Genomic DNA, 57,671 nt, shown 5'->3' with positions numbered 1-57,671 from the left:
GTCGCGGCTGAAGACGATGATCCGCCGCGGGTCGAGCTGATCGAGGGCGAACCGGATGAACGCCTTGCCGAAGGACCCAGTGCCTCCGGTGACGAGGATGTCTGAGCCGGTGAGGATGGACACGTCGGGTGACCCTTCTTAGTGCGTTTCCGGACCGCGCGAGCATGCCACGCAAGTGGATACCTTAGCTGGGCCCCCCAGCGAACCGGATACGGTCTGGTGCGTGACTGGACAGAGGCGGGTCGGAGTCAGGTGTGATGTGGGGCCCAGACGGGGCATCGGACACGTGATGCGGGGCCTGGCGCTGGCCGAGGAATTGCGGCTGCGCGGGGCCGAAGTGGTCTTCGTCTGCGACAGCCACACCGTGCCCTGGGCGAACGATCAGATCCTGGCCCGGGGCATCCCGGTGGAGCCTGCCGTCCGGACCGCCGAGGAGCACGTGGAGCTGTTCGGGCGACTCGAGCTGGATGCCGTCGTCTTCGACTCGTACGACCTGCCGGGCGAGGTGTTCACCGGAGTGCGCAGGTCCGGCATCCCCACCCTCGCGATCATCGACGGGGACTTCCGCGGCGCCGAGGCCGACGTGTTCGTGGACCAGAATCTTGGCTCCGAGCTGGACCAGCCGGAGCTCCCCGAGGGTGCGATCCGGCTCGCCGGGCTGGACTACGTGCTGCTGCGTGACGAGATCCTCACCCTCCGTCCGGTCGATCCACCCGAGCCGCGCCGGTACGACGTACCGAAGGTGTTCGCGTTCTTCGGGGGCACCGACGCGTACGGCGCCGGGCCGTACGTCGCGGCGGCCCTCGCGGCGACGGGGGTGCCGTTCGAGGCCCTCGTGGTGGCTCCGGACGAGGACCTGGCCGAGGCGATCACCGCAGTACCGCTGAACCCTGGCCAGCGGGTCGAGGTGATCGGCCCGACCTCCCAGCTCGCCAGAGCCGTGGTGGCCTCGGACCTGGTGGTCAGCGCGTCCGGTACGTCGACCTGGGAGTTGATGTGCCTCGGAGCGACGGCAGGCCTCGTGTGCGTGGTGGACAACCAGGAGATGGGCTATGAGCGGGCAGTCGCCACCGGCGCGGCTGTCGGAGTCGGAGTGCTCTCAGACCTGAAGGCGGACCCAGCAGCCGCGGCCGCCGTACTCCGGCCACTCCTGACGGACCCGGTGGAACGCGCACGGATCGCCGAGGCCGGCTGGAAGCTGGTGGACGGGCAGGGCCGGGTCCGGGTCGCCGACGCCCTGTTTCACCTGATCTCGTAGATGGTGGCGTCGAGCGTGGCGTGCCGGAGCCGCACGAACTGCTTGAGCTGGGGCGACACGGTGCCGGCCCGGTGGGTTCATTCAGGGAGTTCGTAGACGAGCGCGTCGGAGGCTTTGAAGCGCAGCGTGGCGAAGGCGCCGAGGTTGGGCGACAGGATCGTCTGGGTGGGGTCCGCGTAGAGCCAGCGGACGCCGTACTTCTCCCGCAGCACCCGCAGGTTGTCGCGGCTCGGGGAGATGAATGCGCGGTCGTTCTCCTCGAGTCTCGTCTGGTCCCAGAACGGCAACCCGTTCGGGCCCATCCCGGTGCCGGCGACCAGGTCGTTGAGGGTGTTCGTGTATGCCCAGCCCTCCAGCAGCACGTGCCGCTCGGTCAGCGCGGAGATCCAGAAGTGCCGGGCGTCGCAGCCGTTGGTGTTCTTCATCGCGCAGTGCGCGTTGGTCGCGATCAGGTCACCCGGGGCGGCGTGGTCCTTCAGCCAGAGGGCTGCGGCGGTCTGGCTCCGGCTCGGGCCGAGCAGTTGCTTGTCCGTCTGCGGGGCCAGCGACACGGGCGCGTAGTCGGTCATCGCCTGGAGCGGCAAGAACAGGCTCGCGCCCATCCCGGCGAGCACGAAGGACGCCATCGCGATCCGGGTCGGACGACCCCTGCGCTTGGCGACCCGCTTCCACACCACGGTGACGAGCACAGCCACCAGGGCGAGAAGGAAGATCGTCCACAACCACGGGCTGATCAGCCCGGCCAGGGATCCGTCCGGCTTGCGGAAGGGCTTGCCATCCGACGGCAGTGCGTTGACGATCGCGCGAGCCAGTGCGGTCGCGCCGATGCCACCCAGGATCGACGCGAGCACAGCGAGGTCCGACCGCCGGTCGGCGAACCAGAACACCAGCATCCAGGCACCCGCCGCGGCCAGCGCCGCGATGATCGGTACGGCGGTGCGGTGGAAGTACAACTGGCTCGTGCCGGGCTGATCCGTCAGCACCATCCCGGAGAACCCGGCGATGGAGATTCCGACCAGGAAGATCATCCCGGGATCGCGGAACCAGCGGGCCGCCGTACCGGTGAGGACGAGCAGGCCGGCCGAGCCGAGGACCAGGCCGAGGCAGGTGGTGATCGCGGTGATCCACATCGCGCTGTGGTCGAGTTGGCCGGCGGGCAGGGAGTCCGCGACGAGCGGATAGACGCCGACCTTGGCGAAGGTGATCCACGGTTTCACCGCCAGCCCGGACGAGTGCATGCCGAAGACGACGACGATCGAGGCTGCGAACAACCCGCCCAGGACAGCCGCCGTGAGCAGCGCGGCCTTGGCGAACCGGCCGTAGCAGAGCCGGACGAAGACGACCAGCGCGAGGCCGCAGATGATCAGCGGCAGCACGGTCGCCTTCGACCCCGAGGCCGCTGCGGCGATCACGACGAACAGGACCCAGGTCCCGGGTCCACTCCGGCCCCTCAGCAGGTCGATGCCGATCAACGCGAGCAGCACGATCAGCGCGCTGCCGAGGTTCTGCGTCGGGCTGCCCCAGACGTAGGTGATGAGGCCCTCGGCCGGCAGAGTCACCGACGGGTACGCATTCACCGTGCCGCCGACCGATGCGACCGCGATCGCCAGCGGACCGGCAAACCGCGAGCCTGGAGCCAGCCGGTCGGTCAGCGCGAAGATCAGCGCGGTCCCAGCGAGCAGCAGCGGCACCCAGCCGATCGTGTAGACCAGATCGGTCAGGTTGATCCCGGTCGCCCACGACACCGCGGCCGTGAACTGGTGCCAGAAGTAGTGGTAGTCCATCTGCTCGCCCTGCACGTACGGCGCTTGCAGGGGGAAGTCGGTCCTCGCGCTGGCCGCCAGGGCCTGGTGGAACGCCATGTCGGGCGAGTTGGACCGCGCATCTGTGTACGGGGCGGGCACGAGGTTCCGGTAACGCCCGATCCCGTACAAAGGCAGAGCCAAGGCCAAGGCGACCAGCCAGGCGGTCAGAGGGCTCACCGGCCGCTCGACCCGGCTGAGGATGCGCGGACGCCACGACGGCACACAGACAGCGGCGATCACCACGGGCGCGGCCCACAGCCAGGCCCACTGCTGCAGGCCGATCGGCGCGACGGCCATGTAAACGAGCACGAGCACCGCGACGCCCACCAGGGAGCCGGCGGCGAAGTCCTCGATCAGGTTGTGCCGGAACGGGCTGGCCAGCCGCCACAGGATCACGCCTGGCAGAGTGATGCCGAAGATCCAGAATCGCAGCAGCGACACGATGCTGTCGGCGGACGCGTGCCCGGCCATCAGCCAGATCGCCAGCCAGGCCACCGCGAGGCCGGCGGCGGCCTTGACCAGGTGCGGGACGACGGGCCGCCAGGACGGCCGGTTCGTCTCCCGCTCCGGGGCGCCTGGGCGGCTGGGCGCGATGCCGGTCACGGTTGACACGGAGGCAGAGTATCCGTGCTAGGCCCCGCGCCGAGTAATCTCACCGCAGGAGGTCCGCATGCCAACCAGTCACCCGGTGCTGTCCGTCGTCGTGCCGATGTACGACGAGGAAGACGTGCTGCCGATCTTCTTCGAGCGGATGCACCCGCTCCTCGACGGGCTGGGGATCAGCTACGAGGTGCTGGTCGTCGACGACGGCAGCCGCGACGGCACGGCCACCCTGCTCCGCGAGGCGACCGGCACCTGGCCGCAACTCCGGCTCGTCCGCCTGCTCCGGAACTCCGGTCACCAGGCCGCCCTGTCCGCGGGGTTCCGGCGCGCTCGCGGTGACTACCTGGTCACCATCGACGCCGACCTGCAGGATCCCCCCGAGGCGATCGCCGAGCTGCTCGCCACCGCGCGGGAGAAGGACGTCGACGTCGTGTACGGCGTGCGCTCGGACCGGTCGAGTGACTCCTGGCCCAAGCGGACCACGGCTCGCATGTACTACCGGCTGATGTGTCGCCTGGTGGGCATGGAGATCCCGTTCGACGCCGGCGACTTCCGGCTGGTGTCGCGCCGCGTGGTGGATGCCGTCAACGGGCTCCCCGAGGACGGCCGGGTGTTCCGGCTGGTGATCCCGTGGCTGGGGTTCCCGAGCGCGGAGGTGAAGTACGTTCGCGCCGAGCGGGCGGCAGGCGTGACGAAGTACAACTGGTCGAAGATGTTCCGGCTGGCCTTCGACAGCGTGACGGCGTTCTCGGCCGCTCCGCTCCGGCTGGCCACCTGGCTCGGGCTGCTGGGTGGGCTGCTGTGCGGGTTGTTCGTGGTCGGGGCGCTGGTGGTCAAGCTGTCGGGCAACAGCGTTCCGGGCTGGACCTCGACCGTGCTGGCGGTCGGCATCATCGGCGCGATCCAGCTGCTCTGCCTGGGTCTGCTGGGTGAGTACGTGGCGAGGCTGTTCCAGTCGAGTCAGCGTCGGCCGCAGTTCCTGGTGGGTTACGACAGCCTGGAGGATCCCGGGCACCACAGTTACGCGGAGGCGATCGACGGGCAGTCGCCGGAGCAAAGGTAGGCTGCCTGCCTATGCCGGACCTGTCGCCGATCCCGTTCGTCAAGGCATACGTGGCGGGTGACGAGCTCGTCTACGTGAACCAGTCCTTCTCCTCGGCCGCGGTCTCCGGCGACGGCCCGTTCACCGCCCGGGCGACGGACCTGATCACCAAACTCACCGGTGGCGTCGGCTCGCTGCTGACCACGTCGTGCACGCACGCGCTGGAGATGACCGCGCTGCTGCTCGACCTGGAGCCGGGGGACGAGGTGATCATGCCGTCGTTCACCTTCGTCTCCACCGCGAACGCCTACGCGCTGCGCGGCGCCGTACCGGTGTTCGTGGACATCCGGCCGGACACGCTGAACCTCGACGAGACGCAGATCGAGGCCGCGATCACCGAGCGGACCAAGGCGATCGTGGTGGTGCACTACGCCGGGGTCGCCGCAGCGATGGACGAGGTGCTCGCGATCGCCGCGAAGTACGGGCTGCCGGTGATCGAGGACAACGCGCACGGCCTCGGCGGCTCGTACCACGGCCGCCCGCTCGGCTCGCTCGGGCTGATGGCGACGCAGTCCTTCCACGGCACCAAGAACGTGCACTGCGGCGAGGGTGGCGCACTGGTCGTCAACGACGGCGACCTGCTCGCTCGGGCCGAGGTGATCCGGGAGAAGGGCACCAACCGCGCCCAGTTCTTCCGAGGCCAGGTCGACAAATACCGCTGGGTGGACATCGGGTCCAGCTATCTCCCGGCCGATCCGCTCGCCGCGTTCCTGACCGCCCAGTTGGAGCACTTCGACGAGATCCACACGCCGCGGCTGGCGAGCTGGCAGCGGTACGACGAGGCGCTGGCCGAGTGGGCCGGGTCGCACGGCGTCGGCGTACCGACCGTTCCCGCGGGCTGCGTGCACCCCGCGCACCTGTACTACCTGCTGATGCCGTCCCACGAGCACCAGCAGGGCCTGATCGCGCACCTGCGCGAGCGCAACGTCAGCGCGCCGTTCCACTACGTGCCGCTGCACTCGTCCCCGGCGGGCGAGAAGTACGGCCGGGTCGGGCCGGGTGGCTGCGCCGTCACCGACCGGGTCAGCGGCTCGTTGGTCCGGCTGCCGCTGTACAGCCAGCTCACCGAGGAGGAGCAGAACCGAGTGATCGACGGAGTGCGCTCCTACTCGTGCGGTCCGGCATGAGCTGGTACGACGCCCTCGAGGCGGGCGAGCTGACGATGCGGCCAGGTGACTACGAGTCACGGCGGTTCGGCGTCGCCGTCGACCGGATCTCGATCTCGGCCTCAGCCGGTACGCCGCTGCCGGAGGTGCTCGCCGCAGTCGACAAGTCGACGGCCGACGTGGTGATCCTGCGCTACCCGGCCCGGGAGGTCTCCTGGTTCGCGGCGCTGGCGAGTGGTCCGCGGACGGCGCTGCTCGCGGACAGCCTCGTCTACTGGTCACTCCCTGTGGGCAAGGGCCGTCGCCCGGCGCCGCTGGCCGGGTTCGCCGCGACGCACGAGCAGGCGGTCGACGACGATCTGGTCGACGACCTGGTCGGCGACATCTTCGGCGACTACGGGAACCACTACTGCGCCAACCCGCTGTTCGCACCGGCCCAGGCGCTCGCGGGGTACCAGGAGTGGGCCCGGCGCAGCGTCGAGGACCAGGGCGCGGTCGTACTGCGAGGCCCGGACCGGCGGGTGCTCGCTCTGGCCACGGTGGACCAGCAGCGGTCGTGGACCGAGATCGAGCTGGCCGGCGTGGTTCCGGCCGAGCAGGGCCGTGGCCGGTACGGGCACCTGCTCGCGGCCGTTGAGGATGCCGCAACCTCCCGTCGGCTCGTCATTTCCACTCAGGGCCACAACACCGGGGTACAAAGAGCTTGGGCGCGTTATGGGTTCGAGCCGATCCACACGCTGCTGACGGTCCATCTGGTCGGGCCGGACCTACCCCTGGCGGCCCGTCAGTAGCCAGAGACCGACTGCTAGCATCATTGACCGAAATCGACTGAGCCGAGGAGATACACAGTTGTGACGCCGCGGCTGAGCGTGGTTGTGCCTTTCTACAACGTCGGCGACTACATCGGGGACTGCCTCGATTCGATCGCCCGGCAGACCTGGACGGATTTCGAGGCGATCCTCGTCGACGACGGATCCCCGGACGACAGCGCGGCGATCGCCAAGGACCTGTGTTCCCGCGACTCCCGGTTCCGGATCGTCGAGCAGGAGAACCAGGGCCTGGGCCCGGCCCGCAACACCGGGGTCCGGCACGCCCAGGGCGAGTACCTGACCTTCGTCGACAGCGACGACCTGGTCAGCCGGCACGGGTTCGAGCGGCTGGTCCGGTCGCTGGACGAGACAGGGTCGTCCTTCGCCGGCGGGAACGCGCGGCGCTTCAACAACAGCGCCGGGGTTCGGCCGTCGTGGATCCACCGACTGCCGTTCGCGAAGGACCGGAAGGCCGGCCACGTGCTGGAGTCGCCCGACCTGGTCCTGGACCGGATGGTCTGGAACAAGGTCTACCGGCGCTCCTTCTGGGACGAGTACGGCTACGAGTTCCCCGCGATCCGGTACGAGGACTACCCGGTCACGCTGAAGGCGCACCTGGACGCGGTCACCGTGGACGCGCTGGCCGCCCCCGTCTACTACTGGCGGGAGCGGGAGTCGGGCGAGTCGATCACCCAGCAGAAGTTCCAGTTCGGCAACCTGGAGGACCGGGTCCGCTCCGCCGAACTGGTGATGGACCTGATCGACAGCGGCGGGTACCAGGGACTGGGCGAGATCCGGCGCCGGGTGCACTCGCACTTCACCCAGATCGACATGCTGACGCTGGTGATGGCGTTCGGCGCGGTGCCGCCCGCGGAGGAGCAGAACCTGGTCCGGCTGGCCTGCCGGTTGCTGGAACGGCTGGACAACTCGGTCCTGGTCCGCGCGCACAGCTACGACCGGATCCAGCACTCCGCGCTCCGCGCCGGCGACGTGGACCTGCTGCGCCGGCTGGCGCACTTCCGCAACGAGGGTGGCCTCAGCGGTGGCGCCCGCGCCATCCCGAAGGCCGGTAGGCGGTGGCAGTTCGAGCACAACTACCCGGGCGTGCACGAGCCGAACACCGCCGTACCGCGGACCCTCTACCAACTGCCGAAGAAGGACTTGACGCTGGCGACGACCGTGCAGCGGGTCGCCTGGCAGGACGACGTGCTGTCGCTGCACGGGACCGCCGAGATCCGGCACCTGGAGACCACCGCGTCGTCCAGCCTGCGGATCGCGCTGGTCGTCGCGGGGAACCGTATCCCGCTGCCTGTCCGTCGGTACGCCGCGACGGACTCGCATGGTGACTCCGCCCTGGTCGGGTTCGAGGTGCGCCTCGACCGCCGCCTGCTGGCGAAACTCGCGGACACGGCGGCCCCGGCGCATTTCGCAGTATGGATGAAGTCCGGGCGGCTGCGGGAGCACGGCAAGCTCCGCGGTCAGCGTGCGGGCAGTCCCGGCTGGCCGCCGGGCAACTGGATCGACGAGACCACCTGGGTCCAGCCCGGTCCCGGCGCGGACGGCGCCTTCGTACTGCGGAAGATGGTCGACCCGTGCCGCATCACCTCGGCCGAGCAGACCTCCGACGCGCTGGTACTGCGGGGGCGGGTGCCGGCCGACCTGGAGGATCCGCGGCTGCAGGTGACCCGGCCGCTGTCCGGCCTGGGCCAGGTGCTCCCGCTCGAGTGGTCCGGGCGGGACTTCAGCGTGCGGATCCCGTTCGGCCCGATCGTCGCCGAGACCAGCCCCGATGACCCGTTCACCCAGCGGACCACCTGGGCCTTCCGGATGCTCGGCTCCGGCGGCGACGAGAGGTTGCTGCTCTGGACCGCCGGCGACCAGGCGGTGAGCCACCTGGACCAGGGTCGCCTGGTCACGCTGACCCGATCCACCGGTGGGTACGTGAACCTGCACGAAGGCCCGGCCCGGGTGGTCGCCCAGCAGGCCGAGGTTGTTGCTGAGAGCAATGAACTGCGGATCGCCGGGTTGTTGACCGGCGGGGCCGCGTTCAGCTGGCGGCGGTTCCTGGAGGACTCCGACGAGCACGTGGACGTCGCGTGCCGCAGTACCGTCTCGGCGTCCGGGGAGTGGGTGGCCTCGGTCGGGTTGTCCGAGCTGATCCCGGACGAGGTGGTCGCGCACTCCGTGGATCCCTTGGCCAGCTTGGCAGACTGGGTGCTCTTCGCCACGGCGGCGGACGGCTCGGCCCAGGCCGTGCAGTGTGAGCCGTTCCTTGCCAGCCGGTTGCCGATCGAGGTCGAGCAGGGCGGCCATGTCGCCGGTATCCGTCCGCACGCAGGCACACTTCACGTCGAGGTCCGCTGATGCATCACCACAACCACTACTACGGGCAAGCGCACATCCTGGCCCGGTACGCCGGTCTCGACGACCAGGCTCCGCCCCGACTGCGCGGCTACCTGCAGCACGGCTGGAACATCGCCGACGGCTGGAACCCGGTGCACGAGTTCTTCGACGGCGCCTGGCGGTTCACCTGGAGTGACGCGCCGCGCCGCCGTGGGCACGCGCTCGGCCGGCGGAACTACCACAGCATCGGCGCGCCCTGGCTCTACCTGCTCGACCTGGAGCCGGAGCTCGGCGCCGTACCGGAGGAGGAGCGCGAAGGCACGCTCTGGTTCCTCTTCCACGGCTGGGAGGGCGGCAAGATCCAAGGCGACCACAAGCGCCTGATCGACGAGATCCGCGAGACCGAGCCCGGCCCGGTCACCTTCAGCCTGTACTACACGGAGTACGAGCGGCCGGAGATCCGGAAGTCGTACGAGGACGCCGGGTTCCGGGTCGTGTCGTTCGGCCGCCGGGGCTTCTCGTACGAGGGCACGGACCCACGGTTCCTCTACAAGCAGCTCACCGAGCTCCGCAAGCACAAGCGGGTGGCCGCGAACCGGCTGTCGACCGCCATCTTCTACGGCATCGCCGCGGGCTGCGAGCCCGCCGTGTACGGCGATCCGATGGAGATGGAGGGCGAGAACCCGCTGTTCGGCGGGCAGAGCCGGATCGCCAGGCTGTGGCCGGAGATGCTCGGCAAGGAGATCGACCTGGCCGCCGCCCGCGCGACCACGGACCTGGAACTGGGCGTGCCCTGGATGCTGCCGCCCGCGGAACTGCGGATGCTGTTCGATTGGAGAGAGCGTGTCTGACAACCAGCTGGCCGTCGATGTGGTTCGCGGTGAGATGCAGCCGTGGAGCGACTACGAAGGCAAGCGCGGGGCCGTCCAGGGACCGGTGCTGCGAGCACTGCTGGACGACGTCCTGCCTTCTGGGGCACGCACCCTCATCGTCGGGCCGCACAGCGCCGACCTGATCGAGGTCGTCGTCGCCAAGTCGGCGAAGGCGACCATGCTGGTCCGGTCGGTCTCGGACGCCAACTCGCTGGCCGAGCGCTTCGGCGACGACCTGCAGGTCATCGCGGGCGCGCTGGACGGGATGGAGCCTGCCGCCTTCGAGGTCGTGGTTGCCGCCGACGGTCTCGATCGTGTCCTCGGCTATGACAGCGACGACCTGAACTGGTCGGCCCGCCTGGACGCCTTGGCCGCGGTCGCGTCGCCTTCAGCGGTCGTCGTTCTCGGACTGGAGAACGAGTTCTCCCTCACCAATCTGCTGGATCGCCGCCTACCCCAGGACCGCCACGCCGACGACGACTGGCGACCGCTCCACGACGACCCCACTCGGCCGGTATCCGCCGACCAGCTCCTTGCCGAGCTGTCGCGAGTGGGCTTCGCCGGGGCCCACGCCTACGCGGCCTTCTCCGCCAAGGACGCGGTCCTGACGTTGCTCGCCTCGGACACGGCCGCCGCCACCCGGCCGGGCGAACTACCAGCCCGCCTGGCGCTGGAAGCCCTGGAGACCGCCGCGGTCGCAGTACCGCTGCTGGCCCCGATCGCCGAAGGCGCCACCGCGGCCGCTCGGGCCGGCCTCCTCGCCTCCACCGCCCCCTCGTGGCTGGCCCTCACCACCACCCCGGCCCGCCACCCCATCTACGCCCAAACCTCGGGCCACACCACCGTCCTCACCGCCGACACCGCCGCAGCAGGTTGGTCCATCACCACCGACCAGCGGGAACTCGGCGCCGCGGCAGGCGAGGAAGCCGACTTTGCCGCAGCCCGCGCCGCCTCTGGTGACGCTCCCGCCGCGGCAGCGCCGGTGGTGTTCGACCTAGGGGCTGTCCCCGGGAGTGTGCCGGGTGGGATCACTGTGGAGACTCAGCTGCTTCGGTTTGCTGCTGCTGAGGATGTGCCGGGGTTCCGGGCGTTGGCTGCTCGGCTCGGTGAGTGGGCTCGGGCACAGGACTCGGCGCGGCTGGTGCTGCGGTGGGATGACGTGGTGGTGGATGGGGATGGCTTCGCGGCCGGCGTCTCGCCGTGGGTGACTGCTGGTGACGAGAGCGCCGTGGATGTGTTGGCGGCCGCGTGGTGGCGGTTCCACGATCGGTTGATCGGTGGGCACCGGCGTCACCCGTGGCCGCCGTGGATGGTCGGGGACGACCTGGTGTCCGCGTGGCTGGGGATGTCCGGTGTCGAGGCGCCGGCTCCGGTCGCCGCGACGAAGCCGGAGACTCCGCCGGCCTCCGGCGCACAAGTTGCCCGGGGCAAGGAGTTGGCGGAGGCTCTGGCTTCTGCGCTGGGGATTCCGGCCGATGCCTCGCAGACGCCCGACGTGCGGACGGCCCTTGCTGATGCTGAGCGGGCGCAGCAGGAAGTGTTCGAGCTGAAGGGGCAGATCTTCGGGCTGGAGCGGACGCTCGGGTTCCGGGACAAGGCGCTGAAGACGCGCGAGAACCGGCTCCGGGAGATGCGGCTGCAGGTGCAGAAGGTGAACGCGGAGCGCGCCAGGCTGCGCAGCTCGCGCGCCTTCGCGGCCGTCACCGTGGTGCGCAAGGTGGCGACGATCCGCAATCCGCGCAAGTTCGCCGGCAAGCTGAAGCGCCGCCTCAAGCGAATCGTCCGCAACCGCCTCGGCTGACCGTGCGCGTCCGAAGATCCGCCTCGGGGTCTTTCGGACGCGAGTCAGCGGCGGGCGATCAGCAGTTGGTGGGTGTCAGGCCACTCGACGGGCGTCCCGTCGGGGCTGGTGAGAGAGGCGACCGGCGCAATCCGGTTGGCGATCACCCAGTCGTTGCGCCACGGCTTCGACGCTGGGTCGATGGTGAAGCCCGCCTGCTTCGCGATCCCGCACCAGCCGGTGAAGTCGAGCCCGCAGAACTGCTCGTGGGTCTCGCTCAGCCAGTTGTCGACGTAGTCCTTGCGGGTCAGGAAGTCCATCGCGTCCGCGAGCCGGAGTACCAGCTTGCCGTCGCGTGCGGAGTACTCGAAGGGCACGGACGCGTTCCGCCGGAAGTTGTGCGCGAACTGGAAGAACCTCGCCCTGGTCGACAGCGCGCTCACGTACGCCGCCGGATCGGCGAGCGCCTCGAGGTCGGTCACGTCGGCCGGATTGGCGCCGTCGCTGTCGTCGAGCTCCAGTACTACGGGCCGGTCGGGCTCGGCCGGTCCGCACACGTCCGAGTTCACCCAGACCCCGTCCGGCGCGGTGTGCGCGAACAAACTGTCGGCGAAGCGTTGCACCGTCGCCGGGCGCGATCCGTCGGCGTACGACCAGATCTCATGGGTCAGCGCGAGCGTCAGGGTGGTGTCGATCGAGCGGGCCGGGAAGACGGCGGAGCCGAGCATGTTGCGCTGGTAGAAGTACACGTTCGGGTTCTGGAAGAGCCCTTGCTCCTTCTTGTGCACACACTCGGCGTACAGGTGCCGGGCGACCTCGACGCCGATCAGGTCGGACTCGTGGAACCGCGGGTCCGCGTCCACCAGTTGCAGGGTGGCGCCGGTCGCGCAGCCGATGTCGAGGATCCGCCCGGGGCGGACGAAGACCTTGATCTGCTGCCACTTGCGGTCGGCGGCGGTCTCGAAGGCGTCCGCGTAGGTCTTGTAGTCGCGGGTGGTGGTGAGCCCGCCATCGTCGCCGACCACCGGGTCGTTCACGCAGCGCTGGATCTGCGCGTCGAGCCGGTACCGGTCGAAGACGTCGGCCGTCGCCGGATGCGCGAGCTCCCGCCAGGTGTCGTTGCCTGCGGCAATCAGTAGCAGCACGTCCCAGGGTCTGGGCTCGTCGGGCGGCTCGACGCCGATCACCGAGTAGCCGAGCCACTCGTACAGCTTGGCGACCTCGGGGGTCGAGCAGGCCACGACGGTGTTGCCCGGATCCAGCTGGACCTCGTCGTCCGTGCCGGCCTCGACGGCCTTGATCGTCACGTCGGCGAAGTCGTCGGTCGCGTGCGTGTCGGTGACGCCGACCACCAGCGAACGGATCCCGGTCGCGACGCTGAAGCGCTCGATCGCCGCCTCGCGCCGGTCGAACGGCACCGGGTTCCGCTTGGTGGTGTGGTGGTTCGAGGACGTCACCGCCCAGACGATCGTGGCGCCCTGAGCTGTCGCCTGCAGGAACTCGGCCTGGAACCGCGTCAGGACGTGGTGCCGCCCGGGGAACAGCAGGTACTCCATCGGGTCAGACGCCCTCACTCTTGATGTCCGGGTGGGCGTCCACATCGGTGCGTTCCCGGATCACGTAGGTCGGCCGGCCCATCGAGCCCGAGTGCAGCCGGCCGACGTACTCGCCGAGGACGCCGAGCGCGAGCATCTGGGCGCCGGAGAACAGCGCGACCATGGACGCGATCGTGGTGAACCCCGCGACCGTGGTCGCGCCGCTGGCGTACTTGTAGATGATCACCCCGAACAACCCGACGCCGAACACCGCGCAGATGAAGCCGAGATAGCCGACCAGCCGCAGCGGCTCCACGGAGTACCCGGTGATCAGCGCGAGCGCGTGCTTCATCAGCATCCAGGTCGTGTAGTTCGACTGCCCGTCGGTTCGCTCCTCCATCCGGACCGTGGTCTGCGCGATCCTGGTGGTCGACCACGACAACGCCACGTCCACTGAAGCGTGCGGCCCGTCGAGCCCGTCGAACCCGTCCCGCAGGAAGGTTCGGAAAGCCCGGAAAGCGCTGATGGATCTGGCGTTGCGCACTGACATGGTCGACGCCATCGCCGCCTTGACCAGCCGGGACGAGAAGCTCCGGACCAGCCCGTGCTCCTCGTCCGCCGGTACGCCGTACACGAGGTCGATGTCGTCGGTCAGCGCACGCAGCAGCACCGGCACCTGGTCGGCGGGGTGCTGCAGGTCGTCGTCCATCGTCACGACCACCTCGTACCGCGCGTTGCGGACGCCGGCGATCAACGCGTTGTGCTGCCCGTAGTTCCGCGCGAGCCGCAGAGCCCGCGTCTCCGGGTACTTGTTCGCCAGTTCACTCGCGACCTGCCAGGTGTCGTCCGGACTCCCGTCCACCACCAGCACGATCTCGAACCCGGCCGTAACCCCCGGCAACACCTGGTTCAGCTCATCCACCAAGCGCGGCAACGTGGCACCCGACCGATAACAAGGCACCACGACGGAAACCAGCACAACAAACCTTCCTGGAGGGCGGAGGGGCGGTGGAGGGGGTTAGAGGACGTCCCAGGTGAGGGGGGTGCCGGCGGGGGCGTCGGTGCGGAAGGGGCGGCCTTCGACGGAGGTGAAGGCGTCCGGGGGGAGGCCGCCGGCCGGGCGGACGGAGCGGACGTTGTCGGGGGCAACCTTCTCGCCGGCCTTGACATCGCGGGTGATGTAGAGGGAGCGGCGGAAGCGCAGTACGTTCTGCTCGGCCTGCTTCGGGCCGATCAGCGGCTCGCCGAGGGCCTGCTGGGCGACCTTGGTGCCTTCGACCAGGAGCTTCATCTCCGCCGGTTCCAGCGAGAACGCGGAGTCGACGCCGCCGTCCGCGCGGGACAGCGTCACGTGCTTCTCGATCACCGTCGCGCCGAGCGCCACCGCCGCGATCGACGCGCCGATGCCCATCGTGTGGTCCGACAGGCCGATCTGCACGCCGAGCGCGTCCCGCAGTACGGGGATGCCGCGGAGGTTGGACTGGTCGGCCGGGGCCGGGTAGCTCGCCGTGCACGAGAGCACGACGATCTGCTCGTTGCCGGTGGAGCGGGCCGCGCGGACCGCCGCGTCGATGTCGGTCAACGTCGCGGAGCCGGTGGAGATGATGATCGGCTTACCGGTCTCGGCCATCGCGCGGACCAGCGGCAGGTCGCCGATCTCGTTCGACGCGACCTTGTACGCCGGGACGTGCAGCTTCTCCAGGAAGTCGATCGCCGTCGGGTCGAACGGCGACGAGAACCCGAGCATGCCGAGCGAGTTCGCCAGCTCGAACAGCGGCTCGTGCCACTCCCACGGCGTGTGGGCCTCGTCGTACAGGTCGTACAACCGGGCGCCGCCCCACAGTTCGTGCTCCGACGGCAGCCGGAAGGCGGGCAGATCGACGTCCAGGGTGATCGTGTCGGCGGTGTAGGTCTGCAGCTTGAGCGCCTGCACCCCGGTGTCCGCCATCGCGCGGACGATGTCCTTGGCCCGCTCGAGGTCGCCGTTGTGGTTGCCCGACATCTCCGCGATCACGAACGGCTGGTGCTCCGGTCCGACCGGGACACCGCCGAAGTCGATGGTCTTGCTGGCACTCATGAGTTTCCCTTCGGCTTGCGCCGGTTGTCTTTGTGAAGGCTGATCGGCAGCACGGTGATCTCGCGACCATCGGCGTACCGGGTCTGCGGCTCGCCCTCGGTGAAGCGGAACCGCTGGTTCATCTGCCGGACCACGGTGTTGCGCTCGAGCACCTCGCCGGTCAGCTCGTCGAGGCCGAGCTCGTCGAACGCGTACCCGGTGGCTTCCTTCATCACCTCGATCCAGGCAGGCAGCGTCTCACCCCGCTCGGCCAGTCCGTCGGCGTCGAGGAAGAATCCCCAGGCCCCGGTCCGCGGTGCCGCGTCGAGCTCCAGGTCGAAGAAGTTCACCACCCCGGCGACGGTGCCGGCGCGTTCGTAGACCAGCACCCGCCGGGTCGGGTCGACGCTCGTCTTGGCCCACCAGCCGGCGTGCTCGTCAGGGGAGATCTCGTGCGAGTTGACGCTCACCTCGCGGTTGGCCTGCTGGTTGCGCAGGGTCCGGATGAGGTCGACGTCGTGGTCAGTCGCCGTGCGCAGCATGTGCCAACCGTACCGACCCCTTCTACGCACGGCCCAACTGTGTAACTATTTTTCGACTTCATCCACGAATCAGTCGGAGAGTGACATGAGAGTCTGGCGGATCGTCGGCGTTCTCGGGGTGGCGGCAGCCCTGCTCACCAGCACCCTGCCCAGTACTGCGGCCGGCGCGTCGCCGGTGCAGGCAGACTCGTCCTGTGCCCCCGACCCCAGTACTCCGTTGAGGCAGTTCCGCGCGACCTGGGTGTCGTCGGTGGTCAACATCGACTGGCCCTCACGGACCGGGCTCACCGCGGCGCAGCAGCAGGCCGAACTGATCGGCTGGCTCGACGACGCCGTCCGGCAGCGCCACAACACCGTAGTACTCCAGATCCGGCCGACAGCGGACGCGTTCTGGCCGTCCAAGGTCGAGCCGTGGTCGCGGTACCTCACCGGTCAGCAGGGCGGGAACCCCGGCTACGACCCGCTCGCCTTCGCCGTGGCCGAGGCGCACAAGCGGAACCTCGAACTGCACGGCTGGTTCAACCCGTACCGGCTCTCGATGGGCACCGACCTCAACGCCCTGGTCCCGGAGCACCCGGCTCGCCAGCACCCGGACTGGGTCGTCACCTACGGCGGCAAGCTCTACTACAACCCGGGTATCCCCGCGGCGCGCAAGCTCGTCGAGGACGCGATCATGGACGCGGTGTCGGGCTACGACCTGGACGGCGTGCACTTCGACGACTACTTCTACCCGTACCCGGTGGCGGGCCAGGTCTTCGACGACGCGGCCACCTACGCGCAGTACGGGGCGGCCTTCCCGACGGTGGCCGAGTGGCGGCGGAACAACATCAACCTGCTGATCCAGGAACTGCAGCACCGGATCAAGGCGGCCAAGCCGTGGGTGAAGTTCGGCATCTCGCCCTTCGCCGTCTGGCGGAACGCCGCGACCGACCCGCTCGGCTCCGACACGACCGCAGGGGTCCAGACGTACGACGACCTCGCCGCGGACACCCGCCGCTGGGTGCGCGAGGAGTGGATCGACTACATCGTGCCGCAGGTCTACTGGGCCGGCGGCTTCGCTCCGGCGGACTACAACAAGATCGTGCCGTGGTGGGCGGAGCAGGTCCGCGGCACCGACGTCCACCTCTACATCGGCCAGGCGACGTACAAGGTCGGCACCTCGACGCAGTCGCCGGACTGGTCCGACCCGGCCGAGCTGAGCGACCACCTGGCCTTCAACGCCACGATTCCCGAGGTCAAGGGCGACATCTACTTCTCCGCCAAGGACGTGCGTGCCGACCGGCTCGGAGCGACCAGTCTGCTGAACAGCAACTGGTATACACGGCCGGCATTGATCCCGGCGATGCCCTCGCTGGACTCCCGTGCGCCGCTGCCGGTGCGTTCGCTGCGCTCCGACAGGACCAGCACCGGCGTGCGGCTGCAGTGGCGGGCCACCTCGGCCGAGACCACGTCGTACGCGGTCTACCGGCGGGACCTGACGGCGGGTGATTGGTGCGCGGACAACGACGCGCGCAACCTGATCGCGACGCTGCGGTCGACCGGAGGCCAGCAGACGTACGTCGACACCACCGCGGTCAAGGGGCATCACTACCTGTACTCCGTGACCGCCCTCGACCGCACCTGGAACCAGAGCCTGCCGATCCCGACGATCAGCGTGGGCTGATCAGAAGCTCCCACTGGAAGGCGGAGTCGGCGGGGTGAACCCGGGCGATGGCGTCTGCGAGGGGTAACCGACCTGGGGCTGACTGGGGAACCCACCCGGCGTCGACGGGAAACCGCCAGGCGTCTGGGTCGGAAAGCCGCCCGGCGTCTGTGTCGGGAACCCGCCCGGCGGCTGCGACGGCGACCCGCCCGGCGTCTGCGACGGGAAGCCGGACGGCGACCCGCTCGGGAACCCGGTCGGTGTCGGGGTCGGGTTGCCGGTCGGCGGCGGGAAGAGCTGGTAGACCCGGACGGTGCCGTACTCGAACCGGAGCTCCGTCAGACGCTCCAAGTCCTCCGACGGCACGCCGACGCGCTTGTCGGCGAGCAACCACTGCACGCCGTACTTCGTCCGCAGCGTCTCCAGGATCTCCCGGGTCGGCGCGGTGAACGCCTCGTCGTTGAGCCGGCGCATCTCCTGGTCCCAGAAGGCTCCCTGGACCCGCTCGTCCTTGGTGTAGGTGTCGTCCACTCTGGTCGTGTAGGCCCAGCCCTCGACCAGCACGCGCCGCTCGGCGTATCCGGGGATCCAGTACGACCCGGTCAGGCACTTCTCCGCACCGGCGTCACGGCAGTGGATGTTGGTCGCGATCAGGTCGTTCGGCCCGGAGTTCCGGCGAATGAACCGGGCCGCCTCGATCCCACCCGGCGCCACCGACTCGTACGTCGTCAGCGGGGGTGTGGCGAAGTCCTGCAGGGAGGCCAAGGTCGGGGACACGGTCATACCCAGAGCGACCGCGACCGCGATTACCGCCCAGGTCCGGCGCGCTCCACGGACGAGCAGCCCGAGCACACCGACGCCGACCGCCGCGGTGACGAGCGCAACCGCCAGGGGCTGCGCAAGGCAGTCCGGGCCGCCGCAGGAGTCCTCGGAGCGATAGCGGCCCCAGTAGATCGCGGCGACTCCGATCAGCAGCGCCGGCGCGGCGACGTAGTACTGGCGGCGGTCGAGTGAGCCCAGGCCCCAGGTGGCGAGCAGAACGCCGTAGATGAAGCCGCTGCGGATGAAGAACAACTGCGCCTGGCCGTCGTCGTAGAGCAGGCCGGTCGCGACGACAGCGCTGAGCAGGGAGACCAGCAGCATCACGGGCATCGGGTCGCGGGGGAGACGTCGCCGGATCAGGAGAGCGCCGGCGGCAGGCATCAGCCAGCCGATCGACACGACGACCGCAACCACGACCAGGGCAGCAGTGGTCCGCTCGGTCGTCATCTCGTCGAGCAGGTGGCGGAAGGTCTTGGCCGGCTCGAAGGTCACCATCGACGGAGTGCCGCGCAAGGCCACGAAGAACACGAACAAGTAGGAGCCCGCCACCGCTGCCGCGAGCACCAGAGAACGCAGGTTGAGCCGTCCGGCGCGCACTGTCAGGTAGACCCAAGCCGCAGCGAGTCCAGCGCCGTACACGGGCAGTGCTGAGGCCTTGGCGGTGGCCAGCGCCGCGATCAGGATCCCCGCGGCCACGAACAGCCCGGCGAGCTGCAGTCGTGTCTGTCCGGGCTTCCTGCGCAGCAGCAGGGCCGTGACAGCGATCAGAGGCAGCACAAGGACTGTGGAGAACGCCTGCGACGGGCTGGTCAGTTGGCCCAGGGAGAACGGGCTGTCGTTGTACAGCCGCCCAGTGATGGCCCACGGCCACCCAGCAAGGTCACCAGCGGCCACTGTGAGGCCCGCCGCGATCGGTGCGGCGACGGCGCGCCCAGTGAGCACCATGCCGACCGCAGCCGCAGCGAGGACCGCTAGGAGCAGCAGGGCTAACGGCACGATACGGAAGGTCAGTACGTCGAGCTCGATGCTGGTGGTCCAGTGCACGGACGCGATGTGGTCGAACGCGCCCCAATGACTGGTGAGCGGCCGCCCGGAGGCATACGGGATCTCCGGCGGGAAATGATGGGTCAGCTCGGCCGCGATGGACAGGTTGTACTGCGCGTCCGAGTCCGGGCGGAGCGCGGCCGGGCCGTCCAAGGGGATCAGGCGGGAGCCGACCCGCCCGAACCACGCGGCGGCGACTCCGACCGACACCATCACTCCGGCGATCGCCCACCACGGGGTCGGCCGATCGGGGAGGCGGCGGCGCGGCAGTCCGCGGTACATGCCGCTGGCCAGTGCCGGCATCACCAGGACGATCAGCGGGATGTCGACCCATCTGCCGAGCGGGTAGAGCAGGGCTTCGACGGCCAGGCCGAACGTCGTCCCGAGCACCGCGTCGACCGTGAACCAGCCGGTGCCACCGGTGAGCCGTCGCCAGAAGACCGTGCCCGGGATGGCGATCACGATCAGCAGGTAGCCGAGGTACGCCGCGGACATCCAGCTCGGGAGGTCCCGCAGGGCGAGGAACCAGGCCAGCGGCAGCACGGGCAGGCTCGCCATCGCGGCAAGGCGCGGCCCGCGTCCCGGTCTCGTCATCCCGTTCCTCTCGAGTCGCGTCCTTGCACACGGAAAGAGGGCCCCGGACGACGGAAAGTCCCTGCTGATGGCAAATCGGGGCCCAGTGTATTAGCCGTTTACCCCACGGGCACTCCCGCCTACACTGAGTAGGCAAACTCCCCCCGGTCCGTCACGCAGCGCACGGGAGGTCCTCATGTCGGCCCAGCACATCGCCGGTCTGCCGGTCGAGGAGATCCTGCTCGCCGCGCTCGCCGCAGCCACTCCGATGATCGCGCTGATCGGCTGGGAGATCCGGGACCGGGTCAAACGGGTCCGCCGCCGGCTGTCCCGCCACCGCGACCTCCCCGACCGTGTCCGCGACGCGTCCCCGGAAGTCCCGTAGACCATGCGGCGGACCCGTCCGACCACGCCGCATCGCTGTCGTCACTCCAGCACACGGAGCGACCGTGTCGAACACCTCCTGCTCGCGACTGCAGGGGATGAACAGCCATGCCCTAGGCTCTGTGGTCATGGCTGAGTTGACGCGGGAGCAGATCCGGGACCTGATGGGAGCGGTGATGAAGGCGCAGGGCAAGACCTTGCCGGCCGAAGACAGCGCCGACCTGCGGGAGATCGGCTTCCGGTCGCTGGACTTCTCCGAGCTGGCCCTGCGGGTCGAGGACGAGATCGGCGACGAGCTGAACTTCGATGCCCCCGGGCTGCGCCAGATCGCCAAGGTCGGCGACGTGCTGGACTTCATCGAGCAGCTCCAGTCGGCGTGACCGCCCGGCGCCGTAGCACCGCCCTGATCGGCGACGACAACACCGTCGTCGCCGGTGGCCGGACGGTGACCTGGAGGACCCTGCACAAACTGCCCCAGCTGCCGTCGCCGGCCGCAGTGCTGGTGGACAACGGGGCCGACGCGCTGGCGGCGGTCCGGCACCACGCCGTGCACGGCACCGAACTGCTGGTCGCGACCGGCTCGCGGGTGGATCTGAGCATGCGCGAGGAGCTCGGCGAGTCCGGTTTCGCGGTGGTGATCGCCAAGGGCGACGAGCACTCGGTGACCCCGGCGAAACTCAAGCGGGTGGAGGAGTCCGGCCGCGTCTGGCTGCTCACCTCCGGCTCGACCGGACGGCCGAAGCGGATCGGTCACACCCTCGAGTCCCTGACCACCGTGACCACTCAGCAGCAACCGCGCACCTGGTTGCTCCCCTACGCCCCGGGCACCTACGCCTGGTGGCAGGTGGTGACGATCTCGCTGACCCAGGCGGACCAGGGTCTGGTCGTGATCGAGCCGTCCGAGCTGGAGACGTGGCCGCTGATCGCCGCGGAGCACGGCGTCACCGCGGCCTCGGGAACGCCGACCTTCTGGCGGCAGACCATCTACCGCGACACCGAGGCGCTCGCCAAGGTGCCGCTGGAGCAGATCACCCTCGGCGGCGAGCCGGTGGACCAGGCGATCCTGGACCGGCTGCGGGAGATCTTCCCGCAGGCGCGGATCTCCTGGATCTACGCGTCCTCCGAGGTCGGCGCGTCGATCGTGGTGCACGACGGCAAGGCTGGGTTCCCCCGGGCCTGGCTGGATCGCGAGCCCGATCCCGAGTCCGAGCGGCCGTTCCTCTCGGTGGACAAGGACGAACTGATCATCACCTCACCGCACCACGGCGCGGGTCTCGACGGAGCCGTCCGGACCGGTGACCGGGTCGAGTTCGTCGACGATCGCGTGCTGATCACCGGACGGCTGGACAGCGACGAGATCAACGTCGGCGGGTCCAAGGTCTCGGCCGGCCTGGTCCGCAATGTGCTGATGGGCCACCCGGCCGTCGCCTGGGCCCGGGTCTTCGCCCGCAAGGCCCCGCTCGTCGGCCGGATGGTCGCCGCCGAGGTGGTGACGAGCCCCGACCTCGGCCCGATCACTGACGCCGATCTGGTCCAGTGGTGTTCGAACCGCCTGCCGGACTACGGCATACCGCGGCGGATCAAGTTCCTGGACGCGATCCCGCAGAAGGAGACGTTGAAGAGCGATGTCTGAATCCCCTCTGGTCCCGCCGTCGTCGGTGGTGCTCGTCTCGGGTGGTTCCCGGGGTCTCGGGCTGGCGATCGTCAGCGACCTGGTCGGCAACGGCGTGAAGGTGGCCGCGTTCGCCCGGACGGTGACGCCGGAACTGACCGCGCTGGCCGAGAAGTACCCGGACCAGGTGCACGTCGGCTCGGTCGACGTGAACGACGCCAAGGCGACCCAGGCGTTCGTCAAGGAGGTCGAGGAGAAACTCGGCCCGATCGACGGCCTGGTCAACAACGCGGCCATCGGCCAGGACTCGCTGCACGTGCACACCTCGGCCGACCAACTCGCCCACATCATCCAGACGAACCTGACCTCGCCGCTGGTGCTGACCCGGTTCGTACTGCGCCGTTTGCTGGCCAAGAGCCTCAAGGGCCGGATCGTCAACATCACCTCGATCTGCGCCCAGCGTGGCTTCCCCGGCCTGGTCGCGTACTCCGCGACGAAGGGCGGCATGGACTCGGCCACCAGGTCACTGGCGCGTGAGCTGGGCGGCCGGGTGCTGGCGAACTCGGTCGCGCCCGGCTTCTTCGCCTCGGACATGTCGGCGGTGCTCGGTCAGACCCAGCTCGACCAGATCGTCCGCCGGACCCCGACCGGTCACCTGACCGAGCCGGACGAGGTCGTCCCGGTGGTCCGGATGCTGCTGCTCGACAACACCAACATCAACGGCCAGGTCCTGGTGCTCGACGGCGCCGCCTCCATCTGAGGCGACGCCGTCGCGGCAGGCACCGCTGCGCCGGATCGCTAAGCGGGCTTGATGTTCGCGTTCAGGTGGAACACGTTGCCCGGGTCGTACTCCGCCTTCACCTGGGCCAGCCGCTCGTACTTCTTCCCGTACGACGCCCGCACGCGATCCTGGTCCGTGTCGCCCAGCGCGTTGACGTATCCGCCCGTGCTGATCGCGTGTGGAGTGAGCGCCTCCCAGAACGAGCGCACCCACGCCTGCTCGGCCGGCAACGACTCCGGGTCCTGGCAGACCCCGATGACGAAGCACGCGTACCGCGGCGTCCGGCCGCCGCCGAAGGCCGTCGCGTCGTCGTCCGGCTCCGAGAACGCCTCGTCCAGCCGGTAGAACAGGTTCACCGACGTGGGTGACGTCTTGACCGGCACGTGCTCGGTGATGACCTCGATCACCTCGTCCGTCAGGTCGTCGAGGAAGCTGCTCTTCTCGTAGACGTGCTGCCCCCAGCGCTGCGACTCGTCCAGGAGTTGCTGCAGCGCGACGTACGGCATCGGCGTGGCGAACTCGAACAGCGGTGGCAACGCGGACCTCACCCGGTCGAGCACCTCCGCGTGGGCCGCGGGCGACCCGAGGCCCGTGACGACCATCACGTACCCCGGCCGGAAGTGGAACTCCTCCGGCACGAACGGCGCGGGCGGCGCGTTCAGCCCGCCGAGCACCACGTTGAACTCGCGCGACAGGGTCGGAATCACCTCGCGCGCCAGCCGGAACATCTCCGGCCCCTGCTCCAGCCCGAAGAAGAGCAACCCGTACTGGACGAGCGGCCCCACGTCGTACAGGCGGAACTCGAACTCCGTCACCACGCCGAAGTTGCCGCCGCCACCGCGCAGCGCCCAGAAGAGTTCGGGGTGCTCGTCCTCGGCGGCGCGCAGGATCCGCCCGTCCGCGGTGACCACCCGCGCCGAGACGAGGTCGTCGATGCTGAGCCCGCCGAGTCGCGTCAGCCAGCCCATCCCGCCGCCCAGGGTGAGGCCTCCGACGCCGGTGTGGCTGATCATGCCCGCCGGTACCGCGAGCCCGTGCGCCTGGGTGGCCGCGTCAAGATCCGCCAGCAACGCCCCGCCGCCGACCTTGGCCCGCTTGGCCGCCGGGTCCACCGTCACCTGGTTCATTCCGCTGAGGTCGATCACCAGCCCGTCGTCGACACTCGCCGCGCCGGTCGGATTGTGCGCACCACCCCGCACCGCGATCTCCAGCCCGGTCGTGGTGGCGAATGCGATCGCCGCGCGCACTTCCTCGGCCGTCCGGCAGCTGACGATCACCGCCGGCCGCCGGTCGATGTCCGCGTTCCAGACCCGCCGCGCATCGTCGTACCCGGCATCGTCCGGCGCGAACACCGCGCCCCCGATGCTCCCTCGTAACTCGTCGACCCCGGTCCCAGCGGTCTGCGTCATGTCATCCACCCCGTTCATCCTGTCACTGTCCGTGCACAAAATGCCCGTATCGCCACACTCTGCCACCATCCCCTTCAGCCAGCCTTAAATCCACCCCTGCCCTGACGCCCACTGCGCAGCCCGAAATGTCCGTGGGGAGGAGTAGGAACGGGGCATGAGATATGGGGTGATCCTGCCGGGCGGTACTGCGGTGGAGCAGTTGGAGCAGGCCGTGCTGGCCGAGGAGGCGGGGTGGGACGGGGTCTTCGTGTGGGAGGCGGCCTATGGAGTCGATGCCTGGGGTCTGTTGTCGGCGATGGCGGCGCGGACTGAGCGGATCAAGCTCGGCACGATGCTGACTCCGTTGCCGTGGCGGCGGCCCTGGAAGGTGGCCAGTCAGGTGGTGACGCTTGACCAACTGTCCGGTGGACGGGCGATCCTGGCGGTCGGGTTGGGCGCTGTCGACACGGATCTGCCGCTGACCGGCGAAGAGCTCGATCTCAGGACGCGGGCTTCGATGATGGACGAGGGCATCGACCTGATCCGGGAGTTGTGGGCCGGCGGGCTGAGCTATCACGGCAAGCACTACGACTACGAGTGCGCTCGCGATGACCTCACCCAGGTGGGCCGGCCCGTGCAGGAGCGGATCCCGATCTGGGTGGTGGGTGCATGGCCGCGACCCAAGTCGATGCGGCGAGTACTGCGCTGCGACGGGGTGCTGCCGCAGTACCAGGGGGAAGCCTCGCCTGAGGAGATGCGGTCCCTGCGTTCGTGGCTGGACGAGCGCGGCGCTGCCCCCGGCCTGGACGTGGTCGCCGAGGGCGAGACGCCGGCAGACGACCGGGAGGCTGCGGCAGCCGAGGTCAGGCCGTGGGCGGAGGTGGGCGCGACCTGGTGGCTGGAGACCCGCTGGGACATGCCGCACAACTCCACCGAGCGCATGCGACAGATCCGCGACCGCCTGGCAGCCGGTCCACCTGCCTGACCCGCAACGAACGCCCTACAGATCAAATCAACGGCGCACAGTAGGAACGTCACGCGATCGCCTGCGCGTCAACCTCACTGCCAACCCCACGAGCTAGCGATCGGCGCATGGTCGGAAATCCTTCTCGCCCACGTCCACAGCTGCAGGTGGTTGTGGACAAGCTGACCGAATCCGATGCCTGCGTCGAGTTTCGGTCAATCTTCGGAATCCCTTACAAATAAGGGCCTTCCGGCACAGAAACTGTCGGAGGGGGTGTCTAGGGTCTGGGGTATGGAGATCTTGGGTGAGCGGCCGGTGTGGTCGATGAGTGACAGCGAGCAGCTGTCGACTCTCGACGCGCTGCAGGCCGAGATCTCCCGGTTGCAGACCTACCGTCTGCAGGTCCTGGCCGCCTACGACGCGACCGGTCACGCCGCGACCCTCGGCGCCGGCGACACCGCGAGGCTGCTGGCGTTCCGGCACCGCCTGGACCCGGGCGTGATCAAGCGTGACCTGGCCCTGGCCAAGGCGCTGCGCAAGTACCCCGCCATCACCAACGCCCTGCCAGCCACCGGCGTCGGGGATCCGGCAGACGCCAACGACGACGAGCCGGCCAGCGACCCGGGTGGTGAGCCGGGCGGGGAGGCCGGAGCCGATGCAGTGGTGTTGTCTCCGGCGCAGGCCGCGGCGATCGTGGCCGAACTGGAGAACGTGCCCAAGACCGTCGCGGTCGAGGACCTGGCCGTGGCCGAACAACAGCTAGTCGCCCTGGGCCGCCATTTCTGTCCGTCGGAACTGCGCAAGGCGGCCCGCCGGGTCCGCGACCTGCTGGACGCCGACGGCCCGGCACCGGAAGAGGACAAGGCCTATGCCCGGGAAGAGTTGCGGCTGCGGCCCGCGGACCGGGGTGTGAAGTTCAGCGGCTACCTGGCCAACGAGAACGCCGAACTGTTCCAGTCCCTGATCCTGTCCGGTTCGAAGCCCCGTAAGACCGTCACCGGCGAGTTGGACCCGCGCTCACCGGACAAGCGCCGCGCCGACGCCCTCACCGACGTCCTCAACGTCGCCTCCAACGCCATCACCACCGCCACCCCGGCAGATCCAGCCGATCCGGCCGACCCGGCCGGAGCAACCCTGGACGATGCCGAGACCGCCGGATCGCCCAGCGGCAACGGCACGCCAGCGGCGGCCGGCAGCGCCACCCAGACTCGTGCCGCCGCGAGTGGCGCCGCGGCGGAGGCCGGGCACGGCCCGAAAGCACACATCACGATCACCATCGACCTCAAAGACCTCACCGACGCCGGAGCCCACGCGGTCGGCACCCTGGTCCACGGCGAGGGACTGTCCGCGGGCGCGATCCGCCGGCTGGCGTGCGAGGCGCAGATCATCCCGATCGTGCTCGGCGCGAACTCCGAACCCCTCGACGTCGCCATGGCCCAACGCTTCGTCAACCGCGCCATCCGCCGCGCCCTGAACGCCCGCGACAAAGGCTGCGTCGTGTGCAAAGCCCCGCCGATCTTCTGCGACGCCCACCACCTGATCTCCTGGATCGACAACGGCCCCACCGCCCTGACCAACCTGGTCCTGCTCTGCCGCCGCCACCACATCGACACCCACCACCGCCACTGGACCATCACCTTCCACCACGGCACCGTCACCGTCGCCAGACCCGCCTGGGCCGAACCCGGCCCCACCACCACCAGAACCCGCTACCGCAGACCCATCCACAGTCTTGCGAGCAGTACACCCGCCAGCAGCAGCTACGGCGGCCGCGGGCTGCTGCCCAGCCATGCCCGAAACAGCGCCCACCAGCCGCCACGCACCACCGCCGCGACTGGCGCAGTCGCTCAGTTCGATCCTTGGGGTGACACCGATCCACCCTGCTCGGGAACCGGCACCAACACGCCAACACCTGGCGACCTGGCGCGGACCGCCACGGACGACACGGCCGTACGGTTCGATCCGTGGGGCGACCACGATCCACGGGACATGCAAACGGCCAATGCGACCAGCTCGCCCATCGCCGCCGGCGCCGACGGTGGTCCCGGTTGGCTGCCCCAATCAAAGCCATGGCGAGCTCCCACCATCCCGACCACAAGCCGCCACGGAGAACCACCCTGTGCCCGACCGGGCTGACCGCCCACCAAGTCCGAGGTCCCCGGGCTCGGTGGGCTGTCCGCCGCCATAGCCGCACGGCGCACGGACTCGGCGACGGCAAGTACCTGCGAAACCACAGGATTGTCCGACGAGGGCTGCGCCGTGTTTCGAAAGTCGGTGAGGGCACTTACCGGTCGGTCGGGGCTGACACGACGTTCCACTGGAGCTGGGCGTTGGAGTCTTCAAGGCATGGCTGGCAGATCCAGGTGTGGTTGTCGTCGGCGGTGACCTACCCGGTAGATGGGTTGTCGACCAAGACGATCATCAGCACGGAGACCTCGTGGCCACCACACCGCTGACGAGGCGGTTCGACCTAACCGACGCGCAATGGGCGGTGCTGGACCCGCTGCTGCCGAAGGGCGCAAGTGCGGTATCAAACCGGCTCAAACGCCACGCGCCATCGCGACGCGATACGACCAACTCGCCGTGCGGGATCAGGCCACACTCCACCGGGATCAGGCCACACTCCACACAGTCGCGATACTCCACACAGTCGCGATCAACGAGTGTCTCTGACCCAGTTGTGAGACCGCCTTCAATGGCCTGTTGTGCCGTCGATCGCCTCTCGGATGATGTCGGCGTGACCATTGTGCCGCGCGGTCTCCTGGACCATATGGACCAGGATCGCCCGCAAGTTGACCTCCGCGCCCCACGGCGTCGTGACCACGTCGTCGAGCCCGCCGGCGGCCACGACCGCCCGGGCCCGCTCGCAGGTCCGTAGGTACTGCCCGACCAGGGTGTCGGCCGTCTCATCGGGATCGACGCGAAACTCCGCATCTGGGTCATTGTCGGTCGAGAACAGATCTGGCTCGGGCAACCCTCCGTAGATCTTGAGGAACCAGCCATGCTCCGTCTCGGCCAGGTGCTTCACCAACCCCAGCAGGCTGAGTCCAGACGCCGTCATCGGCCGGCGCAGCGGCTCGCCATCGAGACCTTCCAGCTTGCGAAGCAGGGTGGCGCGGTGGAAGTCGAGCTGCTGGGTCAGCGCTTCGCGCTCGTCAGCCAGACGATTCGGCATGGCCCGCTCCACAGGCGACGTAAATACCATGCGCCGACAATACGATCGACGTACGACAACACCTGCTGTCCAGCGAGCCCGAAACGCACCGTAGGCCCCGGCAGGATCGGTCTTCCGTTCGTCGCGAAGCGGACCAGTCGCCGCAACCGCTATGACTACTTTTGAACCGTACCTTAGACGAGCACCTCGGCGATGTACGTGCCGACGACGGTGGCCTCCTCGCGGGCGGGGGCGATCTCGAGGCGGTCGGGCAAGGTGCGCTGGAACTCCTGGAAGGCGGCCAGGTCGGAGACGCCCTCGCCGTTGACGACGTGGACGAAGGTGACACCGTCGGCCAGGCGGAAGGCGGTGTAGGTGAGGCCGGGTGGGGTCTTCAGGGCCAGTTCGCCGAAGACGCTCTCGATCAGCCGCTGGTTCTCGTCGGCGGCTTCCGGCTTGGTCCGGTAGCGGATCACTGCTGCGTTCATGGTTCTCCTCCGAAGGAAGTGCTCTCACTTCTTCAGACCGCGACCGGCACCGGAACTCATCGCAGCGATGAGTTCCGTCCTCCGCCGCTGTCAGTACCAGTGACAGCGAAATCTCTGGAGGACCACTGATGAAGGAAAGAACGACCACCGAGCAGCGCTGGGTACTGGCGTTGACCTCGCTCGGTTCGGTGATGGTCGCGCTCGACGTGCTGGTGGTGGCGGCCGCCTTGACCACGATCCGGCAGGACCTCGACGCGTCGATCGAGCAGCTCGAGTGGACGGTGAACGCGTACAGCCTCAGCTTCGCGATGTTGCTGATGACGGCGGCCGCGATCGGTGACCGCTGGGGACGGCGGCGGACGTTCGCGGCCGGCCTCGCGCTCTTCTCGATCGCGTCGGTCGGCTGCGCGCTCGCCACCTCGGTGCCGTGGCTGATCGCAGCCCGCACTGTCCAGGGCATCGGCGCTGCCGTTGTGATGCCGCTGGCGATGGGCCTGCTCGGCGCGGCGTTCCCACCCGAGCGACGCGGTTGGGCGATCGGCATCTTCAGCGGCGTCACGGGCCTCGCGGTCCTCGGCGGCCCGATGGTCGGGGGCGCGGTCACGGAAGGCCTCGCCTGGCAGTGGATCTTCTGGATCAACGTGCCGGTCGGCGTCCTCGCCATCCCGTTCGTACTCCGTCGCATCCCCGAGAGCAGAGGTGTCGCCCGCCGGCTCGATCTGGGCGGCGCCACCCTGATCACCCTGGCGGTACTCGGCCTCGTCTGGGGCGTCGTCCGCGGCGCCGTCGCGGGCTGGACCAGCCCGGAGGTGCTCGCCTCGTTCACCCTGGGAGTCCTTCTGCTGGTGGGATTCCTGGTCTGGGAGGCCCGGTCGGAGCACCCGATGGTTCCGCTGGAGTTCTTCCGCTCCAGGCCCTTCTCGGCCGGTAACAGCGCCGGCTTCTTCCTCACTGCCGCGTTGTTCGGCGCGGTGTTCTTCCTGGCCCAGTACATGCAGGTCACCTTCGGCTCGGGCCCTCTCAAGGCCGGCTTGCAGCTCCTGCCCTGGACAGCGACCCTCTTCCTCGTCGCACCCATTGCAGGCCGACTGGTCGACCGCTTGGGCGAGCGCCCGTTCGTCGTGGCGGGACTGGCTCTGCAAGCAGTCGGGATGTTCTGGATCAGCGAAGTCAGCAAGAACACAGTCCAGTACTCCGACCTCGTGCTGCCGCTGGTAGTAGCCGGTTGCGGCGTGTCCATGGCGATGCCGGCAACGCAGAGCGCCAGCATCGGTGCACTGCCGCGTGAGGCCGTCGGGATCGCCTCAGGCATCTACAGCATGATGCGTCAGCTCGGAGGCGTCGTCGGAGTGGCCGTGCTGGCAGCCGTGTTCGCCGCCGCCGGTGGCTACGAGTCGTTCAGTACGGGATTCACCCGAGCCCTGGCTGTGTGCGGCGTACTGTCGTTGGTCGGGGCTGCAGCCGGACTCGGGATCAGCGCGCGGCGCAGTACCGGACGGCGCAGTACCGAGTCGGTGGTCACCCGGCAGGAGCCGGTCGAGGAGCTGGGATGAACCTGGAGGACGAGTTCGCGCAGTACCGCGGTGAGCTGGTCGCGCACTGCTACCGGATGCTCGGCTCGCTGCACGACGCCGAGGACGCCGTGCAGGAGACATACCTGCGCGCTTGGCGGGGGTTCGCGGACTTCGAGCAGCGGTCGTCGGTCCGGACCTGGCTCTACCGGATCGCCACCAGGGTCTGCCTGAACGCCTTGCAGCACAGCAGTCGCCGGCTGGTCCCGTCCGCGCTAGGTGCTCCCGGCAACGACCCTGACGAGATCGAGACACAGGCGCTCGAGGTCAGCTGGCTCGAACCGTTCCCGGACCTGCTGGACCCGGCTGCCGTGGTCGGGACCCGGCAGAGCCTTCGGCTGGCGATGGTGGCCGCGCTGCAGCACCTGCCGCCGCGGCAGCGCGCAGTACTGATCCTGCGGGATGTCCTCGCCTGGCAGGCGTCTGAGGTTGCCGGGCTGCTGGAGACGACGACCGCTGCCGTGAACAGCTCGCTCCAGCGGGCGCGTACAGAGCTTGCCCGACTCTCACCCGCCGAGGACGATTTCAGCGAACCGGACGAGCCCGTACGCCGTGCGCTGCTCGACCAGTACGCCAAAGCCTTCGAGCAGGCGGATCTGGTCGCGCTGGAAGGGCTGCTGACTCAGGACACCCGGTGGGAGATGCCACCGATCCCGACCTGGTTCAGCGGCCGGGTGGATGTCCTGCGGTTGCTCGAGGTGAAGCTTCCGCCGGGGGAGGGGAAGCGGATCCTGGTGGAGACGGCGGCGAACGGGCAGCCCGCTTTCGCGATGTACGCCCGCGGGCGCGACGGAGGATTCCACGGTCACTCCCTGCAGGTGCTCACCCTCACCAAGGCGGGGGTGGCGTCCGTCCTGGCGTTCCACCAGCCGGCGCTGTTCCCTGCTTTCGGGCTCCCGATCGACCGTTATCCACAGGACTGAGGTTGCGGCGGGCGGTGGGTTGGGTCCGGATGTCAGACTTTGCCGGGTGAGCGATCAGGAGATCCTGCAGATGCTGCCGTCCGCCGCAGCCGCCGTCGCGCTCGACGACGGTCGCGCCGACGGCTATCTGGCGCGCCTCGGCGGGTATGACGAGCGCGACCAGGCTCAGGTGGATCGCTGCCTGCACATTTTCCTGCACGGGTTGATCCGCTCGGCCTGGGAGCGCGGTTGGACCCCGGCCGATGTGGTCCAGCACGCGCGCCGCAAGCTCGAGCCGGGCGTCGAACCGCTGCTGCTGGCGGTGATCGCTTCCGAGCACCGGGCCTACCCCGACTCGGCGATCGACCCGCGCTGGCTGGACCAGTTGGCCGATCTCGGGGTGAAACGACCGGAGTCGGCGCTGGACCTGACCGGTTGGGCCGCGGACCAGCGACTCGGCCGCTACCTCGCCCTGCACACCACCCTAGCCTTGGCCGGATTCCTCCAGACCCTCCCAGGTCTAGCCCGCCTGTTCCCACTCCCCGGTACTCCGGTGTCGGCGCGCGCCGCGTCCGCAGTGCCGGCGTCGAGTGGGAAGGTGCTGGCGCGGATCCGGGCGTTGCTCGCGAAGGCCGAGGGGACCGACTTCCCCGAGGAGGCGGAGGCGCTGTCCGCGAAGGCCCAGGAGTTGATGGCGAAGTTCTCGCTCGACCGGGCCCTGGTGGACGCGGATCCCGAGCTGGATCTCCCGGACGATTCGGGTGCGCGGCGGATCTGGGTGGAAACCCCTTATGTGTCGGCGAAAGCGCAACTGGTCGGCGCTGTGGCGAGCGCGAACCGATGCCGCACTGTCTCGATGGAGCAGCTCGCCGTGGTCACGATCGTCGGCGCCGAGCTGGACCTCCAGCTGACCGAACTGCTCGCGACTTCCCTGCTGGTACAGGCGAGTCGGGCCATGCTGGAGGCAGGGAAGCACGTTGGTCATCGCGGCGAGTCCCGCACGCGCTCGTTCCGGCAGTCGTTCCTGATGGCCTATGCCCAGCGGATCGGCGAGCGGCTGCAGAGGACCACGGAGGCCACGCAGGCCGCCGTACCGGAGGTGGACGCGGGGCGATTGCTGCCTGTGCTGAGCAAGCGGGAGGAGCAGGTGGACGCATTGTTCACGAAGCTGTTCCCGGACACGGTGGTCCGGCGGACCAGGATCACCAATGGCGCCGGCTGGGCCGCGGGCCTGACCGCAGCCGACCTGGCCCACCTCGAAACCCGCCGCCAGGTTCCCCGCTAGTCCGGGTGCCGCCAGACCCGCGCGGAGATGGCCGCAAGGCCCGCTAGGGTTGGCGGCCGTGACCGGACCGCAGCTCAGCGAGACCACGATCCCGGGCCTGCTGCATTTCGAGCTCGAGGTAATCGAGGACGGCGACGGCTGGTTCAAGGAGAGCTTCCAGCGGGCGAAGCTGGAGCAGCTCGGGCTGCCGGCGGTGGAGTTCGTCCAGAACAACATCGCCTACACCGCCGACGTCGGCATCACCCGCGGCATCCACGCCGAACCCTGGGACCGGTACATCTCCCCGGCCGCCGGACGGCTGTTCAGCGCGATCGTCGACCTGCGCGAAGGCCCGGGCTTCGGGCGGCTGGAGACGTTCGAGCTGACGCCGGCCCAAGGGGTCTACCTGCCGCGCGGCTGCGGGCACGCCTTCTGCACGCTCGAGCCGCACACGATCTACACCTACCTGCTGAACGCGCACTGGACGCCGGACTCGGAGCGCATCGCGCTGAACCTGTTCGACCCGGAGATCGCCGTCCCGTGGCCGCTGCCGAAGGACCAGCTGGTCTACACCGAGAAGGACGCCACCGCCCCGTTCCTGGACGCCCTCATCCCGATCAAGCTGGACTAGGCGACTCGTCGGCGGTCGGCTTCAGGCCGGCGAGGACGATCTCGAGCAGGCGCTCGGCCTGGTCGCGGTCCATGTCGCGGCCCATGGTGATACCGCCGACCAGCCGCAGGATGTCCATCAGCTGCAGCTCCTCGCGGACCGTGCCCTCTTTCTTGGCCGCGTTCAGCAGCAGCTCACCAGCCTCGCGCACATTCACCTTGCAGGCGGTGAAAAACTCGGAGTCCTTGCCCAGAGCAACTGTCAGCTCACCGGCCAGGCTCTTCTTCGAGATGCTGTAGCCGACGAAGCTGCGCAGCCAGGCCGCGAGCGCGTCGTACGGCCCGAGCTTCTCGGCGTAACCGTAGGCGCGATCGCAGACGGACTGGATCTCGTCCACGTAGACCGCCTCGAGCAGGGCGGTCCGGTTCGGGAAGCGCCGGTACAGCGTGCCGATGCCGACACCCGCCCGGCGGGCGATCTCCTCGAGCGAGGTATCCGTCCCGTGCTCGGCGAACGCCTCTCGCGCGGCCGACACCAGCAGGTCGTAGTTCCGCCGCGCGTCGGCGCGGGCCGGCCGCGTGGTCGGCAACGGTGTCGACATCATTCCGGCCTCCTCGCAGCCGTCACGGAAAGTCATCCTGAAAATCGCTTGAAAAAGCGGAGGTAGCCTCCGTATCGTATCCGGAGGAGCGCTCCACTTCATTCTGATTCCACTCTAGCCCCTTAGGGGTAAGGAGCAAGTCACACTATGGCGGCAACATCCGCGGCGCCGTCCGGCGCCGACACCGGCACGCCCGCGCGGCGGCCGGGAGTAGTCCTCGCAGTCATCCTGATCACCCAGTTGATGGTCATCCTCGACGGCACCGTGGTGAACATCGCGATGCCCAAGATCCAGCACGCGCTCGACTTCAGTCCGTCCAGCCTGTCCTGGGTGCAGAACGCCTATGCCCTCGCTTTCGGAGGTCTCCTGCTGCTCGGCGCGCGGGCCGGTGACCTGCTCGGCCGTCGCCGGGTCTTCATCACCGGCGTGAGCGTGTTCACCGCGGCCTCGCTGCTCGGTGGTCTCGCCCCGTCCGCCGAACTTCTGCTCGGCGCCCGCGTCCTGCAGGGCATCGGCGGCGCGATCGCGGCTCCGGCCGCGCTGACCCTGCTGATGCTCACCTTCAAGGAAGGTCCGGAGCGGCTGAAGGCACTGGGTCTCTACAGCCTGGTCTCGTCCGGTGGTGCGAGCGTCGGCCTGGTGGTCGGCGGCATGCTCACCGACTGGGTGTCCTGGCGCTGGGGCCTGTTCATCAACGTGCCGATCGGCATCGGCCTGGTACTGGCCGCCCGGCAGGTACTGAGCGAGACGCCGCCCGAGACCGGCAAGTTCGACGTCGCCGGCGCGCTCACCTCCACGCTGGGCATCACCTCGCTCGTCTACGGTTTCATCCGCGTCGCCGAGGTCGGCTGGACGTCGCCCGAGGTGCTCGGCGCCTTCGCGGCGGGCCTGGTCCTGCTGGTGGCGTTCGTGCTGATCGAGCGCCGGGTGAGCCACCCGATCGTGCCGCTGCGGTTGTTCGGCAACCGGGACCGCGTCGCGGCGTACCTGACCATGCTGCTGGTGGTCGGGACGATGTTCGGGATGTTCTTCTTCCTGACCCAGTACATGCAGGGCGTGCTCGGCTTCAGCCCGCTGGCCGCGGGTCTGGCCTTCCTGCCGCTGACGGGTCTGCTGTTCACCTCGTCGCGGGTGGTACCGCGGCTGCTGGGCCGGATCGACGGTGGCCGGCTGATGATCACCGGCTCGATCTCGGTGCTGCTCGGCATGCTCTGGTTGACCCGCGCCACGATCGACACCAGCTACCTCAGTGGAGTGGTCGGCCCGCTACTGCTGTTCGGCCTGGGCGCCGGGATGATCTTCATCCCGCTGACCGGTCGTGCGCTCGCCGGCGTCCAGCCGGAGGACGCGGGTGCCGCCTCGGGCATGCTCAACGTGCTGCAGCAGGTCGGAGGCGCCCTCGGCCTCGGCATCCTGGTCACCATCTTCGGTACTGCGAGCCGCAACTCGACGGCGTCCGCCGCGAACCCGGTCGAGCACGCTCGTGAGGTGCTGACCGACGGCGTGCACGCCGCGTTCATCGGCTCGGCGATCTACGCCGCGCTGACCCTCGCGGTGATCGTCCTCGGCGTCCGCCCGTGGGCCAAGCGCCCAGCGCCCGCCACTGCCCCGGTGGTCGAGCCGGAGATCCCGGTGGAGTCCATCGGCTGACCTCGCCGAGCCGCCGTCACGAACCCCCCGTCATCAGGTGGCGGGGGGTTCGACGCGTCTGGTGAGGCCGCGCGTCTCAGCCGTCTCATTTCGCGCGGAGGGGGTTTACAGCGGTGAAATCGCCGTGTAATCCTGTGCGGACAAGTTGTCCGTACAAGTTACGCCGGGGGGCGTCGAGACGAGGAGATGCCGCGTGAACGGCACCAGAAAGACACGCTTCCCGATGTTCGCCACCATGCAGCGGATCCCGGGCGGACTGATGCTCATCCCGCTGATCCTCGGGTCGCTGATCGGGACGTTCGCCCCGGGCACGCTGGAGATCGGGAGTTTCACCACCGCCCTGTTCAGCGATGGCGCGCTGCCGCTGATCGCGCTGCTGATCTTCGCCACCGGCACCCAGGTGGACATCCGGTCCGGCGCTGCAGGCGTCGCCAGCCACACCGTCGTGGTCCTGGTGTTCAAGACCCTGATCCCGGCCGGACTGGTCGTGCTGCTCGGCACCCAGGTAGGGATCGACGGCTTCTGGGGTATCTCGATCCTCGCGCTGATCACCTGCTTCGCGAACAGCAACGGTGGCCTGTGGCTGGCGTTCGCCGGCCAGTACGGCGATGAGCGCGACCGCGGGGCGTACATCGCCAGCGCGTTCGACGACGGCCCGTTCCTGGTGCTGCTGTTCATCGGCGCCTCCGGGCTCGGCGACGTCCCGCTGATCACGCTGGTCGCGGCGGTCGTGCCCTTCCTGCTCGGGGTGCTCGTCGGCAACGTCGACCAGGACTGGCGCAAGGCGGTCGAGCCGGTGCCGAACATCGTGATCCCGTTCTTCGCCTTCGCCCTCGGTGCCGGGATCAACATCAAGGACATCGCCACCGGTGGTTTTGCCGGACTGTTCATCGGCGCGGGAGTGGTGCTGTTCACCGGCGGCCTGCTGTACCTGGCGTACCGCTTCATCCTGAAGCGCGGCCCGAAGTCCGGTATCGGGTTCGCTGCCGGAACAACGGCCGGCAACGCGGTAGCGACTCCGGCGATCGTGGTCGCGGCAGACTCCTCGTTCGAGCCGTACCTCGACTCGGCGATCGCCCAGGTGGCCGCCGCCGTGCTCGTCACCGCACTGCTGGCGCCCACAGTTGCGGCGTTCGTGTTGCGGCGCGAAGGTGGACTGCAAGCATCCACTCCACGCCCGCTGGTCGAAGAAGGTGTCGCATGACCTCTCGGGTCGTCGTCCTGGCTGACGACCTCACGGGGGCGGCCGATACGGCGGGCCAGTTCGATCGGGCCGGTTGGACGGCTGAACTGCAGGTCGGGCCCGGTGGGCCGAGCGAGGCCGAGGTCGTTGCCATCACCACCGACTCGCGGGCCCTCGAGCCGGCCGCAGCTGCGGACGCCGTCCGGACTGCGCTCGACAAGGTGATTTTCGACGAAGGCGGAGCAGCGGTCTACCTCAAGATCGACTCCACGCTGCGTGGGCCGGTCCGGGCGATGACGGACGCGGTGGTCGCGGCGCGTGGGGGTGACGTCGTCGCCGTGGTCTGCCCGGCGTTCCCGGCGGTCGGCCGCACCATGGTCGACGGGATCCTGCTCGTGCACGGCGTACCGGTGGCACAGACCGCGGTCGGCCGCGACCCGGTCACGCCGGTCCGGGAGAGTCATGTCCCGACGCTCCTCGACGCACCGCTGGTCGAGCTCGATCCTCGAGCGGACGACGCGGAACTGGCCGCCTCTCTGCGCGGACACGGTCCAGTCCTGGTGGTGGATGCGCGGGACGAGGCCGACCTGGATCGGGTGGCCCGCGCGGTGCTTGCTCTAGGCAACCAGGCGGTCGCGGTCGGGTCGGCCGGGCTGGCGGCTCACCTCGCGCGCCGGTGGCGGCCGTTGCCCAGGGGTCCTGTCCTGGTCGTGGTGAGCTCTCTGCATGACGCCTCCCGTGGTCAGGCCGAACTGCTCGCCGCGGCTGGCGCCCGCCGGATCCAACCGGATGCGGCCACCTTGTGCGACGCCGGTGCCTGGGAGGACTTCGTCCGCTCGATCGTGTCCGACGCGGCCGTGGACGACTTCGGAGTACTGGTGCTGATGGGCCCGGCCGCCGAAGGCGCGACCGCTGCCCCATCCGTGGTTGCCGACCGGCTGGGTGAGCTCGCTTCCCGGCTGGTGAGCACCCTCCGTCCTGCCGGGCTCGTCCTGGCAGGCGGTGACGGAGCGCTGGCGGTGCTCACCGCCTTGTCCGCAACCGGCATCCGGCTGAGCGGCGAGGTCGCTGACGGCGTCCCGCTCGGCTACCTCACCGGTGGTCCGGACGCAGGTCTGCCGGTCGCGACCAAGGCCGGCGGTTTCGGCACCGACGACATCCTGATCCGCGCGGCCGAGGCCGTTCGATCCAGCCCTCTCGATCCCCGAAGGAGCCGTGCATGACCATCCCCACCCTGGCACTGACGATCGGCGACGCCGCCGGCATCGGCCCGGAGACCACCGCCCGCACCCTGCTCGGGCATGACGAGCTCCGCGAGATCTGCCGTCCGGTCGTGATCGGTGACGCCGACGCGGTCCGGCGCGGGGTCGAGGTGGTCGGTGGGGACCCCGGCCTGGTCCGGGTCATCGACAGCCCGGCCGAAGCGCGCAATGAGCCGGGCACCATCGAGCTGATCCAGGACGGGCCCTCACTCGGCGACGTGCCCTGGGGAGAGATCAGCCCGGCAGCCGGCGACGGCGCCGCCCGGTTCGTCATCCGTGCCTGCGCCCTGGCCCGGGACGGCCTTGTCGACGGCATTGTCACCGCGCCGCTGAACAAGGCCGCGATGCACGCGGGTGGCCACCCCTGGCCGGGACACACCGAACTGCTGGCGCACGAGTTCGGGGTCCGCAACTTCAGTCTCGTGCTGTCGGCGGGAGACCTGTACTTCTTCCACCTCACCACCCACGTGTCGCTGCGGCAGGCGATCGAGAACGTGACCCGGGAGCGCACCGACAACGTGCTGCGGCTGGTCGGTTCGTTCGCCCGCGCCCTCGGCCGGCCGGACGAGCGGATCGGCGTCGCCGGACTCAACCCGCACGCGGGGGAGAACCGCATCTTCGGTGACGAGGACGCCGACATCCTGGCGCCCGCGGTCGAAGCGGCTCGCGCGGCCGGCCTGAACGCCCATGGCCCGCTGCCCGCCGACGCGCTGATCCCGCAGGCGGTGAACGGCAAGTGGAACCTGGTGATCGTCTGCTACCACGACCAGGGCCACGCGCCGTTCAAGGCGGTGTACGGCGACGAGGGGGTGAACATCACCGTCGGCCTGCCGGTCGTCCGGGTGTCGGTCGATCACGGTACGGCGTTCGACATCGCGGGCCAGGGCATCGCCCGCGAGGCCAGCCTGGTGCTCGCCACCCGCCGCGCCGCAGAACTGGCCCCTGGCTGGTCCGCGGTCTGGGAAACCGCCCGCCAAGCCGACGAGGCTACCGCCACTAACTAGTCTGACGCCGTGAACGCCGAAAGCTCTGACCTCGACCGATCCGCCGCGGCGCCGCTCTATCTGCAGATCGTCGAGTCGCTGCGGCGGGAGATCCTGGGCCACGACCTGCCTCCGGGCGCGGCGCTGCCCAGCGAGTCCGATCTCCAGCAGCGGTTCGGCGTCTCCCGCAGCGTGGTGCGGCAGGCAATCGCCCGGCTCGCCGAGGACGGCCTCGTCCACCGGCACCAGGGCCGGCCGAGCATCGTCGCGCCGCAGCCGGAGCACCGCCGGTTGGTGCAGCGGGCGACCGGCATGTTCGACCAGTTCGCTCGCACCGGCCGGCGGCTGAGCACGCGGATCGACGCCATCGAACGCGAAGTGCCGCCGCCGGAGGCGCAGGCGTACCTGCGCACCCGCGAGACCCTGCGGCTGGAACGGTTGCGATCGATCGACGGCGAACCGCTGTCTTACGTTCGGACCTGGCTGCCCCGGGCGCGGGTGCCCGACCTGACGGCAGCCGAGCTGACCGACGCTTCGCTGCACAAGCTGCTCAGTACCAAGTTCGGTCTGCGGGCGGTCAGCGGCCGCAGGCAGGTGCGGGCCGTCGCGGCGGACGAGCGGCTGGCCGTCGCCCTCGAGGTCCCGCCGGGGGCACCGTTGCTGCTGCTCGAGGGAGAGACCGGCGACCAGCACGGCAACCCGCTGGAGTGGTTCACCACCTGGCACCGCGCCGACAAGGTCGTCTTCGACATCGACGTCACCGAGGGCGCCGAACTGCTGTCGCTCGACCCGGCCGGCGCGCGCCCCGCTGAGGAACCACCGGCCGGTGACGAGATCGCGCGGGCCCGCGACCTCGTCGCCGAACTCGGCCGCCTGCTCGGTTGAGGTCGGCTTGTCGGCTGGGCCCGCTGCTCGGTTGAGCTGTTGCCGGCAGGTCAGTTCAGCGGCAGGCGGTACGAGATGGTCTTGCTGACCTGGGTGAAGCCGAGCCGTTCGTAGAGACCGAGCGCGCCGGTCGGGTTGTCGGCGTCCACGCCCAGCGAGGCTCGCTGGTATCCGGTCCGCTGGGACTCGGTCATCAGCTCAGCCAGCGCCAGCCGGGCGAGTCCGCGACCCCGGTGGGACCGGAGCGTGCCGACCTGGCCGACGTAGATCTCGCGGATACCCGTCGCCTCGGTGTCCGCGACGTACTCGTAGCCGAGGGCGTACGCGACGATCTTGTCGCCGTCGACGACCAGGCGGCAGACATCGCCCCGGAATGCGCGCGACCCGGTGAACCACACCTTCCAGGTCTCCTCGTCCTTCGGCGTCGATCCCCAGTGGTCCATGAACGCCTCGTTGTGGGCATCCATCAGCCTTTGGTCGTACGACGGGTCGTACGCCACCACCTTCAAGCCCTCCGGCACGGTCACCTCGGGGACAGGAGCGTCGAAGGTGCGCTGCATGTGGAAGAAGTACCGGCACTCCTCGAAGCCGTGCGAGGTCAGCAGGTCGTGGGCGCCGACGTTCGTGCTGATCGCGCCGGTGTTGATCTCACCGTCGACCTCCGGATGCCGCTCGGCGTGCACCTCGCCGGCCCGGCGGATGATCCAGGGCAGCAGCGCCGCCCCGAGTCCACGGCCACGCCACTCGGGATGCACGGTCCCCTCGGTCCCGACCCGGTCGACGTCGATCACGTTCGCCCGCCACCGCACCGCTCCGTACCCGACCATGGTGCCGTCGGCCCAGAGTCCGATGGTGTCCTTCTCGGCGTCCAGCTTCGGATCGCTGAGCTCCTCGACCAGGTCGTCGGCGTCGTAGTTCTCGCCTTCCTGGTCGACCTTCTCCTTGGCCGCCAGCAGTTCGGCCCACGCCCCCGCGTCCGCTTTGTCGATCGGCCGCGCCTCGATGCCGGCCGGCCACCCCTCGAAAGTGCCCATGTCGGCAACGGTAGAGCGGGAACCGCCGCCAGGCATCCCAATTAGCCGGGCAGGCCGATCAGCCGAGCTGGCGGCAGAGCCACTCGACAGCGAGCGGGTAGCGGTACTCGATCCCGCCGTGCTTCCCCTCGAACAACTCGAAGTGCAGCCGCTCCTCCGGTACGCCGACGTCCAGCGCGGCCCGGTGGAACGCGGTCGCCCCGAGGTCGAGGAAGTACTCGTCCTGCCTGCCCGCGTCGATCCACACGGCGCGCATCGACCGCAAGGCCTCCGCGTACGGCGGCTGCTCCACCATCGCCACCGGATCCCGGCTCATCCAGCGCTCCCACACCTCGGGGATCAGCTGGCCCAGCTCGTCGTACGGGAGCAGCACGGTGCCGTCCAGCTCGGACGAATACGCCGCGGAGTACCCGTACATCTCCAGCAGGTGCAGGTCCTGGCTCGTGGTCTGCCCCGCCCGGCTCTCGAAGCTGGCGAAGAACTTCTCGTACGACCCGTCGTACAAGTCGCGCAGCTCTCGGGCACGGACGGGGAACTCGGGCTGGTAGCAGACGCCGAACAAGGCGTCACCGGCATGGGTCGCGAGCGCGCCGAACACGTCTGGCCGGAGCAGCGGCGTCACCATCGCGGCATACCCGCCGCTCGACTTGCCCGTGATGGCCCGGTGATCCCGGTCCGCGATCGTCCGGTACTGCGAGTCGACCCACGGCACGATCTCGTCGCACAGGTACGAGTGGTACTGCCCGGTCCCGGGGGAGTCGAGGTACTGGCTGCCGCCGAACCTGGTCCACGCGTCGACGAACACCACGATCGCCGGCGGCACGTCACCCTCGGCGAACAACGCGTCCAGCAACTCCGGGTACGGCTGCCGGAACGGGCTCCGGTTGAACCACATGCCGAGGTGACCGGTGTACCCCATCGCCACGTAGATCGCGGGGTACCGCCGGTCCGACTCGTCGTACCCGGGCGGAAGGTAGACCAGCACCGGCCGCTCGTGCGGATCGCCGAGCGGGTTGCCCCGCAGCAGCGCGCTGTCGAACACCTGCTGGTCGAAACGGCCGGCGAGATCAGCGGACCAGGGCAACATCGGCTACCTCCGTAGACAGAGCTTCTTGGTCACATGGCGTCGGGTGCCGCGATGCCGAGCAGCCCCAGACCATCCTGCAACACCCGCCGGGTCGCGGCGCACAACGCGATCCGGCTGGTCCGCACCTCACCCGCACTGGTCAGCACCGGACACGTCTCGTAGAACGCCGACAACGCACTGGCAACCTCGTACAGATAGGTGCACAGCCGATGCGGCTGCAACGTCTCAGCCACCTGTACGACGCTGTCGCCGAAGCCGGCCAGAAGCAACGCCAGCCGCTGCTCGGCCGGCTCCTCGAGGACAGTCACGATCCCCGGGGTCTCATCCGTCTTGGCGAGGATCCGCGTCAGCCGGGCGTGCGCGTACTGCAGGTATGGCCCGGTGTTGCCGGTCATGGCGACCATCCGGTCCAGGTCGAAGACGTAGTCGTTGATCCGGTCGTTCGAGAGGTCCGCGTACTTGATCGCGCCGACCCCGACCGCCTCGGCGACCTCAGCGCGGGTCAAGTCGCTCATCGGAGCGTCCCGCTCATCCAGGAGTGCGCGCGCCCGGTTGACCGCGCCGTCGAGCAGCGAGGCGAGCCGGACGGTGTCGCCATCTCTTGTCTTGAAAGGTTTCCCGTCCTTGCCGAGCACGGTCCCGAACGCGACATGTTCGGCCGGTGTTGTCTCCGGCAGCCATCCGGCCGCCCGGCAGAGTGCGAAAATCTGCTGGAAGTGCAGACCCTGCCGATGGTCGACCACGTAGATGATGCGGTCGGCGTGCAGGTCGGCGACCCGGTGCCGGACGGCCGCGAGATCCGTCGCGCTGTAACCGAAGCCGCCGTCGGACTTCTGCACGATCACCGGCAGCGGAGAGCCGTCCCGGCCGGTGAATCCCGGCAGGAACGCGCACTGTGCGCCGCCGGACTCCGTCAGCAGCCCGGCGGCCGCGAGATCGGCCACGATCCCTGGCAATTGGTCGTTGTAAGCACTCTCGCCGACCACGTCAGACCGGGTCAGCGGCGACCCGAGCTTGGCGTAGATCCGGTCGAACTCGATCAGCGAGACCTCGACCATCTGCCGCCAGATCTCCAGTGTGAGCGGATCACCGGACTGCAGCAGCACCACCCGGGCCCGCGACTGGTCCGCGAAGTTGCTGTCGGCATCGAAATGCTTCCGGCCCCGTTGGTAGAGCAGTTGCAGCCCCGCGATGTCGAGGGACTCCACCACCAGGCCCTCGAACAGGACCTGCTCGACCAGCATGCCGAACTGGGTGCCCCAGTCGCCGACGTGGTTCTGCCGGATCACCTCGTCCCCGACGTACCGCAGTACGTTGCACAGGGCGTCGCCGATGACGGTCGACCGCAGGTGGCCGACGTGCATCTGCTTGGCCACGTTGGGCTGCGAGTAGTCGACGACCACCCGCTTGCCGCTCGACGGGAACCGCTCGGGCTCGTTCACGCCGGCCGCCAGCACGGCAGGCAGCAGTGTCAGGTTGACGAAGCCCGGGCCGGCGATGGACGGCGGCTCGCAGAGGTCGCCCAGGTCCAGTGCAGCGACGAGTTGCTCGGCGATCGCGCGCGGCGGTTGCCCGAGCGACTTGGCGAGCCGCAGCGCGAGGTTGGTCTGGAAGTGGCCGAACTCGGGTTTGGTCGCCGCCCGCAACTCGGGATCGAGCCCGCCGTACTGCGTGCCGAAGGCATCAGCGACGGCGGTGGACAGCCGGAAGGCAAGGACAGGCAGAACAGCGGACATGACAAGGGTCCTTAGAACGAAACACTGGAACAGGCTGAGGTGTTCAGACAGTGCTTCGTCGTCGCAGGCCGGAGCGATCGCGCAAGGCGCTCACGATCACCGGGCTCGTCGACATGCGCCCATTATGCACGACCGATCGTCTTGCCCGGCAACCCAATCGTTCTCTGCAAGCGCTGCTTTCTACAGCTGATGCGGTGAGGGTGCCGGGTGCCGGTCGGCGAGCGGGACGATCGGCGGCAGGTCTGTCTCGCCGAGGAAGACCCGGCGGACCACGCGTTCGGCCGCGCGCCCGTCGTCGAACTCGCAGAACTTCTCCCGGAACAACTGCCGGTGCTTGGCCGCCTCCGCCTTCGCGAACGCTCCCGTCTGCACGGCCGCGAACAACTCCTCGGGTGACCTCGCGACCAGCCCCGGCGGGAACTCGGTAATGTCGAAATACGTGCCGCGGGTGTTGTCGTAGGTGCCCAGGTCGTCGACGAGCAGCACGATCGGCCGGTCCAGGTTCGCGTAGTCGAAGCTGATCGAGGAGTAGTCCGAGATCAGCACGTCGGCCGCCAGCATCAGGTCCTCGACCCGCGGGTAGTCGGACGCGTCGACCACCCGGTCGGACTTCGCCGTCGGGTGCTTCGACAGCGAGTAGTGCGTCCGGACCAGCACCCGCCCGTGGTCCCCGGCCGCCGCAGCCAGCCGATCCAGGTCCAGGTGGATCCCGTCGCCGCCGAGATCGACCAGGCCGGTCGGAGTACGGACCGAGTCGACGCCGTCGCGGAAGGTCGGCGCGTACATCACCACCAGGTGGGAGTCGTCGAACCCGAACGACGCGCGGATCGCCCGGATGTCCTCCAGGGTCGCGTTGACCAGCCGGTCGTTGCGCGGGAAGCCGTACTCGAGCTCCTCGAACTCCGCCGGGTAGGTGCGCTCCCAGATCTCCGACGAGTACCGGTTCGAGGACAGGTTGTAGTCCCAGCGGTCGACCTGGCGCATCAGCTCCTCGAGGTCGAGGTCCTTCGCCGCCATCGGGTAGTGCCTCAGGTCGGTGCCCATCGTTTTCAGCGGCGTGCCGTGCTGCGTCTGGATGTGGATCTGCCCGTCCCGCTTCTCCAGTTCCTCCGGCAGGTTCATGTTGCTGATGAAGTACGTCGCCCTCCCCACCAGCTTCTCGTACGCCGGGGAGCCGGCCACGACGTACTCCACACCCTCCGGGATCGCGGCCACGTGGTCGGCGTCGATCACCCAGACCCCGCGGAGCTGCGGGGCCAGCTCGGCCGCCTTCTCGTAGATCGCCCGCGGGTTGCAGGCGTATTGCTTGAACCAGTACGCGCAGTACAGGGCCAGGTTCGGATCCAGGTCACCCCGGTGCAGCAGTTTGTCGACGGCCTTGCGGGGACTCGGCACGTTCAGCACCTTGGCGCTGAACTTCAGCGTGCAGTACGTCGCGTAGTCGTCGTGCACGAGCTGCCACCGCCGGAAACCGCGGCGGGTCCGGTCGACGACGTACCCCTCGGGCTTCCAGCGCTTGGCGAACGCGGCCGCGGCGTGGAAGAACTCGGCCCGGTCCTCGGGGCCGATCCGCTCGGGCTTGGCGAGCACGGCGAGGATGTGGTCCAGCGACCGGTCGAAGGCGAACCGCCGCCAGCCGGCCAGGTCCGGGTCGGACGTGATGAACGCGTGCACCCGGTCGTACTGGTCGAAGATGTCGAACTGCTGGCGGGTCGGGGTGGCATGGATGTTCCCGCCGGTCCGGTGCTGCCGGTAGTGCACGACGACCCGGTCCAGCGTCGCGATCCGCTCGGCGGTCAGCATCGTGGAGTAGGTCCAGGGCGCGTCCTCGTAGAACCCGGCGGTGAAGACGAAGCCGTGCAGCGTGAGGAAGTCGCGCCGGCACGCCTTGTTCCAGACCACCTCGAGGAAGGTCAGGAACACCGGCCGCTCCATCGCGGTGAAGACGCCCTCACCCTCCCGGGCGAACGCGTCGTGCCGCTGGTTGCGGACCACCTTGCCGTCCCAGAAGATCCGCTCGTAGTCGAACATCACGATGTCCGGCCGGCCGGTCGCCTCGATCCGGGCGGCGATCGCCTCCAGCGAGCCGGGCAGGTAGAGGTCGTCCGCGTCCAGGAACAGCACGTAGTCGCCGCGGCATTCCTTGAGCCCGGCGTTCCGGGCCAGTCCGAGGCCGACGTTCTCGCTCAGGTGCAGCACCCGCACCCGGGGATCGGCCGCGGCGTACTCGTCCAGGATCCGGCCGCAGCCGTCCGGACTGGCGTCGTCCACCCCGATGATCTCGAAGTCGGTGAACGACTGACCCAGCAGCGAGGCCAGGCACGGTCGCAGCCAGGCCCGTGAGTTGTGACACGGGACCACGATGCTGAATGTCGGGACCCCGGCGGAGTCGGTGCTGGCGGCCATGAGACTGCATCCTAGGGCTCTGCTCCAGAGGCTCACCGCCTCGTCCGCAAACACTAGGCTGCCCGTCATGAGTCAAACGCCTGCCGACGTCTTCGAACCACTGGCCGGTCTCGAAGGGGTCGCATCGGCGGCCCGGGCCGCCCGGGACGCGGTCGACGTGCTGCTCCGCGACCGCGGCCTGCGCAAGGTCGGCTCCGACATGACCGCGGAGGCCCTGCTCCGCGGCGCCCACGCCTCCGCCGCCCTGGCCGGCAGCCCGGCGACGCTGGAGGAGGTACGGCGTGGTGCCTCGGACCCGCACGCGGTCGGCGCGGTCCGGATGACGAGTGAACTGATGAGCCTGGCGCCCCAGGTGGACACGGCACCGATACAGGTCTGGACCAGACTGCACCAGTTGGCGGCGGTGGAACTCGGCACGCCGGACCAGTTGGGCCACTTGCGGACCAGTCGTGAACCGCTACCGGACGACATCCCGGGACTTCCCCCGGCGCCGCCGGCGGACGAGATGTGGGAGCGCCTGAGCGGTCTGGCCAAGGCCTTGACCCAGCCGACGAAAGCGCCGGGCATCGTGGTCGCCGCCATCGTGCACGCGGAACTCGCCGTACTACGCCCGTTCCCGGTCGCGAACGGATTGGTCGCCCGTGCGGCGGAACGCGTTCTTTTGGTTGCCCGGGGCATCGATCCGGTCGCGGTCACGGTGCCGGAGGTGGGGCACTTCGAACTGGCCGGTAGTTATCCGCAAGGCCTGCGGGACTACGCCGGGCGCGGCCTGGTCGGTGTCCGGGACTGGCTACTGCGCAGTTGTGAAGTCGTCGCGCTGGGAGCGGAACGTTCACCGCTCAACATTTCCGCCCGTGACGCAATCGACTAACGCAGCAACGGGAGTCCGCAACGTCCGAGCAAAGCCCTGGCACATGCGACGGCGCCCTCTGAACGAGAGCGCCGTTGCTCGCACGTCACCCGGGTTACCAGGCGTGCACCTGTCTGCCGCCTCAGGACCAGGCCTGAGGTCACGCTGCCCGTTTGGGATGGGCTGGTCGCCGCGTGGGTACCTGGATTCCGTGCAATCTCTACGGGACCCGAAGGTCCGTTGTGGTTCCTTTGTACTCTCTCAAGCCCTTCCTGGGAAGGGTTTGCGCGACGTTCATGAAGCCGAGAAGAACGGAGGCGGCCTCAGTTTTCGTCCTGTCGCGCGCGCCGGCGGGCGGCGTACAGGAGCACTCCGGCGGCGGCCAGTCCGGCGCCGAGAGCGGTCGCCGCGACGGCCGGCCGGCGGACCTCGTGGAAGCGGGTGCGCTCGGCCAGCGCCACTGGTCTGGTGAAGTCGAGCACCGGCCAGTCGCGCGAGATCGCCAGCCGGCGCAACGCGCGATCGGGGTTCACAGCGAACGGATGACCGACCGCGGCCAGCATCGGCTCGTCGGTGATCGAGTCGGAGTAGGCGTAGGAACCCTTCAGGTCATAGCCTTCCGCGGCCGCCAGCGCGGTGATCGCGGTCGCCTTGTGCGGGCCGTAGGCGTACTGCTCGATCTCGCCGGTGTACTTGCCGTCAGCAACGACCATCCGGGTGGCGATCACCTTGTCGGCGCCGAGCATCTCGCCGATCGGCTCGACCACCTCGGAGCCGGATGAGGACACGATCACCACGTCCCGGCCGGCCGCGTGGTGCTGCTCGATCAGCGTCACCGCCTCGTCGTAGATCATCGGCTCGACGATGTGGTGCAGGGTGTCGGCGACGATCGCGCGGACCGTCTGCACGTCCCAGCCTGTGCACATAGCGGACAGGTACTCGCGCATCCGCTCCATCTGGTCGTGGTCCGCGCCGCCGAGCAGGTAGACGAACTGGGCGTAGGCGCTGCGCAGCACCGTCCGCCGGTTGATCAGCCCACCGGCGTAGAACGGCCGGGAGAAGGCGAGGGTGCTGGATCGCGCGATGACGGTCTTGTCCAGGTCGAAGAAGGCGGCCACGCGCGGCGTCCCCAGGGGCGTCATGAGGTCGAGCATAGGTCGGTCGGCGAAACGCCGAGGGCCCCGGGCTTTCGTGTGGCCTGGTCTCCCGTTAGACTGTTGAGCAGTGTGACAGTGACACTGGCCGAAAGCCCCTTCACCGGGGTCTAGGCGCATGGCCGTCAGGCACTCAGTTTGCAATTAAATTGAGATGTGTGACTTCCGGTATCGGGGGGTAGATACCTCTCGACAGTGGCAGACTGTCGCCTCCTGATCGGCCCCCGGCTCCTCCCCCCGAGCCCGTGGCCGAAGACGGCCCCCGGTCACCCCCCCGCCGGGGGCCGTCGCCTTTCCTCCTCCAGGTCGTGCCTCCTCCAGGTCGTGCCCGTCTTCGGGCACACCTGCGCCTTCTTCCGCCGTTCTGTGGCTCCCACCAGCTCCACGAACGTCAGATTGCTGTGCATTTTTCACTTTCCCTGAGCGTGAGAGCGTTCCCACTTTATGTAGGGTCTTGACAATGTAGTCGCTCGGTCACACTTTGTGTCTCATGAACCCGCGAATCCACCGCCCCCACTCCGCGGTCATCCCCGTCCTGCTCGCGTTCGTCCTCGCCCTCGCGGCCGTGGTGCTGGTGCCCAGCGCCGGCTCGGCGGCGACCAACCTCGTCTCCAACGGGACCTTCGAGACCGGCTCGCCGGCCGGCTGGTCCTGCTCGGCCGGATCCGGCGCCGCCGTCAGTGGTTCGGCTCATACCGGGACCTACGCGCTGCAGGGGAGCCCTACCTCCAGTGACAACGCCCGCTGCAGCCAGTCCGTCTCGGTCCGCCCCAGCTCGACGTACACGCTGTCGGCCTGGGTGAAGGGCTCGAACGTCTACCTCGGCGCCGACGGCGGGACGAGCACCTGGACCTCGAGCACCGGCTGGGCCCAGCTGACCACCACGTTCACCACGAGTGCCTCGGCCAGCACCGTGACGATCTACCTGCACGGCTGGTACGGGCTCCCGGCATACCAGGCGGACGACGTAGTACTGGACGGGCCGGGCGGGAGCGGGCCGCCGCCGGACACCACGGCGCCGACGACACCCGGCGGTCTCACCGTAGGTGGCCCGACCTCCAACTCGCTGCAGCTCAACTGGTCGGCCGCCTCGGACGCGAACGGCGTCGCCCGGTACGACGTGGTCCGCGGCTCCGACGCGCCGCAGAACGTCGGCAACGTGACCAGCTGGACCGCGACCGGCCTCAGCCCGAGTACGACGTACAGCTTCAAAGTGCGGGCCTGCGACACGGCCGGCAACTGCTCCCCGTACGGCGCGACGGTGTCCGGCACCACCTCCAGCGGCCCGACCACTCCGCCGCCGGGCAACCTGCCGAAGCACATCCTGACCGGCTACTGGCAGAACTTCGACAACGGCGCGACGGTGCAGCGGATCCGGGACGTGCAGGCCGACTACGACCTCATCGCGGTCGCCTTCGCCGATGCCGACCCGAGCCGTCAGGGCGCGATCACCTTCACTCTCGACCCGACTCTGTCGAGCCGGCTGGGTGGTTACACCGCCGCCGACTTCAAGGCCGACATCGCGGCCAAGAAGGCGGCCGGCAAGAAGGTCATCCTGTCCGTCGGCGGCCAGAACGGCACGATCAGCGTCGCCAACGCCACTGCCGCCGCCAACTTCGCCAGCAGCGCCCTGTCGGTACTGCGTGAGTACGGGTTCGACGGGATCGACATCGACCTGGAGAACGGCGTCAACGCGCAGTACATGGGTCAGGCGCTGCAGAGCCTGCGGAGCAGCTTCGGCAGCGGTCTGGTGATCGCGATGGCGCCGCAGACGATCGACATGCAGAGCCCGTCGTTCGAGTACTTCAAGTTGGCGCTGGCGATCAAGGACATCCTGACCGTGGTCAACGTGCAGTACTACAACTCCGGCTCGATGAACGGCTGCAACGGGCAGGTGTACTCCCAGGGCACGGTCGACTTCATCACCGCGCAGGCCTGCATCATGCTGCAGGGCGGGCTCCGGCCGGACCAGGTCGGCCTCGGTCTGCCGGCGTCCAGCCGTGGCGCCGGGAGCGGCTACGTGTCGCCGGCGATCGTCAACAACGCGCTGGACTGCCTCACCAAGGGCACCAACTGCGGCAGCTTCAAGCCGAGCACCACCTGGCCGACGCTGCGCGGCGCGATGACCTGGTCGACCAACTGGGACGCCCTGAACGGGAACCAGTTCTCCAACCAGGTCGGTTCCCACGTGCACTCCTTGCCCTGATCGCGACTCGGGTCGTGCACAACTACCGCCCCGCTCCGGTGCTGGAAGCACTCGGTGTCTGCTCAGAGGACGAGCAGCTCTACCGGGTGCTTCTGGCCCGGCCGGAAGCCACCGCGACCGACCTGGTCGCAGACACGGGCTGGGCCACGGCACGGGTGACCCGGCATCTGAGATCACTCCTGTCGCTGGGCCTGGCCTCCCGTACGTCGGGACGCCCGGCCCGGTACACCCCGGCGGTCCCCGAGGCTGCGGTGGAGCTGCTGGCGCTGCGCAAGCAGGAGGGGATCGTCCAGGCCCGGCTGAACGCCGCGGTACTCACAGAGGAGTTCCGTTCCAAGCGGGAGGCCGGGCCGTTCACCGTGATCCGTGGGCCGCAGGCGATGGCCCAGCGGTTCTACCAGGCTCAGCAGACCGCGCAGAGCGAAGTACTGGTGCTCGACAAGCCGCCGTTCGTGGTGTTGCCGATCGAACCTCGCCGGGCTTACGGCGTGACCTATCGGACGATCTACGACATGGCCTCACTCGTAGAGCCGGAGGAGATCGCAGCAGCCCGTACTGCGGGTCCCCGTTGCCGGATGCTCCGTGGTGTGCCGTTGAAGCTGGTGGTCGCGGACCGGCGTACCGGGTTGGTGCAGACCGGGCAGGAGCTGATCGAGCTCGGGCCGTCGAGCCTGTTGGACGCACTGCTGCGGTTGTTCGAGCTGTTGTGGCAGCAGGCGACCTCGCTGTCGCCTTCGTCGTCGGAGGGTCCTTTGAGCTTCGAGGACCAGCAGTTGCTGGCACTGGCGGCCGCAGGCTTGACCGACCAGGCGATCGGCCGCCGGCTCGGGGTCGCGCAGCGGACTGTCGAGCGACGAATGCAACGAATCCTGAAGGCCCTCGATGCCACCACCCGCTTCCAGGCCGGCCTGCGGGCGGGACAGCGAGGACTGCTTGTTTGAGTGTGGCTATTCGGTGACGTCCGCGACCGTGGCGTTGAGCGCCTTGGTCAGGGACGGGGCGTCCACGGTCATGCCGACGCCGTGGTCGCCGCCGCCGATCGAGATAGTGCCGGTGATGCGCTCGTCGGCGATCACCGGCCAGGCGTTGGTGCTGCCGAGCGGGGTGATCGTGCCGCGGACGTAGCCGGTCACGTCGAGGGCGGTGTTGGCGTCGGGCATCGAGATGCGGTTGACGCCGAGCAGTGCGCGGAGCTTCGGCCAGGCGATCTCACGGTCGCCGGGGACGAGGATGAACCGGTAGTCGTCGTCGGCCAGCCGCACGACGATGGTTTTGATCAGCTTGGCCGGTTCGATCCCGCGGGCGGCCGCCGCCTCCTCGAGCGAGTTCACCCGGCCGTGCTTGGTGACCTCGTAGGCCAGGCCGAGTGCGTCCGCTGCTTCGGTTGCTTTCGTCACCCGGCCAGTTTCGCACCCGGCTGGGAACGAGCACTTCGCTGGGAAGGTGCACCCCGGTGGGAAGGGCTGTCGGCCGCGCGGCTCGGAACCCGGCGCAGCAGGAGAGCCAGGACGAGGGTGACGAGGAGAAGGGCACCCGCCTCTGCGGCTACACCCGGCCAGGCGGCGTGCGTCCACGCAGTACCGGCGAGGCCGCCGAAGACCGAGGAGCCGAGGTAGTAGGCGAACAGGTAGAGGCTCGCGGCCTGGCCGGTACCTCCGCCACCCGCGTGGGCGCGGACCGCGACCCAGCCACTCGCTACGCCGTGGACCGCGAAGAAGCCGGCCGTCATCACCGCGAGGCCGAGGATCACGATGGACAACGGCTCGGCGAGAGTGATCGCGACGCCTGCCAGCGTCACCAGGCATCCGATGGGCACGACCGCGCGGCGGCCGAAGCTGTCGGCCAGCCGACCCGCCGTCGCCGAGGACGCCGACCCCACCAAATAGACAGCGAAGACGAGCCCTGCCAACCCGGGCCCCAGCCCGTACGGCGCTCCCGCCAGCCGGAAGCCGGTCGCGTTGTAGATGGCGACGAACGCGCCCATGGCTGTGGCGGCTATGCCGTAGAGGGCGAGCAGCGCGGGGTCTTTGAGGACTCTGATGGTCTGCCGGTTCGGTGTTGCCCGGATGAAGTTCCGGGAGTCCGGGAGGAGGAAGACCACGAGTACTGCGCAGATCACGCCGAGTAGGGCGATACCACCGAGCGCGGCACGCCAGCCGCCCAGGTCAGCGAGGCCGCCGGCCACCAGGCGACCGGTCATACCTCCCACTGCGGTTCCGGCGATGTAGAGGCCACTCGCTCGGGCGTGGCTGTCGGCGTGGACCTCTTCCCGGAGATAGGCCATGGCTACAGCCGGCAGTCCGGCCAGTGCGATCCCCTGGACACCCCGCAGTGCCAGGAGGGTCGTCCAGTTAGGCGCGAGGGTGCAGAGCACAGCGATGGCTGCTGCTACTCCCACGGACCAGCGCATCAGCTTGGTGCGGCCGAGGACCTCTGAGACAGGGCCGGCGACGAGCAATGCCAGTCCCAGGCCGAGTGTGGCCAAGGAGACACTGAAGGCGCTCTGGCTGGGGGAGACCTGGAAGACGCGGGCCAGCTCGGGCAGGAGCGGCTGGGTGCTGTAGAGCATGGCGAAGGTCGCCAGGCCTGCGGCGAACAGAGCCACCGAGAGCCTCCGGTAGCCGGCCTCACCTGGGCGGTAGCCGGTCTGCACGGCTGTCGCCTCCGGCAGTGTCTGCATGCGTTCGACGGTGCCAGATGTTCTGGCATACGTAAAATGTCGGGATCGGCGGTGATCGATACGATTCCCGTATGCATGTCGAAGACCTGCGGTGGTTCGTGGTGCTTGCGGAGACCGAGCACCTGACGGATGCGGCCGCCACGCTCGGGACCAGCCAGCCGACGTTGTCGCGAGCACTCCGCCGGGTCGAGGACGCCTTCGGCGCCCGGTTGTTCGAGCGCGAGCACCGAGGGCTGCGGCTCAATCCCTACGGCCGGGTCGTACTCGAGGCGGCTCGGGCGAGCACAGCCGCGGTCGACACCGCCCGTCAGCGGATCGACGCTCTGCTCGATCCTGACGCCGGGACGGTGCGGCTCGCCTTCCTGCACTCCGTTGCCACCGGGGTGGTGCCAGATCTGCTTAAGGCGTTCCGCTCGACCGCGCCCCGGGTTCGCTTCGCGCTGCGGGAGGAGCCGTCTCACGACATCGTTCGCGACCTGGAGTCAGGGGAGGCCGAGCTGGCCATCACCGGGCCGAGGCCGCCGCGGGACAGGTTCGGCTGGCGTCTGCTCGAGCGCCAGCGGCTGTGTCTCTACGTGCCGGCTGGGCATCCGTTGGCGGGGACGGAACGCGTCAGCCTGTCGGCGGCTGCCGACGAACCCTTCGTTGCCGTCCGCTCGGACTTCGGGTTTCGCCGCATCACGGACGATCTGTGCCGGGCTGCCGGCTTCACGCCGCACGTCGCCTTCGAGTCGACCGACCTCACGACGATCGATCGCCTGGTCGGGGCCGGTCTTGGGGTCGCCATCCTTCCGGCCGGCGCGGTCCGGAATCCCGACAGCGGCGCGACTCCCGTCAACCTGGAGGGCGTCGACGCACGCCGTGACATCGGCCTCAGCTGGCGGTTGCGAGGGGAACTCTCGCCGGCAGCCGAACGCTTCCGCTCTTTCGTGCAGGCTTTGCCGAGCTGATCACGTCCGGCAGGGCGCGCATCGCAGTACTGCCGGTTCGCGATGGTCGAGGCCTGGAGTGGAAGGCGACGGCGGGCGGGGACTCGGGGTCCCCGCCCGCCGTGCCGGTCAGAAGCCGGCGGTGATGCGGGTGAACTCCCAGTCGGGCTGGGCGATACCGCTGCAGTTGGAGACCACGCCGCCACCGGCGCAGCCGCGGTCACGGTTCACCGACCAGAACGCCAGCCGGGCGAGTCCGTTGCTCTTGGCCCAGTTGGTGATGTTCTGCCAGGTTGCCGTGGTGGTCAGCTCCTGCTGGTCGGACAGGCCGTTCATGCCGGAGATGCCCTGGTGGGCGTAGGCCTGCGCGGTGGTCCAGCCGAAGACGGCCTTCAGCTTGTTGTTCAGGCCCTGGGACGCGCCGACCGTGTCGTTGTAGATGTTGCCGCTGCCGAAGTCGAACGGCATCAGCGTGAAGATGTCGACGTTCGCGCCGAGTGCCGCCGACCGCTCGATCAGCCGGTTGCCGTAGTAGTTCGGGCCGGTGGTCGAGGTGCCGAACGTCAGGATCGTCTGGATGCCGGGGTTGTTCTGCTTGACGATCTTCAGCGCGTTCAGGATGCGGTCCTGGACGACCTCGTTCTCGAACTCGTCGGAGTTCTCGATGTCGACGTCGATCGCCTTCAGGTTGTAGGCGTTGATCACCTGCTGGTACGCGCCGGCCAGTGCTTCCGGCGTGCTGCAGTTCGGGCCGAGCTTGTTGCCGCTCCAGCCGCCGATCGACGGCACGATGTCGCCGCCGGCCGCTCGGATCGCCGCGATCGCGTTGGCGTCGGCGCTGCCCTGCAGAGGACGTGCGCCGTCCCAGGCCGGGTTGCAGCCGCCCGACGACAGGATGAAGGCCATCGTGAACCACTTGATGCCGGTGGCGTTCATCACCGTCGCCGGGTTCGGCGGATCGCCCCAGCCCATGTAGAGGTACGGCGCGGCCCGGCGGGTGCCGACGGGATCGCCGCCGCCACCGGTCTTGGTCGTGACGGAGACGGAGCCGCTCTTGGCGCCTTCCCCCGCACTGTTCGAGCCGCTGACCTGGTAGCTGTACGCCGTGTTCGCGGTCAGCCCGGAGTCCGTGTACGACGTACCCGTCGGGGTGCCCACCTTCGTACCGTTGCGGTAGACGTTGTAGCTGGTGGCTCCGCTCGCTGCCGACCAGGAGAGGCTCACGGACGAGGCGGTCGAAGTACCGGTGAGTCCGCTAGGTGCACCGGGCACTGTGCCGCCTCCACCGCCACTGCAGGAGCCGCCGTTCAAGCGGCAGGCGGCGATGCCCGGGAAGTTGCCCGGGTTGCCGTTGAAGCCGAAGGTGACGCTGGCGCCGGGTGCGAGCGGTCCGGCCCAGCTGGGCGGAGTGAAGGTGTGGGTGAGGCCGCTGCTGGTCCGCTGGGCGTCCCAGGAGCTGCTGATCGTGTAGCCGGACGGGAAGTCCAGTGCGATCGACCAGGTGCTGAGCGGGCTGGTGGTGCCGTTGGTGACGGTCACCTTACCCTCGAAGCCGCTACCCCAGTCGGACACCTTGGTGAATGCCGCGCTCACCGGGGCGGCCTGGGCCGCGGGTGCGATGAGCACGGATGCCACTACTGCTGCGATCGCGGCCAGCGCGACCGTCATGTGCTTGCGTTTCATGTTGCTCCGATCAGTGGGCGGTACGTGATCAGACTCGTCCCCAGAGCGCGGGGACGTTCGGCGGTTCCCAGCCGGTCAGCGAGGTGTGGCCCTGGATGCACCGGTAGGTGACGCCGTTGTAGGACACCAGCGAGCCGGTCGCGTACGCCGTGTTGGGCGCCCACGGGGTCGCCGTCGGCGGGGTGGTCGGCGGCGTGGTCGGGGGTGTCGTGGGAGGAGTGGTGGGCGGGGTGGTCGGCGGCGTTGTGGGAGGCGTCGTCGGCGGTGTGGTGGGCGGGGTGGTCGGCGGAGGGCCGCTGCAGCCGGGGGTCTCCGCGTTGACCGAGTTGACGACCGCGTTGAACAGGGTCGCGTTCGTGTCCAGCGCCTCGAGGGAGTACATCATCGCGCCGGCCAGGCCGTTGCAGTGCTGGTAGTCGGCCTTCTCCTTGATCGAGCGGGCGTTGTCCCCGGTCCAGAAGGTGCCGCCGCTGTAGAACCATGACGACTTGGTGGCGTCGTCGAAGAATGTCGAGGACGGGTTGTCGACGAAGCCGGTGAGCTCCTTGTAGAAGGAGACGCCCGGCACGTTGCCACTCAATGCATGGCCGTCCGCCGGCCCGGTGGCCGTCTGGTACTTGCCGTTGGCCGTGGCTGGAACACCCTTCCATCCCCTGTAGTAGAAGGGATACCCGATGGTCATCTTGTTCGCCGGGAAGCCGCCGGGGATGCCGTACGTCGGATCACCGGTGGTCCAGGCCTTCACCGCGCCGTCGACGGAGTACTTCGCAGTACCGGGCGGGATCGGCGTACTCGGGTCGTTCGGCGCCTGGTAGAGCGGGTCCTGGAAGTTCGTCGGCCCGGTGGCGTCCCAGCCGCCGTGCATGTCGTACGTCATCACGTTGTTGTAGTCGAGGTACTGGCCGATCTTGTTCGTCTCGATCGTGGCGATCTTGTCCTGCCCGGCCGGAGTGGCCGCGGTCAGCCACATCCGCCGGCCGACGCTGTTGCCGTAGGCATCGAGCTGGGCGCGGAGCTCGGCCAGCAGCAGGGTGAAGTTCTGTTTGTCCGCGGGGCTGTAGTGGTTGCCGACGTGGCCGTTCGGCGAGCCCGGGTACTCCCAGTCGATGTCGATGCCGTCGAAGATGCCGGCCGCGCTGCCGGGACCGCCGAAGCCGTCGACCATCGGCAGGTCGCCCTTGAGGAACATGGTCACGCAGGAGCTGACGAAGGTCTTGCGCTTGGCATCGGTGGAGGCCGCGTCGGAGAAGTACTTCGAGTAGGTCCAGCCGCCGATCGAGATCAGGATCTTGAGGTTCGGGTACCTCGCCTTCAGCTTCTTCAGCTGGTTGAAGTTGCCCTGGATCGGCTGGTTCCAGACGTCACCGACACCGTCGACGCTGATGTCCGCGCCGTACGACTTGCCGTAGTCCGCGAACGCGTCACCCGCGCCGTCACCGGCGTTCGGGTTGTTCTCGTCCTGCGAGGCGGCCTTGTTCGCCATGAAGCAGGTGTGACTCGTCGGGTGGATGTTCGCGAAGGCGTAGTTCAGGAAGTCGAGCTTGCTCGCCATCCCGGTGGTGATCATGTTCTTCGGGTAGAAGCCGTTCGCGTAGATGCCCCACTGGGTGAAGTAGGCCGTCTTCACGCCACCGCTGGTGGCTGCGGGCGCGGCTTGGACTTTGTCTGGTGGTCCGGCGGCGACGGAGATGCCGGCGACGGCTATCAGGGCGGTGGCGGCGACTCCGGCCGCTGCGGCGAGGGTGCGCATTCGACTCATTGGGCGGTCCTCCGGTAGGAGCTGAGCAGTGCACGGTTGTCCAGCTGGTGTCCACGAGTGGACGAGTTCGGAGCGTTCCGGAAGAAAACTTAGTTAAGGACGCTTCGAAACGAACCGTAGCCCTTCACCGCGCTGAGGTCGCCGGGTCGCGATGGCGGATTGCCGCTCCTGACGGATATCCGACAGTTCTCCACAGGTCTTGGGCTCGTCACTGCCGGCGCCCAAAACAACGGCACTTTCTCCGGCATGGACAACATTTCCTCTTCGCCTTCGCCGCCTTCCTCTCCGTCGTCCTCCTTGCCCTCCTGGTCGTCCGCGTCGTCAGCCGCTGCGGGCCCGGGCTCTGCCGTCCTGTTGGCCACCGCCGACGAGTTGTTGCTCGACGACCTCCTGCGGCTCGCCGCCGCGGCCGAGGTCGTTCCGCGAGTGGAGCGCGACCTGCTGGGCCTACGCCGCAACTGGCAGTCCACCTCGCTCGTGGTCGTCGGCCAGGACCTGGTCGAACCCCTAGGCCGTACCCAACCGGTACGCCGCTCAGGTGTCGTCGTGGCCGGCGTGGATCCCGACGACGGC

The 57,671-nt window shown here is 69.0% G+C and carries 48 protein-coding genes (2 of these 48 running past the window's edge); 28 read left to right on the top strand and 20 right to left on the bottom strand.

Going from position 1 to position 57,671, the window contains the following annotated elements; all coding sequences use genetic code 11:
* A protein-coding gene (gene pseB, locus EV648_RS09550) for a UDP-N-acetylglucosamine 4,6-dehydratase (inverting) (RefSeq protein WP_132287832.1) crosses the window boundary here: on the bottom strand, positions 1-123 show its start. It extends 861 nt beyond the left edge of the window; the window shows 123 of its 984 coding nt (coding positions 1-123); it begins with the start codon at positions 121-123; its stop codon lies off the left edge, out of view.
* A gap of 136 nt (positions 124-259) precedes the next feature.
* Between pseB and EV648_RS09545 the strand changes: the two genes are divergently transcribed.
* Entirely contained in the window at positions 260-1,258 is a 999-nt protein-coding gene (locus EV648_RS09545; protein ID WP_241995000.1) for a PseG/SpsG family protein, read from the top strand.
* Positions 1,259-1,335: 77 nt separating this feature from the next.
* On the opposite strand, the gene EV648_RS09540 is transcribed toward EV648_RS09545, so the two are convergent.
* Positions 1,336-3,675: a hypothetical protein gene (locus tag EV648_RS09540; protein WP_241994999.1), complete on the bottom strand. Its 2,340-nt coding sequence runs from the start codon at positions 3,673-3,675 to the stop codon at positions 1,336-1,338.
* A gap of 58 nt (positions 3,676-3,733) precedes the next feature.
* On the opposite strand from EV648_RS09540, the gene EV648_RS09535 reads away from it, so the two are divergent.
* From EV648_RS09535 to EV648_RS42525, 6 genes are read left to right on the top strand one after another with little or no spacing between them, the layout of a single operon-like run.
* A complete protein-coding gene (locus tag EV648_RS09535) occupies positions 3,734-4,729 on the top strand; it encodes a glycosyltransferase family 2 protein (RefSeq protein WP_132287826.1) in 996 nt (331 codons plus the stop codon).
* 11 nt (positions 4,730-4,740) lie between these two features.
* Complete coding sequence (rffA, locus tag EV648_RS09530; RefSeq protein ID WP_132287823.1) at positions 4,741-5,895, top strand: dTDP-4-amino-4,6-dideoxygalactose transaminase; 1,155 nt, start codon at positions 4,741-4,743, stop codon at positions 5,893-5,895.
* Positions 5,892-6,665 carry a GNAT family N-acetyltransferase gene (locus EV648_RS09525; protein ID WP_132287820.1) on the top strand — a complete coding sequence of 258 codons (774 nt, stop codon included), beginning with the start codon at positions 5,892-5,894 and terminating at the stop codon, positions 6,663-6,665. Before rffA ends, EV648_RS09525 begins: the two co-directional genes overlap by 4 nt.
* 60 nt (positions 6,666-6,725) lie before the next feature.
* Positions 6,726-9,047, top strand: coding sequence for a glycosyltransferase family 2 protein (locus EV648_RS09520; protein ID WP_132287817.1), 2,322 nt, complete (start codon positions 6,726-6,728; stop codon positions 9,045-9,047).
* Complete coding sequence (locus tag EV648_RS09515) at positions 9,047-9,877, top strand: hypothetical protein (RefSeq protein ID WP_132190390.1); 831 nt, start codon at positions 9,047-9,049, stop codon at positions 9,875-9,877. The genes EV648_RS09520 and EV648_RS09515 overlap by 1 nt, the downstream gene beginning before the upstream one ends.
* A complete protein-coding gene (locus EV648_RS42525; RefSeq protein WP_158293951.1) occupies positions 9,870-11,699 on the top strand; it encodes a hypothetical protein in 1,830 nt (609 codons plus the stop codon). The genes EV648_RS09515 and EV648_RS42525 overlap by 8 nt, the downstream gene beginning before the upstream one ends.
* A gap of 44 nt (positions 11,700-11,743) precedes the next feature.
* Here the strand turns inward: EV648_RS42525 and EV648_RS09505 are convergent, their stop codons facing one another.
* Genes EV648_RS09505 through EV648_RS09490 form a run of 4 tightly spaced genes read right to left on the bottom strand, consistent with a single transcriptional unit; the run spans position 11,744 to position 15,811 of the window.
* Positions 11,744-13,234, bottom strand: a complete 1,491-nt coding sequence (locus EV648_RS09505) for a class I SAM-dependent methyltransferase (protein ID WP_132287814.1) — start codon at positions 13,232-13,234, stop codon at positions 11,744-11,746.
* 4 nt (positions 13,235-13,238) lie between these two features.
* Positions 13,239-14,192, bottom strand: a complete 954-nt coding sequence (locus EV648_RS09500; protein ID WP_132287811.1) for a glycosyltransferase family 2 protein — start codon at positions 14,190-14,192, stop codon at positions 13,239-13,241.
* 39 nt (positions 14,193-14,231) lie between these two features.
* The gene (pseI, locus tag EV648_RS09495; RefSeq protein ID WP_132287808.1) at positions 14,232-15,290 is read right to left on the bottom strand and encodes a pseudaminic acid synthase; all 1,059 of its coding nucleotides are present in this window, start codon (positions 15,288-15,290) and stop codon (positions 14,232-14,234) included.
* Complete coding sequence (locus EV648_RS09490; RefSeq protein ID WP_132287805.1) at positions 15,287-15,811, bottom strand: GNAT family N-acetyltransferase; 525 nt, start codon at positions 15,809-15,811, stop codon at positions 15,287-15,289. Before EV648_RS09490 ends, pseI begins: the two co-directional genes overlap by 4 nt.
* 85 nt (positions 15,812-15,896) lie before the next feature.
* Between EV648_RS09490 and EV648_RS09485 the strand changes: the two genes are divergently transcribed.
* Positions 15,897-17,474, top strand: a complete 1,578-nt coding sequence (locus EV648_RS09485) for a glycoside hydrolase family 10 protein (RefSeq protein ID WP_132287802.1) — start codon at positions 15,897-15,899, stop codon at positions 17,472-17,474.
* On the opposite strand, the gene EV648_RS09480 is transcribed toward EV648_RS09485, so the two are convergent.
* The gene (locus EV648_RS09480) at positions 17,475-19,913 is read right to left on the bottom strand and encodes a hypothetical protein (protein ID WP_132287799.1); all 2,439 of its coding nucleotides are present in this window, start codon (positions 19,911-19,913) and stop codon (positions 17,475-17,477) included.
* 175 nt (positions 19,914-20,088) lie between these two features.
* Between EV648_RS09480 and EV648_RS09475 the strand changes: the two genes are divergently transcribed.
* The 4 genes from EV648_RS09475 (at position 20,089) to EV648_RS09460 (ending at position 22,648) form a co-directional block, all read left to right on the top strand.
* On the top strand, positions 20,089-20,277 hold the full coding sequence (locus EV648_RS09475) for a hypothetical protein (protein WP_132287796.1): 189 nt from the start codon (positions 20,089-20,091) through the stop codon (positions 20,275-20,277).
* 127 nt (positions 20,278-20,404) lie between these two features.
* Positions 20,405-20,656 (top strand): acyl carrier protein, encoded by a 252-nt coding sequence (locus EV648_RS09470; protein WP_132287793.1) that lies wholly within the window; start codon positions 20,405-20,407, stop codon positions 20,654-20,656.
* Positions 20,653-21,909 carry a class I adenylate-forming enzyme family protein gene (locus EV648_RS09465; protein WP_132287790.1) on the top strand — a complete coding sequence of 419 codons (1,257 nt, stop codon included), beginning with the start codon at positions 20,653-20,655 and terminating at the stop codon, positions 21,907-21,909. The genes EV648_RS09470 and EV648_RS09465 overlap by 4 nt, the downstream gene beginning before the upstream one ends.
* Entirely contained in the window at positions 21,902-22,648 is a 747-nt protein-coding gene (locus tag EV648_RS09460) for an SDR family NAD(P)-dependent oxidoreductase (RefSeq protein ID WP_132287787.1), read from the top strand. The genes EV648_RS09465 and EV648_RS09460 overlap by 8 nt, the downstream gene beginning before the upstream one ends.
* Before the next feature lie 38 nt (positions 22,649-22,686).
* On the opposite strand, the gene EV648_RS09455 is transcribed toward EV648_RS09460, so the two are convergent.
* Complete coding sequence (locus EV648_RS09455; RefSeq protein WP_132288714.1) at positions 22,687-24,078, bottom strand: FAD-binding oxidoreductase; 1,392 nt, start codon at positions 24,076-24,078, stop codon at positions 22,687-22,689.
* A gap of 154 nt (positions 24,079-24,232) precedes the next feature.
* Here EV648_RS09455 and EV648_RS09450 point away from each other — a divergent pair, with 154 nt between their 5' ends.
* Positions 24,233-25,042 (top strand): LLM class flavin-dependent oxidoreductase, encoded by an 810-nt coding sequence (locus EV648_RS09450; protein ID WP_132287784.1) that lies wholly within the window; start codon positions 24,233-24,235, stop codon positions 25,040-25,042.
* Positions 25,043-25,312: 270 nt separating this feature from the next.
* Entirely contained in the window at positions 25,313-27,157 is a 1,845-nt protein-coding gene (locus EV648_RS44715; RefSeq protein ID WP_255512803.1) for an HNH endonuclease signature motif containing protein, read from the top strand.
* Positions 27,158-27,713: 556 nt separating this feature from the next.
* Here EV648_RS44715 and EV648_RS09440 read toward each other — a convergent pair.
* Together EV648_RS09440 and EV648_RS09435 are read right to left on the bottom strand one after the other, a co-directional pair.
* Positions 27,714-28,208 (bottom strand): DinB family protein, encoded by a 495-nt coding sequence (locus EV648_RS09440; RefSeq protein WP_199234512.1) that lies wholly within the window; start codon positions 28,206-28,208, stop codon positions 27,714-27,716.
* A gap of 161 nt (positions 28,209-28,369) precedes the next feature.
* Positions 28,370-28,663 (bottom strand): hypothetical protein, encoded by a 294-nt coding sequence (locus EV648_RS09435; protein WP_132287778.1) that lies wholly within the window; start codon positions 28,661-28,663, stop codon positions 28,370-28,372.
* A gap of 128 nt (positions 28,664-28,791) precedes the next feature.
* Between EV648_RS09435 and EV648_RS09430 the strand changes: the two genes are divergently transcribed.
* The 4 genes from EV648_RS09430 to EV648_RS09415 are packed head-to-tail and all read left to right on the top strand — an operon-like array spanning position 28,792 to position 33,031.
* A complete protein-coding gene (locus EV648_RS09430) occupies positions 28,792-30,216 on the top strand; it encodes an MFS transporter (protein WP_132287775.1) in 1,425 nt (474 codons plus the stop codon).
* Complete coding sequence (locus tag EV648_RS09425; protein WP_132287772.1) at positions 30,213-31,157, top strand: sigma-70 family RNA polymerase sigma factor; 945 nt, start codon at positions 30,213-30,215, stop codon at positions 31,155-31,157. Before EV648_RS09430 ends, EV648_RS09425 begins: the two co-directional genes overlap by 4 nt.
* 46 nt (positions 31,158-31,203) lie before the next feature.
* The gene (locus EV648_RS09420) at positions 31,204-32,421 is read left to right on the top strand and encodes a DUF2786 domain-containing protein (RefSeq protein WP_241994998.1); all 1,218 of its coding nucleotides are present in this window, start codon (positions 31,204-31,206) and stop codon (positions 32,419-32,421) included.
* A gap of 58 nt (positions 32,422-32,479) precedes the next feature.
* Complete coding sequence (locus EV648_RS09415; RefSeq protein WP_132287769.1) at positions 32,480-33,031, top strand: dTDP-4-dehydrorhamnose 3,5-epimerase family protein; 552 nt, start codon at positions 32,480-32,482, stop codon at positions 33,029-33,031.
* Here EV648_RS09415 and EV648_RS09410 read toward each other — a convergent pair.
* Positions 33,018-33,614: a TetR/AcrR family transcriptional regulator gene (locus EV648_RS09410; RefSeq protein ID WP_241994997.1), complete on the bottom strand. Its 597-nt coding sequence runs from the start codon at positions 33,612-33,614 to the stop codon at positions 33,018-33,020. The two genes, EV648_RS09415 and EV648_RS09410, sit on opposite strands and share 14 nt — an antisense overlap.
* Before the next feature lie 144 nt (positions 33,615-33,758).
* On the opposite strand from EV648_RS09410, the gene EV648_RS09405 reads away from it, so the two are divergent.
* The 5 genes from EV648_RS09405 (at position 33,759) to EV648_RS09385 (ending at position 39,574) form a co-directional block, all read left to right on the top strand.
* Positions 33,759-35,261 (top strand): MFS transporter, encoded by a 1,503-nt coding sequence (locus EV648_RS09405; protein ID WP_132287766.1) that lies wholly within the window; start codon positions 33,759-33,761, stop codon positions 35,259-35,261.
* A gap of 193 nt (positions 35,262-35,454) precedes the next feature.
* Positions 35,455-36,465, top strand: a complete 1,011-nt coding sequence (locus tag EV648_RS09400) for a 2-keto-3-deoxygluconate permease (protein WP_132287763.1) — start codon at positions 35,455-35,457, stop codon at positions 36,463-36,465.
* On the top strand, positions 36,462-37,667 hold the full coding sequence (locus tag EV648_RS09395) for a four-carbon acid sugar kinase family protein (RefSeq protein ID WP_132287760.1): 1,206 nt from the start codon (positions 36,462-36,464) through the stop codon (positions 37,665-37,667). Before EV648_RS09400 ends, EV648_RS09395 begins: the two co-directional genes overlap by 4 nt.
* Complete coding sequence (pdxA, locus tag EV648_RS09390) at positions 37,664-38,710, top strand: 4-hydroxythreonine-4-phosphate dehydrogenase PdxA (RefSeq protein WP_132287757.1); 1,047 nt, start codon at positions 37,664-37,666, stop codon at positions 38,708-38,710. The genes EV648_RS09395 and pdxA overlap by 4 nt, the downstream gene beginning before the upstream one ends.
* 9 nt (positions 38,711-38,719) lie before the next feature.
* Complete coding sequence (locus tag EV648_RS09385; protein ID WP_132287754.1) at positions 38,720-39,574, top strand: GntR family transcriptional regulator; 855 nt, start codon at positions 38,720-38,722, stop codon at positions 39,572-39,574.
* A 50-nt stretch (positions 39,575-39,624) separates the two neighbouring features.
* On the opposite strand, the gene EV648_RS09380 is transcribed toward EV648_RS09385, so the two are convergent.
* From EV648_RS09380 to EV648_RS09365, 4 genes are all read right to left on the bottom strand, one after another.
* Positions 39,625-40,608: a GNAT family N-acetyltransferase gene (locus tag EV648_RS09380; RefSeq protein WP_132287751.1), complete on the bottom strand. Its 984-nt coding sequence runs from the start codon at positions 40,606-40,608 to the stop codon at positions 39,625-39,627.
* 58 nt (positions 40,609-40,666) lie between these two features.
* Positions 40,667-41,695: an esterase family protein gene (locus EV648_RS09375; protein WP_132287748.1), complete on the bottom strand. Its 1,029-nt coding sequence runs from the start codon at positions 41,693-41,695 to the stop codon at positions 40,667-40,669.
* Positions 41,696-41,724: 29 nt separating this feature from the next.
* Complete coding sequence (gene argS / locus EV648_RS09370; protein WP_132287745.1) at positions 41,725-43,431, bottom strand: arginine--tRNA ligase; 1,707 nt, start codon at positions 43,429-43,431, stop codon at positions 41,725-41,727.
* Positions 43,432-43,611: 180 nt separating this feature from the next.
* Positions 43,612-45,837, bottom strand: coding sequence for a bifunctional glycosyltransferase family 2 protein/CDP-glycerol:glycerophosphate glycerophosphotransferase (locus tag EV648_RS09365; protein ID WP_132287742.1), 2,226 nt, complete (start codon positions 45,835-45,837; stop codon positions 43,612-43,614).
* A gap of 67 nt (positions 45,838-45,904) precedes the next feature.
* Here EV648_RS09365 and EV648_RS09360 point away from each other — a divergent pair, with 67 nt between their 5' ends.
* Positions 45,905-46,708: a Fic family protein gene (locus tag EV648_RS09360; RefSeq protein ID WP_132287739.1), complete on the top strand. Its 804-nt coding sequence runs from the start codon at positions 45,905-45,907 to the stop codon at positions 46,706-46,708.
* Positions 46,709-47,010: 302 nt separating this feature from the next.
* Here the strand turns inward: EV648_RS09360 and EV648_RS09355 are convergent, their stop codons facing one another.
* Positions 47,011-47,841 (bottom strand): HAD family phosphatase, encoded by an 831-nt coding sequence (locus tag EV648_RS09355; protein ID WP_132287736.1) that lies wholly within the window; start codon positions 47,839-47,841, stop codon positions 47,011-47,013.
* A gap of 490 nt (positions 47,842-48,331) precedes the next feature.
* On the opposite strand from EV648_RS09355, the gene EV648_RS09350 reads away from it, so the two are divergent.
* Both EV648_RS09350 and EV648_RS09345 read left to right on the top strand, forming a co-directional pair.
* Positions 48,332-50,047, top strand: coding sequence for a chitinase (locus EV648_RS09350; protein ID WP_132287733.1), 1,716 nt, complete (start codon positions 48,332-48,334; stop codon positions 50,045-50,047).
* A 14-nt stretch (positions 50,048-50,061) separates the two neighbouring features.
* Complete coding sequence (locus EV648_RS09345; RefSeq protein ID WP_132287730.1) at positions 50,062-50,988, top strand: helix-turn-helix domain-containing protein; 927 nt, start codon at positions 50,062-50,064, stop codon at positions 50,986-50,988.
* A gap of 6 nt (positions 50,989-50,994) precedes the next feature.
* On the opposite strand, the gene EV648_RS09340 is transcribed toward EV648_RS09345, so the two are convergent.
* Positions 50,995-51,444, bottom strand: a complete 450-nt coding sequence (locus tag EV648_RS09340; RefSeq protein ID WP_132287727.1) for an aminoacyl-tRNA deacylase — start codon at positions 51,442-51,444, stop codon at positions 50,995-50,997.
* Positions 51,441-52,727: an MFS transporter gene (locus EV648_RS09335; protein ID WP_241994995.1), complete on the bottom strand. Its 1,287-nt coding sequence runs from the start codon at positions 52,725-52,727 to the stop codon at positions 51,441-51,443. The genes EV648_RS09340 and EV648_RS09335 overlap by 4 nt, the downstream gene beginning before the upstream one ends.
* Before the next feature lie 71 nt (positions 52,728-52,798).
* Here EV648_RS09335 and EV648_RS09330 point away from each other — a divergent pair, with 71 nt between their 5' ends.
* Complete coding sequence (locus EV648_RS09330; protein ID WP_132287724.1) at positions 52,799-53,677, top strand: LysR family transcriptional regulator; 879 nt, start codon at positions 52,799-52,801, stop codon at positions 53,675-53,677.
* A gap of 108 nt (positions 53,678-53,785) precedes the next feature.
* Here the strand turns inward: EV648_RS09330 and EV648_RS09325 are convergent, their stop codons facing one another.
* Both EV648_RS09325 and EV648_RS09320 read right to left on the bottom strand, forming a co-directional pair.
* Positions 53,786-55,339, bottom strand: coding sequence for a cellulose binding domain-containing protein (locus EV648_RS09325; protein ID WP_132287721.1), 1,554 nt, complete (start codon positions 55,337-55,339; stop codon positions 53,786-53,788).
* Between the two features lie 28 nt (positions 55,340-55,367).
* Positions 55,368-57,098 (bottom strand): glycosyl hydrolase family 18 protein, encoded by a 1,731-nt coding sequence (locus EV648_RS09320; protein ID WP_241994994.1) that lies wholly within the window; start codon positions 57,096-57,098, stop codon positions 55,368-55,370.
* Between the two features lie 354 nt (positions 57,099-57,452).
* On the opposite strand from EV648_RS09320, the gene ssd reads away from it, so the two are divergent.
* On the top strand, positions 57,453-57,671 hold the 5' portion of the coding sequence (ssd, locus tag EV648_RS09315) for a septum site-determining protein Ssd (protein WP_241994993.1). 828 nt of this gene lie beyond the right edge of the window; the window shows 219 of its 1,047 coding nt (coding positions 1-219); it begins with the start codon at positions 57,453-57,455; its stop codon lies beyond the right edge, outside the window.

Source organism: Kribbella sp. VKM Ac-2568, from assembly GCF_004345365.1.
Lineage (GTDB): Bacteria > Actinomycetota > Actinomycetes > Propionibacteriales > Kribbellaceae > Kribbella > Kribbella orskensis.
Note: the sequence above shows the minus strand (reverse complement) of the source record. Positions and strands in the feature narration are given on the sequence as shown.

Bases quoted from the DNA above. Each gene is read 5' to 3' on its own strand.
- EV648_RS09535 (WP_132287826.1), top strand. From the start codon at position 3,734: ATGCCAACCAGTCACCCGGTGCTGTCCGTCGTCGTGCCGATGTACGAC.
- rffA (WP_132287823.1), top strand. From the start codon at position 4,741: ATGCCGGACCTGTCGCCGATCCCGTTCGTCAAGGCATACGTGGCGGGT.
- EV648_RS09525 (WP_132287820.1), top strand. From the start codon at position 5,892: ATGAGCTGGTACGACGCCCTCGAGGCGGGCGAGCTGACGATGCGGCCA.
- EV648_RS09515 (WP_132190390.1), top strand. From the start codon at position 9,047: ATGCATCACCACAACCACTACTACGGGCAAGCGCACATCCTGGCCCGG.
- EV648_RS09505 (WP_132287814.1), bottom strand. From the start codon at position 13,234: ATGGAGTACCTGCTGTTCCCCGGGCGGCACCACGTCCTGACGCGGTTC.
- pseI (WP_132287808.1), bottom strand. From the start codon at position 15,290: ATGAGTGCCAGCAAGACCATCGACTTCGGCGGTGTCCCGGTCGGACCG.
- EV648_RS09490 (WP_132287805.1), bottom strand. From the start codon at position 15,811: ATGCTGCGCACGGCGACTGACCACGACGTCGACCTCATCCGGACCCTG.
- EV648_RS09485 (WP_132287802.1), top strand. From the start codon at position 15,897: ATGAGAGTCTGGCGGATCGTCGGCGTTCTCGGGGTGGCGGCAGCCCTG.
- EV648_RS09480 (WP_132287799.1), bottom strand. From the start codon at position 19,913: ATGACGAGACCGGGACGCGGGCCGCGCCTTGCCGCGATGGCGAGCCTG.
- EV648_RS09475 (WP_132287796.1), top strand. From the start codon at position 20,089: ATGTCGGCCCAGCACATCGCCGGTCTGCCGGTCGAGGAGATCCTGCTC.
- EV648_RS09470 (WP_132287793.1), top strand. From the start codon at position 20,405: ATGGCTGAGTTGACGCGGGAGCAGATCCGGGACCTGATGGGAGCGGTG.
- EV648_RS09460 (WP_132287787.1), top strand. From the start codon at position 21,902: ATGTCTGAATCCCCTCTGGTCCCGCCGTCGTCGGTGGTGCTCGTCTCG.
- EV648_RS09455 (WP_132288714.1), bottom strand. From the start codon at position 24,078: ATGACGCAGACCGCTGGGACCGGGGTCGACGAGTTACGAGGGAGCATC.
- EV648_RS09450 (WP_132287784.1), top strand. From the start codon at position 24,233: ATGAGATATGGGGTGATCCTGCCGGGCGGTACTGCGGTGGAGCAGTTG.
- EV648_RS44715 (WP_255512803.1), top strand. From the start codon at position 25,313: ATGGAGATCTTGGGTGAGCGGCCGGTGTGGTCGATGAGTGACAGCGAG.
- EV648_RS09435 (WP_132287778.1), bottom strand. From the start codon at position 28,663: ATGAACGCAGCAGTGATCCGCTACCGGACCAAGCCGGAAGCCGCCGAC.
- EV648_RS09430 (WP_132287775.1), top strand. From the start codon at position 28,792: ATGAAGGAAAGAACGACCACCGAGCAGCGCTGGGTACTGGCGTTGACC.
- EV648_RS09425 (WP_132287772.1), top strand. From the start codon at position 30,213: ATGAACCTGGAGGACGAGTTCGCGCAGTACCGCGGTGAGCTGGTCGCG.
- EV648_RS09410 (WP_241994997.1), bottom strand. From the start codon at position 33,614: ATGATGTCGACACCGTTGCCGACCACGCGGCCGGCCCGCGCCGACGCG.
- EV648_RS09405 (WP_132287766.1), top strand. From the start codon at position 33,759: ATGGCGGCAACATCCGCGGCGCCGTCCGGCGCCGACACCGGCACGCCC.
- EV648_RS09395 (WP_132287760.1), top strand. From the start codon at position 36,462: ATGACCTCTCGGGTCGTCGTCCTGGCTGACGACCTCACGGGGGCGGCC.
- pdxA (WP_132287757.1), top strand. From the start codon at position 37,664: ATGACCATCCCCACCCTGGCACTGACGATCGGCGACGCCGCCGGCATC.
- EV648_RS09380 (WP_132287751.1), bottom strand. From the start codon at position 40,608: ATGGGCACTTTCGAGGGGTGGCCGGCCGGCATCGAGGCGCGGCCGATC.
- EV648_RS09375 (WP_132287748.1), bottom strand. From the start codon at position 41,695: ATGTTGCCCTGGTCCGCTGATCTCGCCGGCCGTTTCGACCAGCAGGTG.
- argS (WP_132287745.1), bottom strand. From the start codon at position 43,431: ATGTCCGCTGTTCTGCCTGTCCTTGCCTTCCGGCTGTCCACCGCCGTC.
- EV648_RS09365 (WP_132287742.1), bottom strand. From the start codon at position 45,837: ATGGCCGCCAGCACCGACTCCGCCGGGGTCCCGACATTCAGCATCGTG.
- EV648_RS09360 (WP_132287739.1), top strand. From the start codon at position 45,905: ATGAGTCAAACGCCTGCCGACGTCTTCGAACCACTGGCCGGTCTCGAA.
- EV648_RS09355 (WP_132287736.1), bottom strand. From the start codon at position 47,841: ATGCTCGACCTCATGACGCCCCTGGGGACGCCGCGCGTGGCCGCCTTC.
- EV648_RS09350 (WP_132287733.1), top strand. From the start codon at position 48,332: ATGAACCCGCGAATCCACCGCCCCCACTCCGCGGTCATCCCCGTCCTG.
- EV648_RS09335 (WP_241994995.1), bottom strand. From the start codon at position 52,727: ATGCAGACACTGCCGGAGGCGACAGCCGTGCAGACCGGCTACCGCCCA.
- EV648_RS09330 (WP_132287724.1), top strand. From the start codon at position 52,799: ATGCATGTCGAAGACCTGCGGTGGTTCGTGGTGCTTGCGGAGACCGAG.
- EV648_RS09325 (WP_132287721.1), bottom strand. From the start codon at position 55,339: ATGAAACGCAAGCACATGACGGTCGCGCTGGCCGCGATCGCAGCAGTA.
- EV648_RS09320 (WP_241994994.1), bottom strand. From the start codon at position 57,098: ATGAGTCGAATGCGCACCCTCGCCGCAGCGGCCGGAGTCGCCGCCACC.